Origin of the sequence: Streptomyces sp. NPDC002574 (assembly GCF_042889545.1) — a bacterium.
In the GTDB taxonomy this organism is placed as follows: domain Bacteria; phylum Actinomycetota; class Actinomycetes; order Streptomycetales; family Streptomycetaceae; genus Actinacidiphila.
Window position 1 is genome coordinate 193,735 of record NZ_JBIARB010000005.1, and the last position, 52,914, is coordinate 246,648.

General features: G+C 73.7%; 62 protein-coding genes (1 of these 62 only partly in view). 37 read left to right on the forward strand and 25 right to left on the reverse strand.

Annotation, left to right across the window (positions count from 1 at the left end; translation table 11 throughout):
- The first annotated feature begins 221 nt into the window (after positions 1-221).
- The 7 genes from ACFYXS_RS13400 to ACFYXS_RS13430 all read left to right on the forward strand — a co-directional run bounded on the left by ACFYXS_RS13400 (position 222) and on the right by ACFYXS_RS13430 (position 6,743).
- The gene (locus ACFYXS_RS13400; RefSeq protein WP_389247258.1) at positions 222-629 is read left to right on the forward strand and encodes a hydrogenase maturation nickel metallochaperone HypA; all 408 of its coding nucleotides are present in this window, start codon (positions 222-224) and stop codon (positions 627-629) included.
- 5 nt (positions 630-634) lie between these two features.
- The gene (gene hypB, locus ACFYXS_RS13405) at positions 635-1,342 is read left to right on the forward strand and encodes a hydrogenase nickel incorporation protein HypB (RefSeq protein ID WP_389247260.1); all 708 of its coding nucleotides are present in this window, start codon (positions 635-637) and stop codon (positions 1,340-1,342) included.
- Positions 1,342-3,729 carry a carbamoyltransferase HypF gene (gene hypF / locus ACFYXS_RS13410; RefSeq protein WP_389247262.1) on the forward strand — a complete coding sequence of 796 codons (2,388 nt, stop codon included), beginning with the start codon at positions 1,342-1,344 and terminating at the stop codon, positions 3,727-3,729. Before hypB ends, hypF begins: the two co-directional genes overlap by 1 nt.
- Positions 3,729-4,049 carry a HypC/HybG/HupF family hydrogenase formation chaperone gene (locus ACFYXS_RS13415; protein WP_389247264.1) on the forward strand — a complete coding sequence of 107 codons (321 nt, stop codon included), beginning with the start codon at positions 3,729-3,731 and terminating at the stop codon, positions 4,047-4,049. Before hypF ends, ACFYXS_RS13415 begins: the two co-directional genes overlap by 1 nt.
- The gene (hypD, locus tag ACFYXS_RS13420) at positions 4,046-5,170 is read left to right on the forward strand and encodes a hydrogenase formation protein HypD (protein WP_389247267.1); all 1,125 of its coding nucleotides are present in this window, start codon (positions 4,046-4,048) and stop codon (positions 5,168-5,170) included. The genes ACFYXS_RS13415 and hypD overlap by 4 nt, the downstream gene beginning before the upstream one ends.
- Positions 5,171-5,249: 79 nt before the next feature.
- On the forward strand, positions 5,250-6,239 hold the full coding sequence (hypE, locus tag ACFYXS_RS13425) for a hydrogenase expression/formation protein HypE (protein ID WP_389247966.1): 990 nt from the start codon (positions 5,250-5,252) through the stop codon (positions 6,237-6,239).
- 132 nt (positions 6,240-6,371) lie between these two features.
- Positions 6,372-6,743 carry a low affinity iron permease family protein gene (locus tag ACFYXS_RS13430; RefSeq protein ID WP_389247270.1) on the forward strand — a complete coding sequence of 124 codons (372 nt, stop codon included), beginning with the start codon at positions 6,372-6,374 and terminating at the stop codon, positions 6,741-6,743.
- 18 nt (positions 6,744-6,761) lie between these two features.
- Here the strand turns inward: ACFYXS_RS13430 and ACFYXS_RS13435 are convergent, their stop codons facing one another.
- On the reverse strand, positions 6,762-8,789 hold the full coding sequence (locus tag ACFYXS_RS13435; protein WP_389247272.1) for a phosphocholine-specific phospholipase C: 2,028 nt from the start codon (positions 8,787-8,789) through the stop codon (positions 6,762-6,764).
- Positions 8,790-9,055: 266 nt separating this feature from the next.
- Between ACFYXS_RS13435 and ACFYXS_RS13440 the strand changes: the two genes are divergently transcribed.
- The gene (locus ACFYXS_RS13440; protein ID WP_389247274.1) at positions 9,056-9,517 is read left to right on the forward strand and encodes a DUF5709 domain-containing protein; all 462 of its coding nucleotides are present in this window, start codon (positions 9,056-9,058) and stop codon (positions 9,515-9,517) included.
- Positions 9,518-9,551: 34 nt separating this feature from the next.
- Here the strand turns inward: ACFYXS_RS13440 and ACFYXS_RS13445 are convergent, their stop codons facing one another.
- Complete coding sequence (locus ACFYXS_RS13445; protein WP_389247276.1) at positions 9,552-11,099, reverse strand: MFS transporter; 1,548 nt, start codon at positions 11,097-11,099, stop codon at positions 9,552-9,554.
- 121 nt (positions 11,100-11,220) lie between these two features.
- Between ACFYXS_RS13445 and ACFYXS_RS13450 the strand changes: the two genes are divergently transcribed.
- A complete protein-coding gene (locus tag ACFYXS_RS13450) occupies positions 11,221-12,279 on the forward strand; it encodes an LLM class flavin-dependent oxidoreductase (protein WP_389247278.1) in 1,059 nt (352 codons plus the stop codon).
- Between the two features lie 129 nt (positions 12,280-12,408).
- Complete coding sequence (locus ACFYXS_RS13455; protein ID WP_389247281.1) at positions 12,409-13,572, forward strand: serine hydrolase domain-containing protein; 1,164 nt, start codon at positions 12,409-12,411, stop codon at positions 13,570-13,572.
- 22 nt (positions 13,573-13,594) lie between these two features.
- On the opposite strand, the gene ACFYXS_RS13460 is transcribed toward ACFYXS_RS13455, so the two are convergent.
- The 3 genes from ACFYXS_RS13460 to ACFYXS_RS13470 all read right to left on the reverse strand — a co-directional run bounded on the left by ACFYXS_RS13460 (position 13,595) and on the right by ACFYXS_RS13470 (position 15,033).
- Positions 13,595-13,813, reverse strand: a complete 219-nt coding sequence (locus ACFYXS_RS13460; RefSeq protein WP_389247283.1) for a hypothetical protein — start codon at positions 13,811-13,813, stop codon at positions 13,595-13,597.
- 111 nt (positions 13,814-13,924) lie between these two features.
- Positions 13,925-14,164, reverse strand: coding sequence for a DUF397 domain-containing protein (locus ACFYXS_RS13465; protein WP_360909502.1), 240 nt, complete (start codon positions 14,162-14,164; stop codon positions 13,925-13,927).
- Between the two features lie 5 nt (positions 14,165-14,169).
- Positions 14,170-15,033: a helix-turn-helix domain-containing protein gene (locus ACFYXS_RS13470; RefSeq protein WP_389247286.1), complete on the reverse strand. Its 864-nt coding sequence runs from the start codon at positions 15,031-15,033 to the stop codon at positions 14,170-14,172.
- 124 nt (positions 15,034-15,157) lie between these two features.
- Between ACFYXS_RS13470 and ACFYXS_RS13475 the strand changes: the two genes are divergently transcribed.
- Positions 15,158-15,592 (forward strand): ATP-binding protein, encoded by a 435-nt coding sequence (locus ACFYXS_RS13475; RefSeq protein WP_389247288.1) that lies wholly within the window; start codon positions 15,158-15,160, stop codon positions 15,590-15,592.
- Between the two features lie 271 nt (positions 15,593-15,863).
- Entirely contained in the window at positions 15,864-16,034 is a 171-nt protein-coding gene (locus tag ACFYXS_RS13480) for a hypothetical protein (protein ID WP_319660588.1), read from the forward strand.
- A 76-nt stretch (positions 16,035-16,110) separates the two neighbouring features.
- Here the strand turns inward: ACFYXS_RS13480 and ACFYXS_RS13485 are convergent, their stop codons facing one another.
- The 3 genes from ACFYXS_RS13485 to ACFYXS_RS13495 are packed head-to-tail and all read right to left on the reverse strand — an operon-like array spanning position 16,111 to position 17,402.
- Positions 16,111-16,497 carry a (2Fe-2S) ferredoxin domain-containing protein gene (locus ACFYXS_RS13485; protein WP_389247290.1) on the reverse strand — a complete coding sequence of 129 codons (387 nt, stop codon included), beginning with the start codon at positions 16,495-16,497 and terminating at the stop codon, positions 16,111-16,113.
- On the reverse strand, positions 16,494-16,880 hold the full coding sequence (locus ACFYXS_RS13490; protein WP_389247293.1) for a PPOX class F420-dependent oxidoreductase: 387 nt from the start codon (positions 16,878-16,880) through the stop codon (positions 16,494-16,496). Before ACFYXS_RS13490 ends, ACFYXS_RS13485 begins: the two co-directional genes overlap by 4 nt.
- Before the next feature lie 9 nt (positions 16,881-16,889).
- Positions 16,890-17,402, reverse strand: coding sequence for a GNAT family N-acetyltransferase (locus tag ACFYXS_RS13495; RefSeq protein WP_389247295.1), 513 nt, complete (start codon positions 17,400-17,402; stop codon positions 16,890-16,892).
- 69 nt (positions 17,403-17,471) lie between these two features.
- Here ACFYXS_RS13495 and ACFYXS_RS13500 point away from each other — a divergent pair, with 69 nt between their 5' ends.
- From ACFYXS_RS13500 to ACFYXS_RS13525, 6 genes are all read left to right on the forward strand, one after another.
- On the forward strand, positions 17,472-18,272 hold the full coding sequence (locus ACFYXS_RS13500; RefSeq protein ID WP_389247297.1) for an exodeoxyribonuclease III: 801 nt from the start codon (positions 17,472-17,474) through the stop codon (positions 18,270-18,272).
- A 91-nt stretch (positions 18,273-18,363) separates the two neighbouring features.
- A complete protein-coding gene (locus ACFYXS_RS13505) occupies positions 18,364-18,987 on the forward strand; it encodes a GntR family transcriptional regulator (RefSeq protein ID WP_389247300.1) in 624 nt (207 codons plus the stop codon).
- A gap of 126 nt (positions 18,988-19,113) precedes the next feature.
- Positions 19,114-21,819: a pyruvate dehydrogenase (acetyl-transferring), homodimeric type gene (gene aceE / locus ACFYXS_RS13510; RefSeq protein WP_389247302.1), complete on the forward strand. Its 2,706-nt coding sequence runs from the start codon at positions 19,114-19,116 to the stop codon at positions 21,817-21,819.
- A 139-nt stretch (positions 21,820-21,958) separates the two neighbouring features.
- Positions 21,959-22,435 (forward strand): MarR family winged helix-turn-helix transcriptional regulator, encoded by a 477-nt coding sequence (locus ACFYXS_RS13515; RefSeq protein ID WP_389247305.1) that lies wholly within the window; start codon positions 21,959-21,961, stop codon positions 22,433-22,435.
- A 31-nt stretch (positions 22,436-22,466) separates the two neighbouring features.
- On the forward strand, positions 22,467-24,209 hold the full coding sequence (locus ACFYXS_RS13520; protein ID WP_389247308.1) for an MFS transporter: 1,743 nt from the start codon (positions 22,467-22,469) through the stop codon (positions 24,207-24,209).
- A gap of 151 nt (positions 24,210-24,360) precedes the next feature.
- Positions 24,361-25,887, forward strand: a complete 1,527-nt coding sequence (locus ACFYXS_RS13525) for a glutamate synthase subunit beta (protein WP_389247311.1) — start codon at positions 24,361-24,363, stop codon at positions 25,885-25,887.
- On the opposite strand, the gene ACFYXS_RS13530 is transcribed toward ACFYXS_RS13525, so the two are convergent.
- From ACFYXS_RS13530 to ACFYXS_RS13545, 4 genes are read right to left on the reverse strand one after another with little or no spacing between them, the layout of a single operon-like run.
- Complete coding sequence (locus tag ACFYXS_RS13530; protein ID WP_389247313.1) at positions 25,856-26,890, reverse strand: Gfo/Idh/MocA family protein; 1,035 nt, start codon at positions 26,888-26,890, stop codon at positions 25,856-25,858. The two genes, ACFYXS_RS13525 and ACFYXS_RS13530, sit on opposite strands and share 32 nt — an antisense overlap.
- The gene (locus ACFYXS_RS13535) at positions 26,887-27,891 is read right to left on the reverse strand and encodes a Gfo/Idh/MocA family oxidoreductase (protein ID WP_389247315.1); all 1,005 of its coding nucleotides are present in this window, start codon (positions 27,889-27,891) and stop codon (positions 26,887-26,889) included. Before ACFYXS_RS13535 ends, ACFYXS_RS13530 begins: the two co-directional genes overlap by 4 nt.
- 46 nt (positions 27,892-27,937) lie before the next feature.
- Positions 27,938-28,714, reverse strand: a complete 777-nt coding sequence (locus ACFYXS_RS13540) for an SDR family oxidoreductase (protein ID WP_389247317.1) — start codon at positions 28,712-28,714, stop codon at positions 27,938-27,940.
- A gap of 10 nt (positions 28,715-28,724) precedes the next feature.
- On the reverse strand, positions 28,725-29,915 hold the full coding sequence (locus tag ACFYXS_RS13545) for a phytanoyl-CoA dioxygenase family protein (protein WP_389247319.1): 1,191 nt from the start codon (positions 29,913-29,915) through the stop codon (positions 28,725-28,727).
- A 100-nt stretch (positions 29,916-30,015) separates the two neighbouring features.
- Between ACFYXS_RS13545 and ACFYXS_RS13550 the strand changes: the two genes are divergently transcribed.
- The gene (locus tag ACFYXS_RS13550; RefSeq protein WP_389247322.1) at positions 30,016-31,056 is read left to right on the forward strand and encodes a LacI family DNA-binding transcriptional regulator; all 1,041 of its coding nucleotides are present in this window, start codon (positions 30,016-30,018) and stop codon (positions 31,054-31,056) included.
- A gap of 69 nt (positions 31,057-31,125) precedes the next feature.
- Here ACFYXS_RS13550 and ACFYXS_RS13555 read toward each other — a convergent pair whose 3' ends face one another.
- Positions 31,126-31,440, reverse strand: coding sequence for a hypothetical protein (locus ACFYXS_RS13555; protein ID WP_389247326.1), 315 nt, complete (start codon positions 31,438-31,440; stop codon positions 31,126-31,128).
- Positions 31,441-31,585: 145 nt separating this feature from the next.
- Between ACFYXS_RS13555 and ACFYXS_RS13560 the strand changes: the two genes are divergently transcribed.
- Together ACFYXS_RS13560 and ACFYXS_RS13565 are read left to right on the forward strand one after the other, a co-directional pair.
- Complete coding sequence (locus ACFYXS_RS13560; RefSeq protein ID WP_389247328.1) at positions 31,586-32,158, forward strand: helix-turn-helix domain-containing protein; 573 nt, start codon at positions 31,586-31,588, stop codon at positions 32,156-32,158.
- 14 nt (positions 32,159-32,172) lie between these two features.
- Complete coding sequence (locus ACFYXS_RS13565; protein WP_389247330.1) at positions 32,173-32,709, forward strand: GNAT family N-acetyltransferase; 537 nt, start codon at positions 32,173-32,175, stop codon at positions 32,707-32,709.
- 16 nt (positions 32,710-32,725) lie between these two features.
- Here ACFYXS_RS13565 and ACFYXS_RS13570 read toward each other — a convergent pair whose 3' ends face one another.
- The gene (locus ACFYXS_RS13570; protein ID WP_389247334.1) at positions 32,726-32,953 is read right to left on the reverse strand and encodes a helix-turn-helix domain-containing protein; all 228 of its coding nucleotides are present in this window, start codon (positions 32,951-32,953) and stop codon (positions 32,726-32,728) included.
- A gap of 126 nt (positions 32,954-33,079) precedes the next feature.
- Between ACFYXS_RS13570 and ACFYXS_RS13575 the strand changes: the two genes are divergently transcribed.
- Genes ACFYXS_RS13575 through ACFYXS_RS13585 form a run of 3 tightly spaced genes read left to right on the forward strand, consistent with a single transcriptional unit; the run spans position 33,080 to position 35,433 of the window.
- A complete protein-coding gene (locus ACFYXS_RS13575) occupies positions 33,080-33,952 on the forward strand; it encodes an aldo/keto reductase (RefSeq protein ID WP_389247336.1) in 873 nt (290 codons plus the stop codon).
- A gap of 28 nt (positions 33,953-33,980) precedes the next feature.
- Positions 33,981-34,829 (forward strand): oxidoreductase, encoded by an 849-nt coding sequence (locus ACFYXS_RS13580; RefSeq protein WP_389247339.1) that lies wholly within the window; start codon positions 33,981-33,983, stop codon positions 34,827-34,829.
- Positions 34,810-35,433: a TetR/AcrR family transcriptional regulator gene (locus ACFYXS_RS13585; protein ID WP_389247342.1), complete on the forward strand. Its 624-nt coding sequence runs from the start codon at positions 34,810-34,812 to the stop codon at positions 35,431-35,433. The genes ACFYXS_RS13580 and ACFYXS_RS13585 overlap by 20 nt, the downstream gene beginning before the upstream one ends.
- A 55-nt stretch (positions 35,434-35,488) precedes the next feature.
- Here the strand turns inward: ACFYXS_RS13585 and ACFYXS_RS13590 are convergent, their stop codons facing one another.
- From ACFYXS_RS13590 to ACFYXS_RS13605, 4 genes are read right to left on the reverse strand one after another with little or no spacing between them, the layout of a single operon-like run.
- Positions 35,489-35,929 carry a hypothetical protein gene (locus ACFYXS_RS13590; RefSeq protein WP_389247346.1) on the reverse strand — a complete coding sequence of 147 codons (441 nt, stop codon included), beginning with the start codon at positions 35,927-35,929 and terminating at the stop codon, positions 35,489-35,491.
- Between the two features lie 30 nt (positions 35,930-35,959).
- Entirely contained in the window at positions 35,960-36,955 is a 996-nt protein-coding gene (gene opcA, locus ACFYXS_RS13595; RefSeq protein WP_389247348.1) for a glucose-6-phosphate dehydrogenase assembly protein OpcA, read from the reverse strand.
- On the reverse strand, positions 36,952-38,487 hold the full coding sequence (gene zwf, locus ACFYXS_RS13600) for a glucose-6-phosphate dehydrogenase (protein WP_389247351.1): 1,536 nt from the start codon (positions 38,485-38,487) through the stop codon (positions 36,952-36,954). The genes opcA and zwf overlap by 4 nt, the downstream gene beginning before the upstream one ends.
- Positions 38,488-38,534: 47 nt before the next feature.
- Entirely contained in the window at positions 38,535-38,948 is a 414-nt protein-coding gene (locus ACFYXS_RS13605) for an ankyrin repeat domain-containing protein (protein ID WP_389247353.1), read from the reverse strand.
- Between the two features lie 367 nt (positions 38,949-39,315).
- Between ACFYXS_RS13605 and ACFYXS_RS13610 the strand changes: the two genes are divergently transcribed.
- Together ACFYXS_RS13610 and ACFYXS_RS13615 are read left to right on the forward strand one after the other, a co-directional pair.
- Positions 39,316-39,510: a hypothetical protein gene (locus ACFYXS_RS13610; protein WP_018534760.1), complete on the forward strand. Its 195-nt coding sequence runs from the start codon at positions 39,316-39,318 to the stop codon at positions 39,508-39,510.
- Positions 39,511-39,614: 104 nt separating this feature from the next.
- Complete coding sequence (locus ACFYXS_RS13615) at positions 39,615-41,204, forward strand: hypothetical protein (RefSeq protein WP_389247356.1); 1,590 nt, start codon at positions 39,615-39,617, stop codon at positions 41,202-41,204.
- A 22-nt stretch (positions 41,205-41,226) separates the two neighbouring features.
- On the opposite strand, the gene ACFYXS_RS13620 is transcribed toward ACFYXS_RS13615, so the two are convergent.
- Positions 41,227-41,730 (reverse strand): metallophosphoesterase family protein, encoded by a 504-nt coding sequence (locus ACFYXS_RS13620; RefSeq protein WP_389247359.1) that lies wholly within the window; start codon positions 41,728-41,730, stop codon positions 41,227-41,229.
- 110 nt (positions 41,731-41,840) lie between these two features.
- Here ACFYXS_RS13620 and ACFYXS_RS13625 point away from each other — a divergent pair, with 110 nt between their 5' ends.
- Together ACFYXS_RS13625 and ACFYXS_RS13630 are read left to right on the forward strand one after the other, a co-directional pair.
- Complete coding sequence (locus ACFYXS_RS13625; protein WP_389247362.1) at positions 41,841-42,290, forward strand: ATP-binding protein; 450 nt, start codon at positions 41,841-41,843, stop codon at positions 42,288-42,290.
- 102 nt (positions 42,291-42,392) lie between these two features.
- Positions 42,393-43,409 (forward strand): GlxA family transcriptional regulator, encoded by a 1,017-nt coding sequence (locus ACFYXS_RS13630; protein WP_389247364.1) that lies wholly within the window; start codon positions 42,393-42,395, stop codon positions 43,407-43,409.
- 34 nt (positions 43,410-43,443) lie between these two features.
- On the opposite strand, the gene ACFYXS_RS13635 is transcribed toward ACFYXS_RS13630, so the two are convergent.
- The 3 genes from ACFYXS_RS13635 to ACFYXS_RS13645 all read right to left on the reverse strand — a co-directional run bounded on the left by ACFYXS_RS13635 (position 43,444) and on the right by ACFYXS_RS13645 (position 44,845).
- Positions 43,444-44,082, reverse strand: coding sequence for an HD domain-containing protein (locus tag ACFYXS_RS13635; RefSeq protein WP_389247367.1), 639 nt, complete (start codon positions 44,080-44,082; stop codon positions 43,444-43,446).
- 150 nt (positions 44,083-44,232) lie between these two features.
- Positions 44,233-44,541 carry a DUF4326 domain-containing protein gene (locus ACFYXS_RS13640; protein ID WP_389247369.1) on the reverse strand — a complete coding sequence of 103 codons (309 nt, stop codon included), beginning with the start codon at positions 44,539-44,541 and terminating at the stop codon, positions 44,233-44,235.
- Between the two features lie 4 nt (positions 44,542-44,545).
- A complete protein-coding gene (locus ACFYXS_RS13645; RefSeq protein WP_389247372.1) occupies positions 44,546-44,845 on the reverse strand; it encodes a putative quinol monooxygenase in 300 nt (99 codons plus the stop codon).
- 134 nt (positions 44,846-44,979) lie between these two features.
- On the opposite strand from ACFYXS_RS13645, the gene ACFYXS_RS13650 reads away from it, so the two are divergent.
- Genes ACFYXS_RS13650 through ACFYXS_RS13660 form a run of 3 tightly spaced genes read left to right on the forward strand, consistent with a single transcriptional unit; the run spans position 44,980 to position 47,034 of the window.
- Entirely contained in the window at positions 44,980-45,939 is a 960-nt protein-coding gene (locus ACFYXS_RS13650) for a GlxA family transcriptional regulator (protein ID WP_389247374.1), read from the forward strand.
- Between the two features lie 59 nt (positions 45,940-45,998).
- Positions 45,999-46,538, forward strand: a complete 540-nt coding sequence (locus ACFYXS_RS13655) for a hypothetical protein (protein WP_389247377.1) — start codon at positions 45,999-46,001, stop codon at positions 46,536-46,538.
- A 37-nt stretch (positions 46,539-46,575) separates the two neighbouring features.
- Positions 46,576-47,034 carry a hypothetical protein gene (locus ACFYXS_RS13660; RefSeq protein ID WP_389247380.1) on the forward strand — a complete coding sequence of 153 codons (459 nt, stop codon included), beginning with the start codon at positions 46,576-46,578 and terminating at the stop codon, positions 47,032-47,034.
- Here ACFYXS_RS13660 and ACFYXS_RS13665 read toward each other — a convergent pair.
- A complete protein-coding gene (locus ACFYXS_RS13665) occupies positions 47,019-48,053 on the reverse strand; it encodes a CobW family GTP-binding protein (protein ID WP_389247382.1) in 1,035 nt (344 codons plus the stop codon). The two genes, ACFYXS_RS13660 and ACFYXS_RS13665, sit on opposite strands and share 16 nt — an antisense overlap.
- Before the next feature lie 167 nt (positions 48,054-48,220).
- Between ACFYXS_RS13665 and ACFYXS_RS13670 the strand changes: the two genes are divergently transcribed.
- Positions 48,221-48,430 (forward strand): hypothetical protein, encoded by a 210-nt coding sequence (locus ACFYXS_RS13670; RefSeq protein ID WP_389247384.1) that lies wholly within the window; start codon positions 48,221-48,223, stop codon positions 48,428-48,430.
- 114 nt (positions 48,431-48,544) lie between these two features.
- Positions 48,545-48,760 (forward strand): hypothetical protein, encoded by a 216-nt coding sequence (locus ACFYXS_RS13675; protein WP_319660631.1) that lies wholly within the window; start codon positions 48,545-48,547, stop codon positions 48,758-48,760.
- On the opposite strand, the gene ACFYXS_RS13680 is transcribed toward ACFYXS_RS13675, so the two are convergent.
- Positions 48,733-49,722, reverse strand: coding sequence for a hypothetical protein (locus ACFYXS_RS13680; RefSeq protein WP_389247386.1), 990 nt, complete (start codon positions 49,720-49,722; stop codon positions 48,733-48,735). The genes ACFYXS_RS13675 and ACFYXS_RS13680 overlap by 28 nt on opposite strands.
- Positions 49,723-49,817: 95 nt before the next feature.
- On the opposite strand from ACFYXS_RS13680, the gene ACFYXS_RS13685 reads away from it, so the two are divergent.
- The 3 genes from ACFYXS_RS13685 to ACFYXS_RS13695 all read left to right on the forward strand — a co-directional run bounded on the left by ACFYXS_RS13685 (position 49,818) and on the right by ACFYXS_RS13695 (position 51,621).
- Positions 49,818-50,531 (forward strand): hypothetical protein, encoded by a 714-nt coding sequence (locus ACFYXS_RS13685; RefSeq protein ID WP_389247389.1) that lies wholly within the window; start codon positions 49,818-49,820, stop codon positions 50,529-50,531.
- Positions 50,532-50,569: 38 nt separating this feature from the next.
- Entirely contained in the window at positions 50,570-50,758 is a 189-nt protein-coding gene (locus ACFYXS_RS13690) for a hypothetical protein (protein WP_389247392.1), read from the forward strand.
- Positions 50,759-50,835: 77 nt separating this feature from the next.
- Complete coding sequence (locus tag ACFYXS_RS13695) at positions 50,836-51,621, forward strand: hypothetical protein (RefSeq protein ID WP_389247394.1); 786 nt, start codon at positions 50,836-50,838, stop codon at positions 51,619-51,621.
- 4 nt (positions 51,622-51,625) lie between these two features.
- On the opposite strand, the gene ACFYXS_RS13700 is transcribed toward ACFYXS_RS13695, so the two are convergent.
- Complete coding sequence (locus tag ACFYXS_RS13700; RefSeq protein WP_389247397.1) at positions 51,626-52,576, reverse strand: DMT family transporter; 951 nt, start codon at positions 52,574-52,576, stop codon at positions 51,626-51,628.
- Positions 52,577-52,794: 218 nt separating this feature from the next.
- Between ACFYXS_RS13700 and ltaE the strand changes: the two genes are divergently transcribed.
- On the forward strand, positions 52,795-52,914 hold the 5' portion of the coding sequence (ltaE, locus tag ACFYXS_RS13705; RefSeq protein ID WP_389247399.1) for a low-specificity L-threonine aldolase. 972 nt of this gene lie beyond the right edge of the window; the window shows 120 of its 1,092 coding nt (coding positions 1-120); it begins with the start codon at positions 52,795-52,797; the stop codon falls past the right edge of the window.

Consider the following 52,914-nt stretch of genomic DNA (forward strand, 5'->3'; position numbering starts at 1 on the left):
GGGCGGCCGCGGCCGACCCCGCCTCCCCCCCCCCCCGCACCGCCTACCCCCCATCATCCCCGCGCCCGCCCCCCCCCCCCCCCGGGGGGGGGGGGGGGGGGGGGGGGGGGGGGGCGGGCGGCCCCCCCCACGACCGGCCTCTAATGGAGCCGCGCGAGCCGGGGGTACCGCCCGGCGGCAGCCGGTGGCCCGGCCGGCGCCCCACACCGGAGATGAGACCGATGCACGAGATGTCCATCGCGATGGCGGTGGTGGAGCAGGTCGAGGAGGCCGCCGCCCGCCTGGCGGCCGACGGCGCCGCCCCGGCCGCGGTGCGGGAGGTCCGGCTGGAGGTGGGCGAACTCGCCGGTGTGCTGCCCGACTCCCTGTCCTTCTGCTTCGACCTCGCCTGCGCCGGCACCGTCCTGGAGGGCTCGTCCCTGTCGGCCGGGACCGTGCCGGGCCGGGCCCGGTGCGCCCCCTGCGACCACACGTGGCCGACCGGGATGCCCCCGCAGCTGAGCTGCCCGCGCTGCGGCGCGGGCGCGTCGGAGCTGCTGTCCGGCCGAGAGCTGCGCATCACCGAGGTGCGGTGGGCCGAGCCCGTCCCGCCCGGCCATCTGTCCGCACCACTCGCCGAGGAGCGCTGAACGCCATGTGCAAAGTCACCGACCTGCAGCAGTCCGTGCTCGCCAGGAACGACCACGGCGCCGCGCACCTGCGCGAGGACCTCGCCGCGCGCGGGACTGTGATGGTGAACCTGCTGTCCAGCCCCGGCAGCGGCAAGACCGCCCTGCTGGAGGCGGAACTCGGTCTGGCCCGCCGGCGCGGCGTGCCGGTCGCGGCGCTCACCGCCGACCTCGCGACCGAGAACGACGCGCTGCGCCTGGCCCGTTCGGGCGCGCCGGTACGGCAGGTGCTGACCGACGGGCTGTGCCACCTGGAGTCCCGGATGGTGCGCTCGCACGTCGACGCCTGGATGCCCGAGGACACCCGCCTGCTGTTCGTGGAGAACGTCGGCAACCTGGTGTGCCCGGCCTCCTACGATCTCGGCGAGTCGCTGCGCGTGGTCCTCGCCTCGGTCACCGAGGGCGAGGACAAGCCGCTGAAGTACCCCAGCGCCTTCGGACTGGCGCAGCTGGTCCTGATCACCAAGTACGACATCGCGGCCGCCGTGGACTTCGACGAGGAGGCGTTCCTCGCCAACGTCGCCCAGGTGAACCCGGGGGTCGAGGTGGTCCGCACCTCGGCGCGCGACGGCGAGGGCGTGGGCGTGCTCCTCGACCGGGCGCTCGCGGTGCAGGCCGGGGCCGCCGTCCACCGGCCCGTCATGACGCGCACCGCCGTCGGTCACGCGCACTGATGGCCGGCCAGCCGGCCCCGGCCTCCGACACCGCCGTGCAGCGCCGCAGGGTGCTGGTGCGGGGAGTGGTGCAGGGGGTCGGCTTCCGGCCGTTCGTCTTCGGACTGGCCCGGGAGCTCGGTCTTTCGGGGCACGTCGGCAACACCGGCGAGGGCGTGGTCGCCGAGGTCGAGGGCGCGCCCGCGGCCGTCGCCGCCTTCTGTGTCCGCATCGGCACCGACGCCCCGCCGCTGGCGGTGGTCGAGTCCGTCTCGCACGCCTCCGTGCCGCTCGCCGGTGGCTCGGGCTTCGCCATCGCGGCCTCGCGGGCGGACGGGGGCGCCGCGCGGACGCTGGTCTCCCCCGACACCGCGACCTGCGGGGCCTGCCTGGCGGAGCTGCGCGACCGGGGTGACCGCCGCTTCCGCCACCCGTTCATCACCTGCACGCACTGCGGGCCGCGCTTCACGATCGTGACCGGACTGCCCTACGACAGGGCGAACACCACGATGGCCGGGTTCCCGATGTGCGGGGCCTGCCGGTCCGAGTACCAGGACCCGGGCGACCGGCGCTTCCATGCGCAGCCGGTCTCCTGCCACGACTGCGGGCCGCGACTGCGGCTGCTGGTGCGGCGCGGACGCGGCACGGTGGAGGCGGCGGCGCACGATCCGCTCGGCGGCGCGCGACGGCTGCTCGCCGACGGCGCGGTCCTCGCCGTGAAGGGACTCGGCGGCTACCACCTGGCGTGCGACGCGGGCAACGACACGAGCGTACGGCTGCTGCGGACGCGCAAGAACCGGGGCGACAAGCCGTTCGCCCTGATGGCCCGGGACCTCGCGGACGTGACGCCACTGGCTCATGTGGGCGTCATGGAACGGGAGCTGCTGACCGGAGCGCGGCGGCCCATCGTGCTGCTGCGGCGGCGGGCGGACAGCGGCGGTGTGGCGCCGGCCGTCGCGCCGCGGGTCGCCGACCTCGGCGTCATGCTGCCGTACACCCCGGTGCACCATCTGCTGCTGGGCCTGCCCGGCGACCCGCCGGGTCCCCGGCTGCTCGTGATGACCAGCGGCAACCTGGGCGGCGAACCGATCGTCACGGACGACGAGGACGCGCTGCGCCGGCTGGCGGGGCTCGCCGACGCGTGGCTCACGCACGACCGGCCGATCCATGTGCCCTGCGACGACTCGGTGGTACGGATCTGCGACGGCGGCGAACTGCCCGTGCGGCGCTCGCGCGGTTACGCGCCCTTCCCGGTGCCGCTGCCGGTGTCCGTGGTCCCGGCGCTCGCCGTCGGCGGCGACCTGAAGAACACCTTCTGCGTGGGCGAGGGACGCCACGCCTGGATGTCGGCGCACGTCGGGGACATGGACGACCTGGAGACGCTGACCGCTTTCGGCGCCGCGGAGCGGCAGTTGGAGGACATCACCGGGGTGCGGCCGGTCCTGCTGGCCGCCGACCGGCACCCGGGCTACCGCTCGGTGGGCTGGGCGCGGCGCGCGGCAGGCGAGCGTCCGCTGCGGCAGGTGCAGCACCACCACGCGCACATCGCCGCGGCGATGGCCGAAGCGGGGCTCGACGGGACGGCTCCGGTGCTCGGCGTCGCCTTCGACGGCACCGGCCACGGCGACGACGGCGCCGTCTGGGGCGGTGAGTTCCTGGTCGCCGACTACGACGGCTTCCGGCGCGCGGCCCATCTCGCCTACGTGCCGCTGCCGGGCGGGGACGCCGCGGTGCGCAGGCCCTACCGCATGGCGCTGGCCCACCTGTGGGCGGCCGGTCTGCCCTGGACAGCCGGCCTCCCGTGCGTGACGGCCTGTCCGGACGAAGAACTCCGGCTTCTGGCCAAGCAGTTGGAACGCGGCCTGGCCTGCGTCCCCACCTCCAGCATGGGCCGGCTCTTCGACGCGGTCTCCGCGCTGGCCGGGGTGTGCCAGGAGGCCGGGTACGAGGCGCAGGCCGCCGTCGAGCTGGAGGCCGCCGCGGTCACCGCCGGCGAACTGCCCCCTGAGGGCTACACGTTCGCCCTGCGCGACGGCGACGGCGTGGACGGCGCCACCGCCTGCGACGCGGGCCCGGTACTCGCGGGCGTCGTCGCGGACCTGGGCCGCGGCGTACCGGCGGGCGTCGTCGCGGGCCGCTTCCACCGGGCGGTGGCCGACCTCGTGCTGCGGGTGTGCGCCGCCGTACGGGACCGCGACGGCGTCGCGACGGTCGCCCTGAGCGGCGGCGTCTTCGCCAACGCGCTGCTGTCCGCCGCCTGCGCGGGCGCGCTGCGCGCGCACGGCTTCGAGGTACTGCTCCACCGCCTGGTGCCGCCGAACGACGGCGGCCTGGCGCTCGGCCAACTCGTCGCCGCGGCCCGCGGCGACGGCCCGCGGACCCCCCACCCAGAGCGAGGAGACAGCTGATGTGCCTGGCGGTACCCGGCAAAGTGCTGGAGATCGAGGAACGTGACGGGACCAGGATGGCGACCGTCGACTTCGGCGGCGTCATCAAGGACGTGTGCCTGGAGTACCTGCCCGACCTCCAGGTCGGCGAGTACGCCATCGTCCACGTCGGCTTCGCGCTGCAGCGCCTGGACGAGGAGTCGGCGCGGCAGACGCTCGCCCTCTTCGGCAACCTGGGCCTGCTGGAGGAGGAGTTCGGCGACCCGTGGGAGCAGGCGGCGTCCGGGGCGGGCACCACCCCGTCCGGGACGCCCGCGGCGGGGGTGGAGGCGGACCGGTGAAGTACATCGAGGAGTTCCAGGACCCCGCACTGGCCAAGCGGCTGCTGGACGACATCCGTGCCACCGTGACCCGGCGCTGGGCGCTGATGGAGGTGTGCGGCGGCCAGACCCACACCATCATCCGGCACGGCATCGACCAGTTGCTGCCCGAGGAGGTCGAGCTCATCCACGGGCCCGGCTGCCCGGTCTGCGTGACGCCGCTGGAGGTCATCGACAAGGCCCTGGAGATCGCCTCCCGGCCCGAGGTGATCTTCTGCTCCTTCGGCGACATGCTGCGCGTGCCCGGCACCGGCCGCGACCTGTTCCGGGTGCGCAGCGAGGGCGGCGACGTGCGCGTGGTCTACTCCCCGCTCGACGCGCTGCGGATCGCCCGGGAGAACCCCGACCGCCAGGTGGTGTTCTTCGGCATCGGCTTCGAGACCACCGCCCCGCCCAACGCCATGACGGTGTACCAGGCGCGCAGGCTCGGCATCCGCAACTTCAGCCTGCTGGTCTCGCACGTCCGGGTTCCGCCCGCGATCGAGGCGATCATGCGGTCGCCGGAGGTGCGGGTGCAGGCGTTCCTGGCCGCCGGGCACGTGTGCAGCGTGATGGGCACGGAGGAGTACCCGGAACTGGCGGACGGCTTCGGCGTGCCCATCGTCGTCACCGGCTTCGAGCCGCTGGACATCCTGGAGGGGGTGCGCCGCACCGTGCGCCAGCTGGAACGCGGCGAGCACTCCGTCGAGAACGCCTACCCGCGCGCCGTCCGCCCCGAGGGCAACGCGGCGGCCAAGGCGATGCTCGCGGACGTCTTCGAGGTCACCGACCGGGCGTGGCGCGGCATCGGCGTCATCCCGGACAGCGGCTGGCGGCTCTCCGCGCGCTACCGGGAGTTCGACGCGGAGCACCGCTTCGAGGTCACCGGCATCACCACCCGGGAGCCGGCCGCCTGCCGCAGCGGCGAGGTCCTGCAGGGCCTGATCAAGCCGCACGAGTGCGAGGCGTTCGGCACCGCCTGCACCCCCCGCAATCCGCTGGGCGCCACGATGGTCTCCAGCGAGGGGGCCTGTGCCGCCTACTACCTCTACCGCCGGCTCGGCGGCACCAGCGCACCTCTGGAGGCGAGCCCCGTTGGCTGAGACCGCTGACACCCTTGCGGCGCCGGACTTCTCCGGCTGGACCTGCCCCGCGCCGCTGCGCGACCAGCCCCGTGTGGTGATGGGGCACGGCGGCGGCGGGACGCTGTCGGCCGAACTGGTCCGGCACGTCTTCGCCCCGGCCTTCGGCGGGGCCGTGCTGTCCCAGCTCGCCGACTCCGCGGTGGTGCCGCTCGGCGGCGCGCGGCTGGCGTTCTCCACCGACTCGTACGTGGTGCGGCCGCTGTTCTTCCCCGGCGGCAGCATCGGGGACCTGGCCGTCAACGGCACGGTCAACGACCTCGCGATGAGCGGCGCCCGTCCGGCGTTCCTGTCCTGCGGGTTCATCCTGGAGGAGGGGGTGGAGATGCCGCTGGTCGCCCGGGTCGCCGAGGCGATCGGCGCGGCCGCGCGGACCGCCGGGGTCGAGATCGTCACCGGGGACACCAAGGTCGTCGAGTCCGGCCACGGGGACGGGATCTACATCAACACCGCGGGCATCGGGCTGGTCCCCGAGGGGGTCGACATCCGGCCGCAGCGCGCGGAGCCGGGCGACGTCGTCATCGTCAGCGGGGAGATCGGCGCGCACGGCGTCGCCGTCATGAGCGTGCGCGAGGGGCTGGAGTTCGACGTCGAGATCGAGAGCGACTGCGCCCCGCTGAACGGTCTCGTCGAGGCGATGCTCGCGGTGACGACCGATCTCCACGTGCTGCGCGACCCCACCCGGGGCGGGCTCGCCGCCGCGCTCAACGAGATCGCCGCAGCCTCCGGGGTCGGCGTCGTCATCGACGAGCGCGCGGTGCCCGTGCCCTCGCCGGTCGCCAACGCCTGCACGGTGCTCGGCCTGGACCCGCTGTACGCGGCGAACGAGGGCAAGCTCGTGGCCTTCGTCCCCCGGGCCCACGCCGACGCGGTGCTGGCGGCTCTGCGCGCGCACCCGCTGGGGGCGCGGGCGGCCGTGATCGGCGAGTGCGTCGAGGACCACGCGGGCATGGTGGTCGCGCGCACCGGGCTCGGCGGCACCCGGGTGGTCGACCTGCCGCTGGGCGAACAACTCCCCCGGATCTGCTGACCGTTCACGGGCGCGGCCGGGCGCGGGTGGCCCGCTCCCGGCCGCGCCCGCCGGCAGGGGTGCGCCCGGCCGTCCGGGGCAGCAGGGATGCAGGACGCGGACCCGCCGCACCCGACGCCCGAGGAGGACGCCATGACCTTCCAGCACCCGGTGGAACGCACCGACGAACGCGGCCGGGGCGGCCGCTTCGAGCAACTGGCCGAGGGGGCGTCGAACTTCACGGCCTCCCCCGCCTTCTACGGGGTGTGCGTCGTCATGGTGTCCGCCTTCGTCGTCGTCCACGTCCTCGGGCTGCCGCTGAACTGGCAGTTGTTCGCGGCGGACCTGATGACGGCCGTCACCCTGCTCCTGCTGGCACTGCTGAAGAACACCGAACGCCGGGCGGAGCACGCCCTGCAGACCAAGCTGGACGCGATCGCCGCCGCCCTGCTGGAGCAGGGCGGCAGCTCGCACGAGGCGCGTGACGCGCTGCGCAAGGTGATCGGCATCCACGAGGAGGCGTGACGGCCCCCCGGGAGTGGGTCAGCCGGTGACGCTCGCGGCGCCGGTCTCCAGGTGTCCGGTGAAGCGGCGCGACCAGGACGCGTCGGAGCCGATCGTGACCGTGAAGTCGTACCAGCCGGACGAGTAGGCGACGGCGTTGAAGAAGTCGTCGGTGCTGCCGCCCGCGGGCACGGTGTACGTCCAGGGGCCGTCGGTGCGGTATTGGTTCGCCTTGATGGTGAAGGTGACGGCGGCGGCCGAGGTGTTGGTCATGCGGAACCAGACCGCCTGCTTGCCCGTGTCGGGGGCGGCCGCGTAGGACGGGACGACCTCGCAGGCCTTGCCGGCCGCCTTGGCGTCGCCGGTGAAGCGGCGCAGGAAGCGGTTGGGGCCGACGAGGGTCAGGTCGTACTTGCCCTCGCCGTAGCCGGAGCCGATGTTGAAGTAGTCGCTGCCGGTGCCGCCCGCGTCGATCGTGTACTGCCAGGGCACGCGGCTGCGGTAGGCGTTGGGGTGGAGGGAGAAGTGCGCGGCGCCGGTGGCCTGGGACCCCTGGTTGCTCATGGCGATCCAGGCCAGGATCGAGCCGCCGCTGCCGAACTCCAGCCGGTCCAGGTACCCGTTGGGCTGGTAGGGCAGGGCGCGGGCGGGCCGGGTGCCCGCCTCCTGGACGGGCAGTGCGTTGGTGGTGGGCTTGGGGTTGGGCAGCGGAGCGCAGGTGTTGATGCCGATGACGGAGGTCGCGGGCAGGGCGGGCAGGCCGCTCACCGGCGAGGTGAAGTCGAAGCAGCGGGTCAGGTCGCCGGTCACCTTGCGGCGCCAGGCGCTGATGTTGGGGCTGGTGGCGGGCGTGCCGAGGGCGGCGGTCCAGCGCTCCATGAAGCGGATGACGGAGGTGTGGTCGTACACCTCGGAGGACACCCAGCCGCCGCGCGTCCAGGGCGAGACGACGATCATCGGGACGCGGAAGCCCAGCCCGTACGGCGTGCCGCTCAGGAACTCCCCGGCCGTGCCGGCGGGCGGGGAGGGCGGCGGGACGTGGTCGAAGTAGCCGTCGTTCTCGTCGTAGTTGAGGAAGAGCACGGTCGAGTCGAGGACCGCCGGGTTCGCGCTCAGGGCCTGGAGCACCTGGTGCACGAAGTGCGCGCCGTCGCCGGGCGGGGCGTAGGGGTGCTCGGAGAAGGCCTGGTTGGGGACGATCCACGAGACCTGGGGCAGCGTGCCGGCCAGGACGTCGGCCTTGATGGCGGCCACGATGTCGTCCGGCGTGGAGCCGGTCACGCGCGGGACGGAGGCCATGCCGCGGTCGTGCAGCGGGGTGCCGGCGGCGGCCTGGGTGAACTGCTTGAAGTACGCCAGGCCGTTGTCGCCGTAGTTGTCGTCGGCGTTCTGGTAGACCCGCCAGCTCACCCCGGCGTTCTGCAGGGCCTCGGCGTACGTCTGCCAGGTCAGGCCCGACTCGTCGCCGCCGTCGTTGCTGGAGGAGTCGACCTTGCCGCTCCACAAATACGTCCGGTTGGGCCCGGTCGCGCTCAGGGTGGACGAGTAGTAGGCGTCGCAGATGGTGTAGGCGTCCGCGAGGGCGTAGTGGAAGGGGATGTCGGCCCGGGTGAGGTGGCCGAGGGAGCGCACGTTGCCGACGCCGGACACCCAGGAGTCCAGGGCGCCCTTGTTCCAGGCGGCGTGCTGGGAGGACCAGCTGTGCGGCAGGTCGCCGTTGCACTGGGCGAGCGTCTCGGGGTCGACGCCGCCGGCGGCGGGCGTGGCGCTGAGCCGCCAGGGGTACTGACGTCCGGTGCCGTTCGGCTGGTTGAAGACCGACTGGCCGCCGGACAGGGTGATCGTGGCGCGGTCACCGAAACCGCGCACACCCCCCAGCGTCCCGAAGTAGTGGTCGAAGCTGCGGTTCTCCTGCATCAGCACGACCACGTGCCGTACGTCGGCGATGGTGCCCGCGGCGGCTGCCGCCTGCTGCTGGGGCGCCGCGGCGCCCGACTGCGTGACGGCGGCGCCCGCGGCCGCTCCCGCGGACAGGGCCACGAACTTCCGGCGACTGATACCCGTCATCCCACCGATCCTTGTCGACTCGACGTCAGGTGCGTGTGATCGCAGGCAAGGGTGCCGCCGGGCGGCGGAGCGGACCAGGGGTTCGTGGCGGCGGGCACCGGTCCGCCGGGTGAATGTCCGGGGAACACCGCCACGACCGGGCTTTTTCCCGCTTTCGGGTGGCGTTCGGCGTCCGAACGGAAGAGTCTTGGAGGCAGAGGGGGCACGCGGCCCGTAAGGCGGCGCGCCGACGTCGGTGGTGGCGGCGCGTGAGCGAGGAGACGGACATGAGCGACAACGACATGGGTGATGAGGTCTACCAGCCGGACGGTTCCGAGGTGCAGGACGACGCCGGGTTGCTGGAGCCCGAGGACACGCTGGACTACCACGGCGTGGACCAGGTGCTCGACGAGGGCTACTCACCGCCGGAGCGGCCCTGGGCGGTGAACAAGGCGGCCACCACCGCGGAGGGCCGCCTGCGGGGGGAGACGCTGGACGAGCGTCTGGCCGAGGAGCTGCCGGACCTGGCCGTCCCCACCGGTGACGGCATCGGCGACGCCTGGGACACCGACGGTGAGCTGATCGACGACGAGGTCGGCGGGCCGCGTGCGGGCCGGCTGGTCGCCCCGGACGAGGGCGCGCACTACGAGACCGAGGGCATGGTCGCGTACGACATCGGTGTCGACGGGGCCGCCGCCTCCGCCGAGGAGGCCGCGATGCACCTGGTGCGGGGCGCGGACGAGTACTGATCCTCCGCGGGCGCGCTGTGCGGCGCCGGCCGGATCAGGATGTCGGCCGGGAGGACGGGGGCGGCGGCGCCCCCTGCGCGTTGCACTGGAGCGGCGGGGCCACGATCGCGCAGTGGTGGTGGAGGGGCGGCAGCTCCTTGTCCGGCTCCTCCGGGGTCTCCTTCAGCACATCCGAGCGGATGAAGGTCCACGCCAGCACGGATCCCACCACGAGCAGCCCGGCGCAGATCAGCACGGCGAGGCGGAAGCCGTGCCCGAAGGCCGCCGGGTTCTCGTAGTCGTCACCGGACAGTCCCACCATCAGCGGCAGGGCCGCCACCGACAGCAGGCCCGCCGCCCGGGCGACGGCGTTGTTCACTCCGGAGGCGGTGCCCGCGTGCCGTACGTCGGCCGCCCCGAGCACGGTCGCGGTCAGCGGGGCCACCGTGCAGGCGAGGCCGAGTCCGAAGACGCACACCGCCGGCAGGACGTCGGCCACGTACGAGGCGTCGGCGCCGATGCGCAGCATCAGCAGCAGTCCCCCCGCGGACACCGCGGGGCCGACCGTCATGGGGATGCGCGGGCCGATCCGCTCGGCCACCCGCCCCGAGCGCTCCGACAGCGCCAGCATGATGATCGTGATCGGCAGCAGCGCGGAGCCGGCGGCCAGCGGGGAGAACCGGGCCTCGGTCTGCAGCTCCAGCACCAGGAAGAAGAAGACACCGCCGAGCGCGGCGTACACGGCGAAGGTCACCAGGTTCGCGGCCGTGAACTGGCGGTTGGCGAAGAGGCCGGGCGGCAGCATGGGGTGGCTGCTGCGCCGTTCGGTCCACACGAAGCCGGCCAGCGCCGCCAGACCCAGGAAGCCGGAGATCCCGACGGCGGCCAGGTCGGCCTGGTGCCCGCCCGCGCCGATCAGCGCGTAGGTGACGCCGGCGAGGCCCACGGCGCCGAGCACGGCGCCCGCCACGTCGAAGTCGCCGGTGGCGGACTCGTCCCGGCTCTCCGGGACGTGCCGGGACGACACCATGAGCACCAGTGCGGCCAGCGGCAAATTGATGAAGAAGACCCAGCGCCAGCTGACGGCGTCGACCAGCCAGCCGCCCAGCAGCGGCCCCAGCGCCCCGGCGATACCGCCGAGGCCGGACCAGACCCCGATCGCGCGGGCCCGGTCCTCGGAGGCGAAGGACGACTGGATCAGCGCGAGCGAGCCCGGTGTCAGCAGGGCGCCGCCGATGCCCTGGAGGGCGCGGGCGGTGATCAGTACGTGGATGTCGGGCGCCAGGCCGCACATGAGCGAGGCCAGCGCGAACCACACCGTGCCGATCATGAAGATCTTGCGCCGCCCGAAGCGGTCCCCGAGGGAGCCGCCGAGCAGGATGAGCGCGGCCAGCGTGAGGGTGTAGGCGTTGACCGTCCACTGGAGCCCCTCGAGGGAGGCGCCGAGCTCACGGCCGATGGTGGGGAGCGCGACGTTGACGACCGTGCTGTCGAGGAAGGTCATGCCCGACCCGAGCACGACGGCGACGAGCACCCACCGTCCCGCCGCTTCCCCGAGCGTCAGCCCACCGCCCCGCCCCGTCGCGCGCGCGGCTTCCGTCATCGCAGCCTCCGGCCGTCCCCGCTGGTCTTCCCCGAGGCTACCCCGGGAGCGCGGCCCTCGCGTGGCGTACGAAGATCTCGGAGCGCGGGAATCCGGGGCCGCACGGGACGTTGAAGAGGGGGTGACCTCGCCGCCGCTTCCCGTTCTTCCGCCGTCCTTCCGGCTCTCGCTCCTCGACCGGTCCCCGGTGCGCAAGGGGCAGGAGCCCGCGCAGGCGTTGCGCGACACCGTGTGGCTGGCGCAGCGGGCCGAGGAGCTCGGCTACCACCGCTTCTGGGTGTCGGAGCACCACGGCGTGCCGGGGTTGGCGGGGTCGTCGCCCGCCGTGCTGGCCGCGGCGATCGCGGGGGCGACGTCCCGGATCAGGGTGGGCACCGGCGGGGTGATGCTGCCGAACCACCGGCCGCTGGTGGTGGCCGAGCAGTTCGGGGTGCTGGAATCGCTGTTCCCCGGCCGGATCGACATGGGGCTGGGCCGCTCGGTGGGCTTCACCGACGGCGTGCGGAGGGCACTGGGCAGGGACTCCAGCGCGGCGGACGACTTCGCGGGGCTGCTGACCGAGCTGCTGGGCTACTTCACCGGCAGCCCGGGCGGGGGCGGAGCCGTGCACGCCCGGCCGCCGGAGGGACTGCGCGTCCCGACGTTCGTGCTGGCCACGGGCTCGGGGGCGGCGCAGGCGGCGGCCTTCGGGCTGCCGCTGGTGATCGCGGGCCGTGACGAGGAGCGGATGCGGGCGGCGATCGACCGGTACCGCGCCGATTTCCGGCCCTCGGCGTGGGCGGCGGGGCCGTACGTGGTGGTCTCCACCCCGGTCGCGGTCGCGGCCACCACGGAGGCGGCGCGCCGGCTGCTGGTCTCCGAGGCCTGGTCGGCCGCGTACTCCCGCAGCCACGGGGACTTCCCGCCACTGGGGCCGCCGGAGGAGATCCTGACGGGCCCCATGACCGCCCGCGAACGCGACCATTTCGAGGAGTCGCTGGCCGGTGGCATCCACGGCACCGAGGCGGAGGCCGCGGCGGCGCTCTCCGGACTGGTCGCACGCACCGGGGCGGACGAGGTCCTGGTCAGCACGGCCGGGTACGACCGCGCGGCACTCCTGGACTCCCACCGCCGGCTGGCCCGGGCGACCGGCCTCGGAACGGAGCGGCGGCCCGCGGGCACAGGCGCGGCTCCGGCATAGCGGGCCGTCAACAAGCCCGGGGACAGCGGTGGTCGGTGCGGTCCAGGGCAGTCACCGGGCCCGCGGCCGATGAGTTCCGCGCGCCCGGGCGGTCTGCCTTTCCGACCGTACTTTCCCGAAGGTGGACCGATGACCGATCTGCACGACATCCTCAAGGCGTACGTCGACGACGGAACGGTGCCGGGGGCGGTGGGCCTGGTGGCCCGCGGCGGGCGGACCGAGGTGGCGGCCGTCGGCACGGCCGGCATCGCGGGCACGGCCCCGGCCCCGATGGCCCGGGACTCGATCTTCCGCATCGCCTCGCTCTCCAAGCCGATCACCGCCGCGGCCCTCATGACGCTGGTGGACGACGGGCGGCTCACGCTGGACGACCCGGTGGCGAAGTGGCTGCCGGAACTGGCGTCGCCGGTGGTCGTCAGGACCCCGCGCAGCCCGGTGGACGACGTGGTCCCGGCGGAACGCCCGATCACCGTGGCCGATCTGCTGGACGCCCGGGCCGGCTACGGCTTCCCTTCCGACTTCTCGCTCCCGGCTGTCGTGCCGCTGTTCGCCGAGCTGAAGCAGGGGCCGCCGATGCCCCAGCACGTCGCGGAGCCGGACGCCTGGATGGCGGCGCTCTCGCGCATCCCGCTGCTGGAGCAGCCGGGCGAGGCCTGGCTGTACAACACCACGTCCGACATCCAGGGCGTGCTGATCGCCCGGGTGGCCGGGCGGTCGCTGCCGGAGTTCCTGGCGGAGCGGATCTTCGAGCCGCTCGGCATGGAGGACACCGGCTTCGCGGTGCCGCCGGACGACCTCGGCCGGTTCACCGGCTACTACCGGGCCGACCAGCCGGGCGGGCTGCAGCTCGTCGACGCGCCGGACGGGCAGTGGAGCAGCGTGCCCCCCTTCCCCTCGGGCGCCGGAGGACTGGTGTCGACCGCCGACGACCTGCACGCTTTCGCCCGCATGCTGCTGGGCGGCGGCATCGACGGCGGCGGGGCCGGCCGGCGGGTGCTGTCGCCGGAGTCGGTGCGGCTGATGACGACCGATCGTCTGACACCCGGCCAGCGCGAGGCCAGCCCCCTGTTCCTGGAGGGCCAGAGCTGGGGCTTCGGCGGATCGGTCGACGTCGCGGCCGTCGAGCCGTGGAACGTGCCGGGCCGCTACGGCTGGGTCGGCGGCACCGGCACGGCGGCGCACATCGTGCCGTCGACCGGCGCGGTCACCGTGCTGCTCACCCAGCGGGAACTGGCCGGCCCCACCGCGCCCGCGCTGATGCGCGACTTCTGGCGGTACGCCGCGGGGCGGTGAGGCCGCCGCGGCGTGCCGCGGCTCAGTTGTCGTACGGGTGGGTGGGGCTCGACTCCAGTGTGTGGGTGAACAGGGCGAACTCCACCAGCCCGTCGGCATTGGTGGTCACGCTCGCCGGGCGGGTGCCGGGGTAGCGGGAGGCGATGAGATCGGCGACGCGGTGGGCGGTCGCCGCGTCGGCCGCGGCGATGCGCACATAGGCGACGCCCGGCTCGTACAGCGGTCCGAAGTCCTCGGCCATGGTGATGCTCCCCTTGTCCCGTCCGTCCGGCGGATCACCGCCGGAGACGGCCCGTTGGTCACCGCGGTTGCCCGCGCGGGCCGTATTCACTCGAAGTCGTCAACCGGGGGCTCAGGACAGCAGGAAGTCCGCCTTTCCGTCCTTCGCGCCCTGGATGAACATCTTGATCTCCAGGTCCGTGTAGATGAGCGCCGGCCCATCGGGGTCGGTGGACTGCCGCAGCGCGACTCTGCCGTCCGCCAGTTTCATGGCTTCCACGCAACTTCCCCCGTTGCCGCCGCTCCACGGCTTGTGCCAGCCCTCGGTTCCGAGGTCCTGGGCACGCATGCCGTTGTATATGCGGTCGTCCATGTGTGTCAGATCTCCTTGCGGATGCCATCGAGGATGGCTGCGGTGCTGTGTGCGGGCGAGGCTTGCGCGCACATCCGGTCCAGGGCCTCGAGGAAGACGGACACGTCGTCCCGGTCGTCCAGGTAGGCGGCGCCGACCAGGCTCTCGGTGAAGACGATGTCCGGCAGCTCCTGGACCTGGAACCGGAAGATGTGGAAAGGCCCGTACATCGCGGGGTGCGGGCCGGCACTGAAAGGCATGATCTGCAGTCGTACGTAAGGGAGTTCGCACGCCGCCACAAGGCGGTCGAGCTGCGCGCGCATGACGTCGGCGCCGCCGATGGGGCGCCGCAGCACGGTCTCGTCCATGACCACCCACAGCAGCGGCGCGCCGGGCCGGCACAGCAGCGCCTGGCGCTCCAGCCGCAGGGCGACGGCCCGCTCGGTCTCGGCGGCCGACGCGTGCGGGCTGCCGGCCCGGAGCACGGCGCGGGCGTACTCCTCGGTCTGCAGCAGGCCGGGCACGTAGTGCGGCTCGTAGGCGCGGATCGTGCCCGCCTCGGCCTCCAGACTGACGAACGCGCTGAACCAGGAGGGCAGGACGTCCCGGTAACGGTGCCACCAGCCGGGCTGGTTGCCCTCCCGGGCGAGGTCGACGAAGGCGTCGGCCTCGGCCCGCGGCACCCCGTAGAGGCCGAGCAGCTTCTCCACGTACGGGATACGGAGGCCGACCTCGGCCTTCTCCATGCGGCGGACGGTGGCGTGGGTGACGTCGAGGGCCCGCGCGGCCTGCTCGTACGAGAGCCCGGCCTTCTCGCGCAGGTGGTGGAGGCGTTTGCCGAGGATGACGCGCAGGACGGTCGGCGCTCCACCGGCCCTGGCCTCAGCCACGATCCCTGTCTCCCATGGCAGCAGTGTGCCATGTCAGGAATGGAACCGACACCCTGTATTGGCGATTGTGCAATTTGCAGAATGACCCTTGCCTTCTGTGCAAGCTCTGGCCATAGTTACCTGTGTGCTTCATGCCCTCAGCGCCCGGGACACCTTCCGGCTTCGCCTCCCGGCGCACGCCTCGTCGGTCGGGATCGCCCGCCGCCAGGTGCGGTCGACGCTGGGCCACTGGGGCCTGGAGGCACTGGGCGACGACGCCGGGCTCGTCGTCACGGAACTCTTCACCAACGCGGTGCTGCACAGCGGGAGCGAGCACGTCGCCTGCGTGCTGTGGACCGCGGGCGGACTGCTGCACGTGGAGATCGTCGACGAGGGGCGCGGCGACGCCGGCCCGCTGAGCCGCCGGGCGGCGGATGCCGACGAGAACGGCCGCGGACTCGCCCTCGTCGCCCATTTGGCCGAAGGCTGGGGTGTCAAACCGCCCACCCGCGGTACGGGCCGCGCCGTATGGGCAACCCTTGCCTGCGCGCGCGGCGGAGCCTCCCGGCGCACGGGCTGACACCGGGCGACAGCCCCCACTCCGGTCGCGTCGCGGCCAATTGGATGGTGGTGCCCCCCGGGCGGGCTTACGCTGGGGGTCGACGGAACGGCCCCTGGGCGAGCACCACCCACCCACGGCCTCCGCCCCGGGAGGAGCCGCCCACCGCGGCCCCCGCCCGGTTCCGCAACCGGCGCCACCGCGTCCGCTCAGCCCATCAGCCCGACCGGGCGGAGGCGTCCGGCAGCGGCCGGGCCCGGCGTCCGGCTCACCCGACACGAAGGAGTGCGCGGTGACACCCGAGAAGTCAAAGCGGAACCAGCTCCCCAAGGAGCCCGACGATCAGCCCAACCCGCAGCGGGAGGTGCGCAATCTGGACGTCTGGGCCAGGTCCGCGCCGATCCTGCTCGCCGGGTACGAGGACGATCTGAACGAGCTGCACATCCTGCGCAGCATCGACTGACCCTTCCCCAGGGCTGGTTCCGGGCCGTACGGGCAACGCCGCCCGTGCGGCCCTTCCGTTCGCCGCGAGGGCCGCGTCAGCCGTCGCCCTGGCGGGTCGGCGGCCTGATGGCGTACAGCTCCAGCACCGCCGGCGGCTCCGCGAGACCCGGGCCCCCGGCGCGCACCCAGGCCGTGATGTCCTCCACGGCGCCGGGGTCGTTGACGAGGCCGAGCCAGACGGGACGGCCACCCGCCGCACGCCCCCGGGGCGACGGCTGGACCACCACGACATTGGCCTGCTCGCACACGTCGAGGCAGTCGGTGACCCGCACCCGGCACACCCCGTCGAGCGCTCCCTCCAACCCGGCCAACTGCGCCGCGTGGTCGACGCCTGGGACCTTCTCGGTACCGCAGCAGCAGTCGCGGCAGACGCTGACCGTGCACACGCCGGACCGGGCGGACGGAGCGGACCGAGCGCTCACGCGAGGGTGATCCGCACACCCACCGTGCCCTCGCGGCCCCGGCGCAGCCGGCTGCCCCAGAGGGTGAGCCGGCCCATCAGCCCGTACTTGCGCGCGACCAGGGATCGGTAGCGGTCGGCGTCCTGCGCCCCCAGGATCTCGGCGCGGGCGGGCACCTGATCCCCCGTCGGCCTGCCGCGCACGTCGCAGGGACCGACCAGGACGTCGGCCCGGTTGCGGATCCGCTTGACCTTGCCGGAGTCGGCGGCCGTCCACGCACCCAGGGCGTCGCCGTCGCGCACCACCCACACCGGGGTCGGCACGGTGCGGCCGTCCCGGCGGTAGGTGGTGACGAGGAGGTACTTGCCCGCCGCGAGGCGGGCGGTCCCGCTGTCCTCGATCATGCCCCCAGGCTACGCGGGCAGCGTGCTGGTGGCCGAGGCCGGGCCGATGGCGAGCAGCGACTTGCCGAGGCACACGCTGAGCGGACTGTCCCTGTAGTGACCGAACTTGGTGACCGGCGTGTAGCCGCTGGAGGTGTAGAGGGCGATCGCCTCGGGCTGCATCAGGCCGGTCTCCAGCACCATGCGGGTACGGCCTGCGGCGGCCGCGTCGCGCTCCAGTTCCGCGAGCATCTGCCGGGCCAGGCCCTTGCCTCGGGCCTGCGGGACGACATACATGCGCTTGAGTTCGGCGTCGCCGTCCTCGAAACCGTCCGGGGAGGCGTCCTGGGCCCGCCAGCCGCCGGTCGCCACGGGCGCGCCGTCGAGGTAGCCGAGCAGGAACCGGCCGTACGGGGCGTCGAAATGCGCGACGTCCACCGGGGTCGCGTCGGGGTCGCCGTAGCGCTCCACGTACTCCTGCTGGACCTGCGCGGTCAGCAGTACGGCGTCGGGGTGGTCGTAGCGCCTCTTCCGGATCTGCACCCGCATATCGTACGTGCGTACGGAACGTACCCGTCGGGAGCGACCCCGCCGCCGGGTATCGTCCCCGTCATGCTCACCGTGACGACCGTGAATGTGAACGGGCTGCGCGCCGCGGCCACGAAGGGGTTCCTGCCCTGGCTGGAGGCCACCTCCGCCGACGTGGTGTGCCTCCAGGAGGTACGCGCGGAGCCCGGCCAGCTGCCGGAGGAGGTGCGCGCGCCGCAGGGCTGGCACGTGGTGCACGCCCCCGCCGCGGCCAAGGGGCGCGCCGGGGTCTCGGTGTACTCGCGGCAGGAGCCCGAGGCGGTGCGGATCGGCTTCGGCTCCCAGGAGTTCGACGGCTCCGGCCGCTACGCCGAGATCGACCTGCCCGGGATCACGGTCGCCAGCCTCTACCTGCCCTCCGGCGAGGTCGGCACCGAGCGGCAGGCGGAGAAGGAACGCTTCATGGAGGAGTTCCTGGGCCACCTGGCCACACTCCGCGAGAAGAGCGCCGCCGGCGGCCGCGAGGCACTGGTCTGCGGTGACTGGAACATCGCGCACGCCGAGCGCGACCTGCGCAACTGGCGTGCCAACCAGAAGAAGGCCGGCTTCCTGCCGGAGGAGCGCGCCTGGCTGTCCCGGCTGTACGACCAGGGCGGCTGGACCGACGTCGTCCGCCGGCTCCACCCCGAGGGCGACGGGCCCTACACGTGGTGGTCGTACCGCGGCCGGGCCTTCGACAACGACACCGGCTGGCGCATCGACCTGCACGTGGCCACCCGCGGCCTCGCCGCCCGTGCCACGACGGCCCGCGTCGAGCGCGCGGCCACCCATCCCGAGCGCTGGTCGGACCACGCGCCGGTGACCGTCGTCTACTCCCCCGCGTAGCGGCCCGCGCCGCGGAAAACGGCGCCGGACGGGGTGGCCGCCGTATCGTCTAGGCAGTTGCCGCATCCGCCGTCGTTTCCGAGGAGTCCGCATGGCGCCCCCCGTCGTCCACTCGCTGCGCGAGCAGATCCGCGAGTACATCGTGGAGGGCATCGTCAGCGGGCGCTGGAAGCCGGGCGAGCGGATCGTCGAGCGCGGGATCGCGGTCGAGCTGGAGGTCAGCCAGACGCCGGTGCGCGAGGCGCTGCGCGAGCTGGAGGTCATGCGGCTCATCGAGTCGGCGCCGAACAAGGGCGTACGGGTGCGCAATCTGACGGCGGCCGACCTGGAGGAGATCTACCCGGTGCGGGCCGGCCTGGAGCAGATCGCCGCCGAACTGGCGGCGCCCCGGCTGCGGTCGGACCTGTCGGCCCTGGAGGCCGAGGTCGCCCTGCTGTACGCCGCCGACCGGGACGGGGACGGACAGGCCCAGGTGCGGCACACGGTCGCCTTCCACCGGGAGCTGGTGCGCGCGTCCGGCAACAGCGTGCTGCTGCACACCTGGGAGTCGCTGGGCATCGAGATCTGGACGGCGCTGTCGATCCGCTGGCTGGGGACCCGGCAGCAGTCGTACGCCGAGGAGCACCAGGCGGTCGTCGAGGTCTTCCGGCGCGGCGACCCGCGGGTGGGCGAGCTGGTGAAGGAACACGTGCTCGGGTGCGCGCCACGCACCTGAGTCACCGCTGGGCGCGTTCCTCCGGGTGCATACTTCCGTGACACGCGTCACATCTATTTGATCGATCATCGATCAGAACTATGCTGAAGGCGGCCCCGCCCCGAACCACCTGGAAGGCGGTCACCGATGACCGACGCCACGCCGAGCACACCCGCTCACCTGCCCGACCTTGACCCCGAGGAGACCGGCGAGTGGGCCGCCTCCCTGGACGCGGTCAGCCATGCCGCCGGTCCCCACCGCGCCGCCTACCTGATGCGGCGGACGCTGGACCACGCCCGGGCCCAGGGGCTCGACGTGCCCAGTCCCCTGGAGACGGCGTACGTCAACACCATCGCGACCGCCGCCGAGCCGGAGCTGCCGGGCGACGAGGAGATGGAGCGCCGCATCGCCGGCTGGAACCGGTGGAACGCGGCGGCGATGGTCACCCGCGGCAGCCGCCTCGGCCTCGGCGGCCACATCGCCACCTTCGCCTCGGCGGCCTGGCTGTACGAGACGGGCTTCAACCACTTCTTCCACGGCAAGCAGGCACTGGGCTCCGCACTGTCCGGCGACTCGCGGCCGGCCTCCGGCGACCAGCTCTACATCCAGGGCCACGCCTCCCCCGGGATCTACGCCCGCGCCTTCCTCGACGGCCGGCTCACCGAGGCCGACCTCGACCGCTTCCGCCAGGAGGCGGGCGGCAACGGCCTGCCCTCGTACCCGCACCCGCGCCGGCTGCCGTGGCTGTGGGAGTTCCCCACCGTCTCCATGGGGCTCGGCCCGCTGAGCGCCATCCACCAGGCGCGCTTCAACCGCTACCTGCACCACCGCGGCATCAAGGACACCTCGGCCTCCCACGTGTGGGCGTTCCTCGGTGACGGCGAGATGGACGAGCCCGAGTCGACCGCGGCCCTGGCGCTCGCCGGCCGTGAGGGACTGGACAACCTCACCTTCGTCATCAACTGCAATCTCCAGCGGCTCGACGGCCCGGTGCGCGCCAACTTCAAGATCGTGCAGGAACTGGAGGCCCAGTTCCGCGCGGCCGGCTGGAACGTCGTCAAGTCGCTGTGGGGCTCCGCCTGGGACGAGTTGTTCGCGCTCGACACCACCGGCGCCCTGGTGCGGCGGCTGCGCGAGGTACCGGACGGCCAGTTCCAGACGTACGCCACCCGCGACGCCGCGTACATCCGCGACCACTTCTTCGGCGCCGACCCGGCGCTGGTGGAGATGGCCCGCCTGCTGACCGACGCGAAGATCGCCGAGTGCTTCCACACCTCCCGCGGCGGCCACGAGCCGCGCAAGGTGTACGCGGCCTACCGTGCCGCGGTCGAGCACAAGGGCGCGCCCACCGTGATCCTGGCGCAGACGGTGAAGGGGTGGACGCTCGGTCCCGGCTTCGAGTCGCGCAACGCCAACCATCAGATGAAGAAGCTGTCCGGCGAGCAGTTCCGCGCGATGCGGGACCTGCTGGAGCTGCCGATCCCGGACAGCTCCCTCGACACGGACCTGGTGCCCTACGTCCACCCGGGCGCGAACTCGCCCGAGGTGCGCTACCTCCAGGAGCGCCGCGCCGCCCTCGGCGGCCCGGCCCCGGCCCGCACCGTGCACCCCGTGGCCCTGCCCGAGCCGCCGGCCAAGGCCTTCGAGGCACTGAACAAGGGCTCCGGCGCGCAGGAGATCGCCACCACCATGGCCCTGGTCCGGCTGGTGAAGGACCTGATGCGGGACAAGGAGACCGGCCGCCGCTGGGTGCCGATCGTCCCCGACGAGGCGCGCACGTTCGGCATGGAGTCGCTCTTCCCGAGCGCGGGCATCTACTCGCCGCTCGGCCAGACCTACGACCCGGTCGACCGGGACATGCTGATGTACTACAAGGAGGCCAAGGACGGCCAGGTCCTCAACGAGGGGATCACCGAGGCCGGTTCGATGGCCGAGTTCACGGCCGCGGCCACCGCGTACGCCACGCACGGCGAGCCGATGATCCCGCTGTACATCTTCTACTCGATGTTCGGCTGGCAGCGCACCGCCGACCAGATGTGGGCCCTGGGCGACCAGCTCGGCCGCGGCTTCCTGGTCGGCGCGACCGCCGGGCGCACCACCATGACCGGCGAGGGCCTGCAGCACGCGGACGGCCACTCCCACCTGATCGCCTCCACCAATCCGGCGGCGGTCGCCTACGACCCGGCGTTCGCGTACGAGCTGGGCGTGATCGTCCGCGACGGCCTGCGGCGCATGTTCGGGCCGGACGCCGAGAACGTCTTCTACTACCTCACGGTCTACAACGAGACCAAGACGCAGCCGCCGATGCCCGACGCCCCCGGCGTCGAGGAGGACATCGTGGCCGGCCTGTACCGCTTCCGCGAGGCGGGCACCGCGGGGCTGGCCGGTGACGCGCCGCGCCTGCAACTGCTCGCGTCGGGCACCGCGGTCCACTGGGTGCTGGAGGCACAGCGGCTGCTGGCCGCCGAGTGGGGCGTGGCGGCGGACGTCTGGTCGGCCACCTCGTGGACCGAGCTGCGCCGCGGCGGTCTGGCGTACGACGCGGCCCGGCTGCGCGGTGAGGAACCGCCGCTGCCGCACGTCGCCCGGGTCCTGGAGGGTGCCCCCGGTCCGGTGCTCGCGGTGAGCGACTGGATGCGCGCGGTCCCGGACCAGATCAGCCAGTGGGTGCCGCAGGACTGGTACTCCCTCGGCACCGACGGTTTCGGCCTCTCCGACACCCGCGAGGCGGCCCGGCGTCACTTCGGCGTCGACCCGCAGTCGGTCGTCGTGGCGGCGCTCGCGGCGCTGGCCGCGCGCGGCGAGGTCAAGCGCGAGGCCGTCGAGGAGGCCCGCGAGCGGTACGGGCTGTAGCACCACCCCTGCGAAGCCCCCGTGCGCCCCGGCGCGCACGGGGGCTTCCGCATGCCCGCGGGTACTGCCGGAACGCGGCGGGACGCCCCGCCGCGGACGCCCCCTGCCGTGATACATAAGCAAGTGATATAAATTCCTTATGCATCTTTCCGACGACGCGGCCCACGCCGAGGCGGTCGACGCGGCCAGGGCCCTGGAGCGGCTGTACCGCATGCTGCGCAGGCTCACCCAGCCGAGCGAGCTGTCCCTCACCACGGTGGCGACGCTGTCGACCCTGGAGCAGTCCGGGCCCTTCCGGCTGACCGAGCTGGCGGCCCTGGAGGGGGTCACCCAGCCCGCGATGACACAGGTGGTCTCGCGGCTCCAGGAAGCGGGACTGGCGGAGCGCGCGGCCGACCCGGCGGACGGCCGGGTCGTCCTCGTCCACATCACCGACGCCGGCCGGGCCGCGATCGCCCGGCGCCGTGCGGTACGGGCCGAGCGCCTCGGGGAGTTGCTGGAGCATCTGAGCGCGGACGAGCGGGCGGCGCTGAGCGCCGCGCTGCCGGCCATCGAGGCCCTCACCCGGCTGGGTCCCCCGGCCGGCTCGCCCACCGCCCAGCGCTCCACCGATTGATCAGGAATCCGTTCGACATCGGAGCACCTACATGACGGCGCACGCGCAATCGTCCAGTTCCGTGAATCCGTTCAAACAGCCGAAGGCCGTCTTCGCGGTCGCCTTCGCCTGTGTGGTCTCGTTCATGGGGATCGGCCTCGTCGACCCGATCCTGCCCGCGATATCAAGCCAACTGGACGCCTCCCCCAGCCAGGTGACGCTGCTGTTCACCAGTTATCTGGTGGTCACCGCGGTCGCCATGCTGATCACCGGCTGGGTCTCCAGCCGGGTGGGGGCCAAGAAGACGCTGATCGCGGGCCTCGCCCTGATCGTGGTGTTCGCCGCGCTGGCCGGTGCGTCGGGGAGCATCGGCGGCATCGTCGGCTTCCGGGCCGGCTGGGGCGTCGGCAACGCGCTCTTCATCGCCACCTCCCTCGCGGTGATCGTCGCGTCGGCGAGCGGCGGCTTCGTCGGCGCGATCATCCTCTACGAGACCGCGCTGGGCGTCGGCATCGCGGTGGGCCCGCTGCTCGGCGGCATGCTGGGTGAAGTGAGCTGGCGCGGACCGTTCTTCGGGGTCGCGGTGCTGATGTCCATCGCGCTGATCGCCACCGTGGTGCTCGTCGAGCCGATGCCACTGCCGGCCCGCAGGACCGGGCTGAGCGAGCCGCTCAAGGCGCTGCGCCACCGCGGTCTGCTGACGCTGTCGCTGACCGCGCTCTGCTACAACTGGGCGTTCTTCACCGTGCTCGGCTACGCCCCGTTCCCGATGGGGCTCGGCGCCATCCAGCTCGGCCTGGTCTTCACCGGCTGGGGCGCCCTGGTCGCGCTCTTCGCCGTCTTCGGCGCGCCGCGGCTGCAGGCCCGCCTCGGCATCGCCAGGACGCTGTACGCCAACCTGGCGCTGTTCGCCCTGACCGTGCTGGCCATCGCGATCTGGACGAACAACCGGACCGTCCTGATCGTCTGCGTGATCGTCGCCGGCGTCTTCATCGGCGTCAACAACACGGTGACCACCCAGGCCGTGATGACCGTGTCGCCGGTGGACCGCAGCGTCGCCTCGGCCGCGTACGGCTTCGTCCGCTTCATCGGCGGCGGCCTGGCCCCCTTCGCCGCGGGCAAGCTGGTGGAGGCCTTCAACATCCACGTGCCGTTCTACATCGGCGCGGGCGCCCTGGTGCTGGGCATCGTCATCCTCTCCACGGCGCACGGCCTGCTGGGTCAGGCCGAACGGCTCCAGGCCGAGCAGGTCGCGCCGGAGGCGGCCTCCGCACCGGACGCGGCCGACGCCACCGCGCCGTCGCTGCTCCCGGTCGAGCACGCCGCGGCCGTGGCGAGCGATGCCGCCAAGGGCGCGATCGTCGCCGCCGTCGACGGCTCCCCCCACGCCGAGCGGGTCGCCGAGGCCGCCGGCCGGCTGGCGACGATCAACGGCCGCACCGTGTACGTCGTCCACGCCGAGGAGGCGGCCGTCTCCGGGGAGTCGGCCGCCGAGGGCGAGGGTCTGGAGTCCGCCCGCACCGCGGTGCGCGAGCACCTCGACCGGCTCACCGCGCAGGGCGTCCCCGCGGTCGGGCACGTCCTGCGGCACGCCACCGGACACGGCGAGGTCGGGCGGCTCATCGCCGAGCACGCCGAGGCGACGGGGGCGCGCGCCATCGTGATCGGCGCCCCGACGCACGGCGGGCTCTCCGCGCTGATGGACGCGAGCGCGGGACAGGAGCTGATGCGCCGCGCGACCTGCGACATCGTGCTGATCAACCCGCGGGCCGCGGAGGTGGGGGCCGCCGCCTGACCCCTCCCGCCACGGTCCGCGCGCCGGCCGCGTCCCCCACGCCATCGAAATCCGCACGAAGCGGACGTATGGTGGCCAGACGGTGCAGTTCGCCGGGGGACGCGGCCACCGTGCTCTTCATGATCGTCACGCAGGCGCGCCGGAGGCGGCCATGGCGGACCCCAAGGGCTTTCTCACCACCCCTCGCCGTACTCCCGAACGGCGCCCGGTGGACGAGCGGGTGCAGGACTGGCAGGAGGTGTACACGGGCCAGGGCCTGCTGCCGATCGTCTCCGCGCAGGCGGGCCGGTGCATGGACTGCGGCATCCCGTTCTGCCACGCCGCCTGTCCGCTCGGGAACATGATCCCCGACTGGAACGACCTGGTCTTCCGCGAGGACTGGGTGGCGGCGTCCGATCGATTGCACGCCACCAACAACTTCCCCGAGTTCACGGGGCGGCTCTGCCCCGCCCCCTGCGAGAGCGCCTGCGTCCTCACGATCAACGCCGACCCCGTCACGATCAAGAACGTGGAGGTGGCGATCGCCGACCGGGCCTGGGCCGAGGGCCTCGCCGTCCCCCTCCCCCCGGAGCGGCACACCGGCCGCACCGTGGCGGTGGTCGGCTCGGGGCCCGCGGGGCTGGCCGCCGCGCAGCAGCTCACCCGGGCCGGGCACACGGTCACGGTGTACGAGCGGGACGACCGGCTGGGCGGCCTGCTCCGGTACGGGATACCGGAGTTCAAGATGGAGAAGCACCACCTGGACCGGCGGCTGCGCCAGATGCGGGCCGAGGGCACCCGCTTCCGCACCGGCACCGAGGTCGGCGGGGACCTCGACGCGCACCGGGTGATCGCCGAGCACGACGCGGTGCTGCTCGCGGTGGGCGCCCGCGCCTGGCGGGAACTACCCGTGTCGGGGAGGGAGTTGACCGGAATCCATCAGGCCATGGACTACCTGACGCTGGCCAACCGGGTGTGCGAGGGTGATCTCGCCTCGTCCCCGATCAGCGCGCAGGGCAAGGACGTGGTGATCGTCGGCGGCGGCGACACCGGCGCGGACTGCCTGGGGACCGTGCTGCGTCAGCACGCCGCCTCCGTCGTCCAGCTGGACATCAATCCCCTGCCGGGCTGGGACCGCCCCGAGCACGAGCCATGGCCGGTGTACCCCCGGGTCTTCCGGATCTCCCCCGCGCACGAGGAGGCCCGGCTGCTGGGCCGCCGCGAGCACTGGGACACCGCCGAGCACGGCTGCGTCCCGCTGCCCGGCCCGCAGGGCGACATCCGGGTCTTCTCCGCCTCCACGTTCTGCTTCGAGGGGGACGACGACGGGCAGGTCGCCTCCCTGCACCTCGTCGGCGTGGAGCCCGCCGGGCGGCGGCCGCGGGTCGGCACCGAACGGGTCGTCCCGGCCCAACTGGTGCTGCTCGCCCTGGGTTTCTCGGGCCCCGAGCACACCGAGGGCGTCGTCCCGCAGCTCGGCCTGGGACTCGACGCCCGCGGCCGGATCGCCCGCGACGCCGCCTTCGCCACCACGGTGGAGAAGGTCTGGGTCGCGGGCGACGCCGGGCGCGGTCAGTCGCTGATCGTCTGGGCGATCGCCGAGGGCCGCTCCGCGGCGGCGGCCGTGGACCGAGCGCTGCGCGGTGCGACCTGTCTGCCGGCGCCGATCACGCCGACGGACCAGCCGCTGGTGGTGTGACGACGGTGCGCGGGCGCGGCGCGAAGCCCGCCGCGCGGTAGGCGTCGTCGATCAGCCGCATCGACTCCACCGCGTCGTCGGCATCGGTGGGGACCCGCGTGCCGTTGCGCACCAGATCGGCGAAGGCCTCCAGCTGGTACGTGTACGAGGTGCGCCGGCCCAGCTCCTCCACCCGCTCGCCGTCCGGCGTCCGGACGAGCAGCCGGTCGTCGAGGTGCGGAAGGACGAAGTTGACCGCGGTCGCCTCGCCCCGGCTGCCGACGACGCGCAGGCTCAGGTCCTCCGTGTCCGACGCCATGTTGCAGCGCGCCGTGCCGGTGGCGCCGCCGGGGAAGACCAGATCGGCCTCCAGCCACTCGTCCACGCCGGGCATGCCGGCGTGCTCGCCGCCGCGGGCGCCCGCCACCCGCGGCGCGCCGCCGCCCCACGGGGCGAGGGCGCGGTGTGCGTGCAGGGCGTAGCAGCCGAGGTCCATCATCGCTCCGCCGGCCAGCTCCAGCGACCAGCGGGGGTCGGAGTCCGGCGGCGCGGGGATGTTCACCGTGGCCTCGACCTGCCGCAGCTCGCCGAGCTCACCGCTCTCCAGCAGCTCGTGCAGGCGGCGGACGACCGGGTGGTAGAGGTTGTGGAACGCCTCCATGAAGGCGACGCCCGCCTTGGCGACGGCGTCCCGGACCTCGATGGCCTCCTCCAGATTGCTGGCGGAGGGCTTCTCGGTCAGGACGTGCTTGCCCGCCGCGATGGCGGCCAGGTTCCACGGCCCGTGCAGGCCGTTGGCGAGCGGGTTGTAGACCGCCTCGATCTCCGGGTCGGCGAGCAGGTCGGCGTAGGAGTCGTGGACGCGCTCGACGCCGTGGGCGGCGGCGTACTCCTCGGCGCGGCCGCGGTCGCGGGCGGCGACGGCGACCAGGCGGTGGCCGGTGATGCGGGCGGGGTCGACGATGGCGCGCCCGGCGATGCGGGCGGCGCCGAGCACTCCGATGCGCAGGGGTTCGGTGCTCATGCGGTACGTACCTCTTCCATCCGTACGGGTCGGCGGTCGCGCAGTGACAGCGTGCAGGCTTCGGCGATCCAGCCCGCCTCGACCGCGTCCGCGACGCTACACGGCGACGGCCGGAGCCCTGCCACCACCTCGGTGAAAGCGGCGAGCTCGGCCTGGTAGGCGGCGCGGAAGCGGTCCATGAAGAAGTGGTGCGGCGGTCCGGCGGGGAAGCGGGCGCCCGGTTCGACGGAGCGCAGCGGCAGCCCGTCCTCCAGGCCCACCGCGATGCTGTCCTTGGTGCCGTGCAGCTCCATCCGGACGTCGTAACCGCGCGGGTTGTGGCGGCTGTTGGAGATCAGGACGAGCGTGCCGTCGTCGAGCGTGAGTACGGCCGCCGCGGTGTCGGCGTCGCCGGCGGCGGCGATGTGGTCGGCGCCGCGGTTGCCGCCCGCCGCGTACACCTCGGTGACCTCACGGCCGGTCACCCAGCGCACGATGTCGAAGTCGTGGACCGAGCAGTCGCGGAAGATGCCACCGGAGACGGCCACGTAGGCGGCGGGCGGCGGCTCGGGGTCGAGGGTGGTGGAGCGGACGGTGTGCAGGAGGCCGAGCTCACCGGCGGCGACGGCCTCCCGGGCGGCGGCGAAGCCCGCGTCGAAGCGCCGGTTGTAGCCGATCTGCACGGGGACGCCGCTGTCCCGGACGGCGCGCAGCACCTCGACGCTCTCCTCGATCGTCCGGGCGACCGGCTTCTCGCAGAAGACGGGCACCCCCGCCTCGACCGCGGCGAGGATGAGCCGGGGGTGGGCGTCCGTCGCGGCGGCGACGACGATTCCGTCGACGCCCGAGGCGAGCACGTCCTCCGGCGAGGCGGCCACCTCGGCGCCGTACCGGTCGGCGGCGGCCTCGGCCGCGGCGGCGACCGGGTCGGTGACGACGAGGGACTCCACGACGGGCAGCGCGGCCAGGGTCTCCGCGTGGAGGGCCCCGATCCGGCCGAGGCCCATCAGGCCGATGCGCATGGGTGGTTGCTCCTTGGGTTGCGGGTGGGGGCGGGGGCAGCGCGGGTCAGTCCAGGCCGCCGAGGACGTTCTGGTCCCAGTCCAGGACCGAGCCGGTGACCACGCCGCTGCGGTCGGACAGCAGCAGCACGACGAAGTCGGCGATCTCGTCGGCCTGTCCGAGCCTGCCCATCGGGAGCCGGCGGCCGGCCTCCTCGCGCCAGTCGTCGCCCGCGCCGTGGAAGGCGCGCTGGGTGGCGTCCTCGCCCTCGGTGTCGGTCCAGCCGATGTTGAGCCCGTTGATCCGGACGCGGTCCCAGCGGTGGGCGTGCGCCGCGTTGCGGGTGAGACCGGCCAGGCCCGCCTTGGCCGCCGCATAGGGGGCGAGGAAGGGCTGCCCGCCGTGGGCGGAGGAGGAGATCACGTTGACGATCGTGCCGGGCGCCGAGCGGGCGACCATGTCGGCGACGGCGGCCTGCATCGCGAAGAACGGTCCGCGCAGGTTGACCGCGACATGCGCGTCGAAGAGCTCCGGCGTGGTGTCGAGCAGGGTGCCGCGCGAGGTCAGCCCCGCGGCGTTGACCAGGCAGTCGATCCGGCCGTGGGCGCCCACGACGGCCTCCACGGCGCCGCGCGCCTGGCCGGGGTCGGCCAGGTCGCAGCGCAGGTACGCGGCCTTGGCACCGGCGGCGGCCAGTTCGGCCGCCAGTGCCTCCCCCGGTCCGGGGCGGCGTCCGGTGACGGTGACGACGGCGCCCTCGCGGGCGGCGGCCCGGGCGACGGCGGCGCCGATGCCCTGGCTGCCCCCGTTGATCAGGACGATCCTGTCCTGCAGCAGTCCCATGCGGTCCCCCCTATCGGCTCGTACGGCGTTCGGCGGCCGCCCGCAGTGCGGCGCGCAGGGTGTCCGGGCTCCAGTCCTCGCCGAGCGCGCGGCGCACCGTGTCGGCCTGCGAGGGCGGGGCCAGGCCGTCCACCGGCGGATCCCGGTCGAGATTCGTGGGGAAGGGGTAGCCCTCGGCGCACGCCGCGATCACCGTGTCGAGCGCGGCGGCGGGAGCGCCCGCGGCCTTCATCCGCAGCAGCTCCGGGTACACGGCGTTCGTCATGGCCTCGCGGTCGACGCTCTCCATGGCCCGCCCGAAGGCGGAGGAGATCTGGAGCAGGTTGGCCATCCGCCGGATGTCCGCGGAGCGGTTGTGGCCGGCGGCGTGGAACAGCGCGGGGTTGAAGAAGACCGCGTCGCCCTTGGCCAGGGGCAGTTGGACGTGCCGCTCCTCGAAGTACGCCCGGAACTCCGGCAGCCGCCAGGCCAGGTAGCCGGGCTCGTACTTCTGGGAGTGCGGCAGGTAGAGGGTGGGCCCGCTCTCGACGGGCATGTCGCAGTGCGCGACGGCGCCCTGGAGGGTCAGGACGGGCGACAGTCGGTGAACGTGCGCGGGGAACCGGGCGGCGACCTCGCCGGACAGGAAACCGAGGTGGTAGTCGCGGTGCACGGTCTGCGCGGCGCCGCCGGGGTTCACCACGTTGATCTGCGAGGTGATCTGGTGGTCCGGGCCGAGCCAGGCGGTGGCGGCCAGGGCGACGGCCTCGTTGGCGTAGTACGCGGCGAAGACCGCGGGGGCGGCCACGGCCAGCTTCTCCATGGCGTTCCAGACCCGGTCGTTGGCGCCGGGCGGGGCGAAGTGGTCGCCGGCGCCGGTGCCCGCGGCGCGCTGCTCGCGGATGAGGCCCTCGAAGGCCTCGGTGGCCCGGTCGAGGACGTCCGCGTCCGGGAAGGCCCCGCGGAGCACGACGATCCCGGGGCCGTCCATCAGGGCCCGCGCCAGCTCGGCCTGGGCCTCGCGGCGGCCGTCCGGCGTGGCCGCCAGGGCGAGCAGCCGCACGCTGTCGTACAGCGGGACGCCGTGCTCGACGGCCTCGGCGTGCGGGTGGTCGCGCGGATCGGTGGCCTGCTCGGTCAGCGCGCGCAGGGCGTCGAGGTCGCAGTCGTCCTCGGACAGCCACCTGCGCGGTCCCGCGGCGGTGAGGGACGTGAAGGACATCGGGGGTCCTTTCGACGGGCGGGGATTTCCTGTCAGTCTAGGAACGGCAGTCCGTCAATCAACCGCAGCAACCCATCAAAAACCCCTCAGGAACCAACCCATGGGCCACCCCTTCCCGATCCGCGAGATCGCCCGTCAGGCGGGTCTCAGCGAGGCCACCGTCGACCGCGTCCTCAACGGCCGCGGCGGGGTGCGCGAGAGCACGGCGCGCGAGGTCCACCAGGCCGTCGCCGACCTGCGGCGGCAGCACGCGCAGATTCGCCTGGGCGGCCGCACTTTCATGATCGACATCGTGATGCAGGCCCCGGAGCGCTTCTCCACGGCGGTGCGCGGCGCACTCGAGGCCGAACTGCCGTCCCTGCGGCCCGCGGTGATGCGCTCGCGGTTCCACTTCCGGGAGTCGGGGCCGGTCGCGGCACTGGTCGCCGTCCTGGACCGGATCGCCGGGCGCGGCTCGCAGGGCGTGCTGCTCAAGGCGCCGGACGTACCCGAGGTGACGGCCGCCGTCGGCCGGCTCGTGGCGGCCGGCATCCCGGTGGTGACGCTGGTGACGGACCTCCCGGCGAGCGGGCGGCTGGCGTACGTCGGCATCGACAACCGGGCGGCGGGCGCCACCGCCGCCTACCTGATCGGGCAGTGGCTGGGCGACCGGCCCGGCAATGTGCTGGTGACCATCAGCCGCGGCTTCTTCCGGGGCGAGGAGGAGCGCGAGATGGGGTTCCGCGCGACGCTGCGGTCCCTGCGGCCGCAGCGCGCGCTGGTGGAGATCACCGACAGCGACGGACTGGACGACACGCTGCGGGAACTGGTGCTCGGCGCACTGCGCCGCGACCCGGAGATCCGCGCGGTCTACTCGATCGGCGGCGGCAACGTCGCCACGGTGGAGGCCTTCGACGCCCTCGGCCGGGACTGCCGGGTGTTCGTCGCGCACGACCTCGACCACGACAACACACGGCTGCTGCGCGAGGGCCGCCTGTCGGCGGTGCTCCACCACGACCTGCGCCAGGACATGCGGCACGCCTGCCAGATCGTCATGCAGGCGCACCGCGCGCTGCCGGGCGCCGCGCACGCGTGGCCCTCGCCCATCCAGGTCATCACCCCGTACAACACCCCCATGGGCTTCCCCCGCCCGGAGCACTGACCGGCGGGTGGCGGGCCGACGGCGGCGGACGGCAGAGACGGCGGTGGACGGCCGTGGACGGCCCGCGCATCAGGCGCCCGGGGCGATGAACACCCTGGTGCGGAGCATGGGGGTGCCCTCGTCGGGGGTGCGCGTGTACGTCGTGTGCACCGAGACGACCCGCACGTCGCGGTCGTGCACGGCGATGTCCTGACCGGCCATCGGGATCGGGATCACCCCGCTGCAGCCCATGACGGCCAGCACCGCGTGACCCGCGCCGTCCGGCTGCTGCCAGGTGAACTCCATCGTGTGCCGCACGGGGGTGTCGTGGTAGATGCTCGCCCCGCGGGACAGCTCCTTCTCGCGGTCACTGATGTGCCGCATCGCGGCAGGCATCTGATCCATGGCGTCCGTCCTCTCGTCCCGCGGTCCACCGGCCACTGTCGGCGATTGTCGCCGACCGTGCGGGGGCGCGCCTGCCGAGCGATCCGGCAGCCTGCTCCGCACGCCCATCTGCTGCCCGTCCCGCATCCGGGATAGATTCCCGCATATGAGAGACATGGATCCCGACTCCGTCGACGCCCGGCTCGCCGCCCGCCTCGCCGGACTGCGGGCGGAACGGGGCTGGTCGCTGGAGGAGCTCGCCGCGCGCACCGGCATCAGCCGTTCGACGCTCTCCCGGCTCGAACGCGGCGAGATCAGCCCCACCGCCGCACTCCTCGGCCGGCTCGGCGCGGCGTACGAACGCACGATGTCCCGGCTGCTGGCCGAGGTCGAGAGCGAGCCCGCGCAACTGGTGCGCGCCGCGGAGCAGCAGGTGTGGACCGACGGCCCCACCGGGTTCGTGCGCCGCTCCGTGTCGCCGCCGCACCCCGGACTGCGCGCCGAGGTGGTCGAGGGGGTACTGCGGCCCGGCGCCGACATCGCGTACGAGCACCCGCCGGTGGCCGGCCTGGAGCACCACGTGTGGGTGCGCGAGGGCGCCCTGGAGGTCACCGTGCAGGACCGCGCCCATGAACTCGGTCCCGGCGACTGCCTCCGCTTCCGTCTGTGGGGCGCCTCGCGCTACCGCTGCACGGGTCCGGAGTCCGCCCGCTACGCCGTCGTCGTCGTACTCCCGTGAAGGGGACCACCGCCATGGACGCGATATCCCCGCTCTCCGCGGCGCAGTTGCTGGACGCCGCGCCCGGCCTGGCGGCGCTGCTGGCGGACGCCGTGGCCGGCGGCGCCTCGCTCGGCTTCCTCGCGCCCTTCGGCCAGGACGAGGCGCTGGAGTGGTGGCGGGGCAGGGCCACGGCCGTCGCGGACGGCCGGCTGGCGGTGTGGGCGGCCCGGGACGCGGAGGGGGTGACCGGGACGGTGAGTCTCGCCCGGGAGGAGAAGGCGAACGGCCGGCACCGCGCGGAGGTCGTGAAGCTCATGGTGCATCGCAGGGCCCGCGGGCGGGGTCTCGGCCGCAGGCTGCTCGAAGCCGTCGAACGGGCGGCGGCCGACGGCGGCGCGACCCTGCTCCTGCTCGACACGGAGACCGGCAGCCCGGCCGAGCACCTGTACCGCTCGGCGGGCTGGACGCCCTACGGCGTCGTGCCGGGCCACGCGACCGACCCCGCGGGGGTGCCGCGCCCGACCACCTTCTTCTTCAAGTCCCCGGGCGCCGCCGCCCGCGGGGCCTGAGGGGGGCGGGGCGGCCTCAGGAGGCGGGGACGGCCAGCATCTTCTGGACGGCCTGGCGGCTCACCCCGAGGGCACGGGCGATGTCGGACTGGGAGACGCCCTGATCGATGAGCCCTTGCATCAGCTCGCACCGTTCGGCGGCGAAGCGGTTGGCGAGGCGGGCGTGGTGGACGGCCTGCGCCCGCACCTCCCTGATGCGGTCGAAGGCGGGCTCGTACGCGGAAAGGTCCTTGGTGTCGGCCATACCGCCATGATGACAACCCCCCGTTGTCAACGTCAACCCCCCGTTGTCAGACATGCGTCGGGGATGCGTCGCGGAACAACGGGCACGGATCCATACTGTACGTATAGTTCGCACAGGAGGTTCCTCATGACATCGATCAGCGCGGACACCAGCGCCCGCGATTCCGGCACCTTCGCCATCGGCGGCGACCTGCCGGTGCACCGCCTGGGGTACGGCACCATGCAGCTCACCGGCGAAGGGGTCTGGGGCGACCCCCGGGACCCGGACGAGGCCGTGCGCGTCCTGCGGCGCGCGGTGGAGCTCGGGGTCACGTTCATCGACACCGCGGACGCCTACGGGCCGTTCACCGCCGACCTGCTGCTGCGCAAGGCGCTGCACCCGTACCCCGAGGACCTGGTGATCGCCACGAAGGTCGGGTTCGTGCGGACCGGTCCGGGCGCGTGGGTCCCGGTCGGCCGGCCCGCGTACCTGCGCCAGCAGGTGGAGCTCAGCCTGCGCCACCTCGCCGTGGAGCGCATCGACCTGCTCCAGCTGCACCGCATCGACCCCGAGGTGCCCGTCGCCGACCAGGTCGGCGAGCTCGCCGCGCTCCGGCAGGAGGGCAAGATCCGGCACATCGGGCTCAGTGAGGTGAGCACCGGCGACATGGACGAGGCCGCGCGGACGGCGCGGATCGTGTCCGTGCAGAACCGCTTCAACCTGGCCGACCGCGCCGCCGAGGACGTGCTCGCTTACGCCGAGCGGCACGACATGGCCTTCATCCCGTGGTTCCCGCTCGCCACCGGCGAACTCGCCAAGCCGGGCGGCCCCCTGGAGCGGATCGCCGCAGCCCAGGGCGCCTCCCCCTCCCAGCTGGCGCTCGCGTGGCTGCTGAAGCGCTCGCCCAACATGCTGCCGATCCCCGGCACGTCCAGCGTGGGCCACCTGGAGGACAACATCGCGGCGGCCGGACTCACGCTGTCCGACGCGCAGTTCGACGCACTGACCGCGGCCGTCTGACGCCCGCGGCCGGAAAGGGCGGTCCACCATGAGCAGTTGGTTCATCACCGGAGCCTCCCGTGGCCTCGGCGCGGAGATCACCCGCGCCGCCCTGGAGTCGGGACACGTCGTCGCGGCCACCGCACGCGATCCACGGGCGGTGGCGGCGCTCTTCCCCGACGCGGGCGACGCGCTCCTCGCGCTGCCGCTCGACGTCACCGACGAGGACCAGGCGCGAGCCGCTGTCGAGGCGGCGGCCACCCGCTTCGGCGGCATCGACGTCCTGGTCAACAACGCGGGCCGGGGCGTGCTCGGCGCGGTCGAGGAGGTCTCGGACACGGCGGCCAAGTCGGTCTACGAGACCAATGTGTTCGGCACCCTCAATGTGCTGCGCGCGGCCCTGCCCGGGATGCGCGCCCGCCGCTCGGGCCACATCTTCAACATCAGTTCCGTCGGCGGCTTCACCGGCTCGCCCGGCTGGGGCGTCTACGCCTCCACGAAGTTCGCCGTGGAGGGCCTGTCCGAGGCGCTCGCCGGCGAGGTGGGACCGCTGGGCATCCAGGTGACCATCGTGGAACCGGGCCGCTTCCGGACGGACTTCCTCGACAGCTCCAGCCTGCACACCGAGGCGAACCTGATCGAGGACTACGCGCCCACGGCCGGCGGCACACGCGACACGGCCCCGGAGCACAACCACGCCCAGCCCGGCGACCCCGTCAAGGCCGCCCGCGTCATCGTCGGCCTGGGGGGCAGCGACAAGGCGCCGCTGCGCCTGCAGTTGGGGCCGGACAGCGTCGAACGGATCGAGGCCAAGCTGCGCTCGGTGGCGGACGAGCTGGAACGGTGGCGCTCGGTGGCCACCAGTACGGACTACGACGATGTCGCTGCCACCGGCTGAACCGCACCCCCACCCCGCCGTCCCCGCCCCCTCGGTGCACCCGCGCAGCGTCCGGGCGCGCGAGGCGGTCCTGACCGCGGCCGCCGACCTGCTCGCCGAGGGCGGGCTGGCGGCGGCCACGGTCGACGCGGTCAGCGCCCGGTCGGGCGTCAGCAAGATGACCATCTACAAGCACTGGCCCTCGCGCACCGCCGTCGCCGCCGAGGCCTTCGGCCGGCGGATGGCGGACGCGATCCCGCTGCCCGACAGCGGGGACGCGGTGACCGATCTGCGCGAACAGGTGCGCCGCGTCAGCGGGTTCTTCGCCGGCGACAGCGGCAGGGTCTTCCGCCAACTGCTGGCGGCCTGCGCCACCGACGCGGGCGGGGCACCCTATTTCCGCGCCTACTTCCTGCAGGGCCGCCGCGAGGCCGTCGCCGAGTTGTGGGACCGCCTCGTCGCCGAGGGCAGGGCCAGGCCCGGGGTCACCGCGGGCACGGCGACCGACCTGCTCTTCGGGCCGCTCGTCTTCCGCCTGATGACCGGTCACGCCCCGCTCGACGAGGAACAGGCCGAGGCCGTCGCCCTGGCCGCGCTGCACGGACTGCTGGCCGACGGCGCCTGAGACGGGCGTACCGGCGGCCCCACCGGCAGGCGTACAGGCGCGCGCCGGGGGCGTGTCAGCGCGCGGTCAGCGCCCTGTCAGCGGGGAAGGGCAGCCTTGCGGTCATGGACACCATGACCGGGAACCGGATCCGCCGCGGCCGACGCCCGAAGTCCGACCCCGCCGCCCCCGCCCCCGACGCCGTCCCCGTTTCCGGCACCGGTTCCGGCTCCGCACCGGGCACGACGGGTGCCTTCGCCCGCTTCACGCTGTGCGGCGGGGGTGTGGGGCTGGCGTCCTCGTGGGCGCTGGTTTTGCTGTCCGGGCCGGTGAACTTCGCGGTGGCCAACGCGCTGGTGACGGTGGTCTCGACCGTGCTGGCCACGGAACTGCACGCGCGGTTCACCTTCAGGAGCGGACGCGCCGGGTGGCGGGCACATACGCAGTCGGCGCTGACGGTCGTGGTGTGCTGGCTGTTCACCACGGCCGTGATGCTGGCGCTCGCTGCGGTGTGCACGGCACCCGGCGTGCTCGTGCGGCAGTCGGTCTACTTGGCGGCCTCCGGTGCCGCCGGGGTCGCGCGCTTCGTGGTGCTGCGGGCGGTGGTCTTCGCGCGGCGCGGCGGCTCGGCGTCCTCGGTGTGGCGCAGGGCCGAGGCGTACATCTCGTCCGGGTCGAGGCGGCGCAGTTCCTCGGCGATGAGCTCGGCCGTGGTGCGCACCTTCAGCGCCAGGTGCCGGCTCGGCTGCCCGGGGATGGACAGGGTGGCCAGCGGGCCCTCGGGGCGGTCGATGTGGATCTCCCCGTCGGCGGTGCGCAGGCGTACGGCCGTGACCACCGGTCCGTCGGTGACGACCCGGTCGACCGGCACCCGCAGGCGGTTCCCGAGCCAGCGCGCGAGGAGTTCGGCGCTGGGGTTGTCCGCCTCGCTCTCCACCGCGGCGGACGTGACCGTGGCGCGGGCCTGGTCGAGCGCGGCGGCCAGCATGGACCTCCAGGGCGTCAGCCGGGTCCAGGACAGGTCGGTGTCGCCGGGCGCGTAGGAGGCCGCGCGGGCGTCGATCACCTGCAACGGCCGCTCCACGGCGTAGGCGTCGGTGATACGGCGCTGCGCCAGCACGCCGAGCGCGTCCTCGGCCGGGTGGTCGGGGGCGTCGACCGGCCACCAGACGACGACGGGCGCGTCGGGCAGCAGCAGCGGCAGCACCACGCTGTGGGCGTGGTCGGCGAGTTCGCCGTGCAGCCGCAGCAGCACGGTCTCGCCGGTGCCGGTCTCGCCGCCGACCCGCACCTCCGCGTCCAGGCGGGCGCCCTTGCGATCACGCGGGGAGCGTCCGGGCCGCTTGATGACGACCAGGATGCGCGAGGGGTGCTCGCGCGAGGCGTCCGAGGCGGACTTGAGGGCGTCGTAGTGGTTGCCCTCGTCGGTGACGATGACGAGGGTCAGCACCATGCCGACGGCCGGGCTGCCCACGCTCCTGCGGGCGCGCACCAGCGCTGAGTTGATCTTCGCCGAGGTGGTGTTGGTGAGGTCGATGTTCATGGCCGGCGCCAGCTCCTGCCGTCTCGTGCGAGCATCTCGTCCGCCGCGACGGGACCCCAGGTCCCGGCGGTGTACTGCTCGGGCTTGCCGTGCTGCTCCCAGTACTGCTCGACGGGGTCGAGGATGCGCCAGGACTCCTCGACCTCCTGCGGGCGGGGGAAGAGGTTCGCGTCGCCGAGCAGCACGTCCAGGATGAGCCGCTCGTACGCCTCCGGGCTGGACTCGGTGAAGGACTCGCCGTAGGCGAAGTCCATCGACACGTCCCGGATCTCCATCGAGGTGCCCGGCACCTTCGAACCGAAGCGCACGGTCACGCCCTCGTCCGGCTGAACCCGGATGACCAGGGCGTTCTGCCCCAGTTCCTGGGTGTCGGTGCGGCTGAAGGGCAGGTGCGGGGCGCGCTGGAAGACCACCGCGATCTCCGTGACCCGCCGCCCGAGCCGCTTGCCGGTGCGCAGATAGAAGGGCACCCCCGCCCAACGGCGGTTGTCGATCTGCAGCTTGATGGCGGCGTAGGTGTCGGTGGTGGACTCGGGGTCGATCCCCTCCTCCTCCAGGTAGCCGAGCGCCTCCTCGCCGCCCTGCCAGCCGTGCGCGTACTGGCCGCGCACCGTGTGCCTGCCCAGGTCGTCCGGGAGCCGGACGGCCTGCAGCACCTTGAGCTTCTCCCGCAGGAGTGCCTTGGCGTCGAACCCGGCGGGCTCCTCCATCGTGGTGAGCGCGAGGAGTTGCAGCAGGTGGTTCTGGATGACGTCGCGGGCGGCGCCGATGCCGTCGTAGTACCCGGCCCGGCCTCCGATGCCGATGTCCTCGGCCATCGTGATCTGCACGTGGTCGACGAACGACCGGTTCCACAGCGGCTCGAACATCGTGTTGGCGAAGCGCAGCGCCAGGATGTTCTGGACCGTCTCCTTGCCCAGGTAGTGGTCGATCCGGAACACCTGGGAGGGCGGGAAGACCTCGTGCACCACGCGGTTGAGCTCCTGGGCGCTGGCCAGGTCGTGCCCGAACGGCTTCTCGATGACCGCCCGGCGCCACGATCCCTCGGGAGGGTCGGCCAGGCCGTGCTTCTTCAGCTGCTGTACGACCTGCGGGAAGAACTTCGGCGGTACGGAGAGGTAGAAGGCGAAGTTGCCGCTCGTCCCCCTGGCCCTGTCCAGGTCCTCCACGGTGACACGGAGCTTCTCGAACGCCTCGTCGTCGCCGAAGTCGCCGGGCACGAAGCGCATGCCGGCCGCGAGCTCCTGCCACACCTCGTCGCGGAAGGGGGTGCGCGCGTGCTCCTTGACGGCGTCGTGCACGACTTGGGCGAAGTCCTCGTGGGCCCAGTCGCGGCGGGCGAAGCCGAGGAGCGAGAAGCCCGGCGGCAGCAGCCCGCGGTTGGCGAGGTCGTAGACGGCGGGCATCAGTTTCTTGCGGGACAGGTCACCGGTCACACCGAAGATCACCAGGCCGGAGGGGCCCGCGATGCGGGGCAGCCGTCGGTCGGATGGATCGCGCAGCGGATTGATCCAGCTGTCGGTTTCCGTCATGGGTCCACTTCTCTTCGCGGTACGTCGGGTCGTCGCGGCGCGCGGCATCACGCGGCGCCGAAGAGTTCGAGCAGCTCGGTCTTGCCGAACATGCGGGCGGTGTCGATGGCGGACGGGGTGCCGGCGGCCGGGTCGGCCCCGGCGTCGAGCAGGGCCTGGACCACCTCGTCCTCACCCTTGAACACGGCACCGGCCAGGGGGGTCTGGCCGCGGTCGTTGGGACGGTCGGGGTCGGCGCCGCGCCGCAGCAGGGCGGTGACAGTGGCGGCGTGGCCGTGGTAGGCGGCGAGCATCACCAGCGTGTCGCCCCGGTCGTTGGTGAGGTTGGCGGGCACACCGGCGTCGACGTAGGCCACCAGGGTCTCGGTTCCGCCCTGGCGGGCGAGGTCGAAGACCTTGGCCGCGAGCTGCAGCACCTCGGGGTCGTGCGCCGGTTCGGCCTGCGGGGTCGGCTCGCTCATCGTTCCTCACTCGAATGGACGGGGGCTGCGCGGGATCCGTGTGATCCACCTTATGCAGCGTCAACCACCTTCACACCCGCCGCATGCCCGGTTCCCGCACGACCCGCGGGCGGGGACGGTACGAGAAGCCATGGCCGGACCCCGGCGGCGGCGATCACTCGTTCGGGGGACTTCACTGCTCCGTCGGCGGGGCCTGCCACATGACACGCCGGGCGACCGGCAAGGATCACGCCGGAGAAACCGCCCTTGAGGGCTGATCAGGGGAATTTTTCCATAAATCACCCATTTGCTGGTTTTCAGATCTTATTACTTTCTGTAATTCTGGAACAACTCATGGTGACAGTCCCCATCACACAGGAGTAGCCCCATGATCCTGTCCATTTCAGGCGTCGTCCTGCTCGGCATCATCGTCTTCCTTTTCTTCCGCAAGGACGGCCTCAAGGCCTCCCACGCACTCGTCTGCGCCCTGTTCGGCTTCTACCTCGCGGGCACCGCCATCGCCCCGAGCATCAAGGCCGGAGGGGCGAGCCTCGCGAGCCTGCTGGGCGGGATCAAGTTCTAGCCGGGCCGTCACCGCACGGTCCACGCACCGGGCCCGGCGCGCCTCCCCGCACCGGGCCCGTCTCCGTTCCCGTTCCCGTCCCGCAACGATCTCTGGAGCTCCTCGTGGTCCGGCGCCCCCTCCCCACTCTGCTGAGCAGCCGCCTCGCGCTCGCCCGCGGGCGCGACATGGCGCGCGGCGTCGCCGACAGCGCCACCGATGTGCTCCACCCGCTGATCGTGATCTCCCGCGGGATGCGCCGCCAGCTCGGCTGGCTGCGCGCCTGGTGGGGCAAGACCCCGCAGGACCGCCGCGGCCCGGCGCTCATGGCCTCGGTCGGGGCGGGCTTCCTGCTCCTGGTGCTCCTGCCGTACGGCGCCTACCTGGCCGTCGCCGCGCTCATGGGCTCCGCGGCGTGGATGGGCCGGGACCGCACCCCTGCGCCGAGCGGTCCCAGCGGCGCGGAGAACGACCGGCTGACCGCGCTGTACGAGTCGCTGGTGCCCTACCTGTCGGACCCGGGCGACCCCAGCCCGCTGTACGCGCACGACGGGAGCTGGGAGAACGTCTTCGGCGACTACGAGTTCGAGGACGGGCGGCTGACCCGGCTGCACCTGAAGTACCCGGCGTACTTCACCGACGGCGAGTCCGTGTCGCGCGCCCGCGTCGAGCACGTCCTGCACGCCAAGGCCGGGCGCGGCCGGGAGTACCGCTTCGACTGGAACGAGGAGGAGAACCACCTCACAATCTGCGCCCTCCCTCCGCTGCCCACCGGCATCGCCGCCCAGCGCTTCGTCACCGCGCCCGGCGAGACCGTGCTCGGCTTCACCGACGCCGAGGCCGTGCAGCGCACGGTGCCCGTCACCGACGGCGAGGAGGTCCGCGACGCGCCGCCCGTGGTGTGGCGCACCGGGCCGCGTTCGACCGAACCGCACCTGCTCGCGCTCGGCCGGCCGGGCACCGGCACCACCACCCTCCTGCGCTCCGTCGCGCTGCAGGCCCTCCCGGACGGCGACCTCGTGGTCATCGACGGCAGCGGGACCGGGGAGTACGCCTGCCTGAACGGACGGCCGGGCGTACTGGCGGTGGAGAGCGGGCTCGCCGGCGCGCTGGCCACCCTCGAGTGGGCCGCGCACGAGACCGAGCGGCGGCTCATCGCCGTCAACCGGGCCCGGCAGGCCGGCCGGGGCGCCCCGGACGACGTGCGGCGGCCCCTGTGGATCCTGGTCGACCGGCCGACCGCGCTGACCCAGCTCGCGCACGCCGAGGGCCGCCCCGACCCCCAGGAACTGCTGGACGTGCCGCTGCGCCACGGGCGCGGGGCCGGGGTCACCGTGGCCGTCGCCGACCAGTTGGACACCGCCGACGCGTTGTCGCAGGTGGTCGTCGCGCACACCCGGGCGCGAGTGCTGCTGGGGGCGGTGACCGCCGACCAGACGCAGGCCGTGCTGGGCGCGCCCCAGGGCACGACGTCCGCCGCGGAGGTCCCCCCGGGACGCGGCTACGCGCGGCTGGGCTCCGGTCCCGTGCTGCGCATGCAGGTGCCCGCCACTCCGGACCCGTACGACGAGGAGACCAGCGACGCCCACCGGCAGGCGGTGCTGTCCCTGCTGCCCCCGGCCGGCGTCGCCTTCGTCAAGGACGCGGCGGCGGTGCCGGACGCCCCCGCCGGCGCCCGGATGCGGCCGGCGGGCGGACCGGCCCTGGAGCACTGACGGCGGCGCGCGGCGTGCGACGTCAGGGTCGCGGCGGCAGCCGGTGCAGGACGACGTGCGTCAGCGCGCCGCCCGTCACCTCCGCCGTCAGGTAGGTGCGGTGCGGCTGCCGCCTGCGGTCGGTCGGCGAACCGGGGTTGAGCAGCCGCATTCCGCCGGGCGCCGTGGAGTCCCAGGGGATGTGGCTGTGGCCGAAGACGAGCACGTCCACATCGGGGAAGCGCTCCTCGCAGCGCCGCTCCCGCCCCTGCGCCGGCCCGGTCTCGTGGACGACGGCGAACCGCAGGCCGCCGAGCTCGGCGTGCGCGACCTCCGGCAGCCGGGCGCGCAGACCGGGGCCGTCGTTGTTCCCGTGGACGCCGATCACGCGCCGGGCGCGCGCCAGGAGCAGGTCGAGGGTCGCCTCGTCCACCCAGTCGCCGGCGTGGAGGACGACGTCCGCGTGCGCGATCAGGCCCACGAGTTCGGACGGCAGCTCCTTGGCACGTTTGGGCACGTGCGTATCGGACATCACAAGTAGACGCACCCGTCCACGCTAACCGCCCGGCTCCGCCGGGGCGCGACACCCGCTCGGCGTGGGCGGCGGTTCCCCGCGGTCATGGGGAGCGCGGATCTCATCGCTGAAGGGCCGGGGTCATGTCCGCAGACATCCTCTCCACACAATCGGCGGAACTGGTGCAGCCGGCCGAACCCGCCTACGTGAGCACCGCCCGGCACTTCACGGCCGAGATGCTGGTGATGTGGGGGCTGGCCACGGAGGACCGGGACTGCGCCGAGCTGATCGTCGACGAACTCGCCGCCAACGCCGCGCGGCACGGCCGGACCGAGATGTCGGTGCGGCTGACCATCTGCGGGCGGGGGCTGGTGATCACCGTGACCGACACCGGTGACAGCAGGTCGCGGGCGCCCGGACCGGTCGACGGCACCCCGGCGGACGAGCACGGACGAGGGCTGGACATCGTGCGACGGCTGGCCGGTTCGACCGCCATCCACGACGACGACCACACCCACCGGGTGGTGACCACACGCTGCCTGGCGCCGCTCCACCGGCCCGTCACCCCCGCCGGGTCCGCCCAGCCGGTGTGACGGCCACCGCGACGGGGTACCGCCCGGCCGTGGGGCGATGATGGTCGTGACCCCGAGGTCCGGCACGGCCGGCCCGGAGCGACCGACGGAGAGGCATTCGGCGTGAACACCGGCACCACGTCCCCCGGCCGGACGGCACCGCACCGCGTCCTGGTCGTGCTCTTCGACGGGGTGCAGCTGATGGACGTCGCCGGGCCGCTGGAGGTGTACACCACGGCCAACGAGTACGGCGCGGGCTACCGCACGTACACGGCCTCCCTCGACGGCAAGCCGGTGACCAGCACGGCCGGGCTGCCGCTGGTGCCCGACATGGCGCTGGACGCGGTGGACTTCGCCGTGGACACGCTCGTCGTGCCCGGGCGGTCCGACTGGTGGGCGGCGGTCTCCGACGCGCCGCTCATCGAGGCCGTCACCCGGCTCGCGGAGCGCTCCCGCACCGTGGCAGCCGTGTGCGCCGGGGCGTTCCCGCTGGCGGCGACCGGGCTGCTGGACGGACGCCGCGCCACGACGCACTGGCGGCTGACCGCAGATCTGGCCGCCCGCTACCCCGGCATCACGGTGGACTCCGACGCCATCTTCGTGCGCGACGGCCGCTTCATCACCTCGGCCGGGATCACCGCCGGCATCGATCTGGCGCTGGCGCTCGTGGAGTCCGACCACGGGGCGGAGGTCGCCCGTGCCACCGCCAAGTACCTGGTGGTCTTCATGGCGCGGCCCGGCGGGCAGTCCCAGTTCAGCGTGCGCCAGACGTCGAGGCACGCCCCGCAGTCGGTGCTGCGCGACGTGCTGGACGAGGTGGCGGCCGACCCGGTGGGCGACCACAGCCTGCCGGCGCTCGCCGGCCGGGCGGGGGTGTCGCCCCGTCACCTGACCCGGCTGTTCCGCAGCGAGACCGGCGGCACCGCCGCGGAGTACGTGGAGCGGGTCCGCGTGGAGGCGGCCCAGGCCCTGCTGGAGGCGGGCGACGAGGCACTGTCCACCGTCGCACGGCGCAGCGGGTTCCGGTCGGAGGAGACGATGCGGCGCGCCTTCCGCCGCAGGCTGGGCGTCAGCCCGGGCGCCTACCGGGAGCGCTTCCGCACCACCCGCCCCAACGGGGCCTTCGCCGACCGGGGTTGAGCGGGGACGGAGTCGTGCGGGGGCACGTCGGCGCTCACTCGGGCCAGGGCGACTCCAGGATGGTGTCCACGAAGTTGCCGCGGACGTAGCCGGGCACGAAGCGCTCCAGGACGTCGGCCTTGACATTGCCGAAAGTGGTGTCCGGGCGGGGCGCGATGCCGTGGGTGAACTCCTTGAGGATGTTGTTCTTGAAGTCCGGCCGCGGGTGGACGGCGACGACCGCCTCCCGTTGCTCCGCCGGGATCTCGTCGTAGCCGATGCCGAGCACGTCCACCTCGACCCCGGAGGTGACCAGGGCGATCTCCGGCGCCATGTGCCAGGGGATCTCCGGCGTGGTGTGCAGGGCGATCCCCTCCCACACCAGGCGGGCGCGGTCCTCGGCGACCCCGTGCTCCAGCAGGAAGCGGCGGGCCTCGTCGGCGCCGTCGATCTCGAAGCGCTGGTCCGTCCGGGCGAACCGCTCGGTCAGCCCGAGGTCGTGGAAGAGCGCGCCGACGTAGAGCAGTTCCGGGTCGTAGTCCCAACCGCGCAGGCGGCCGCGCATCGAGGCCCAGAAGAAGACCCGGCGCGAGTGGTGGAAGACGACCGGCGACGCCGCGTCCCGCACCAGCTCCGTCGCCTCGTGCACCAGCTTGGTCTCGGGTACCTCGACGTCCGCGATGATCTCGGCCATGGCGTGTCTCCAGGAAGTTCGTGGTGTCGCCCCGGCGGGGGCCCGGGGCACCGACAGCTCCAGTCTGCGGCGCACGGGGCGCGCCGGCCCGGGTCCATGGGGACACGTGACCCACGGATCGGGACATCGCCGGCGCGCCCGCGTCAACCGTCAGTCGCGGTCGGCCAGTTCCGCGATGACCTGGGCATGGCACGGTTCGGGCACGCACCAGCAGCCCAGGCGCCGGCCACGCAGGCCGGGCAGCATCGCGAGCAGGTCAGGCCGCGACAGCAGGTGGTCCCGGTACATGTCCAGGACCTCCTCACGGGTGCCGTCCGGCCCCGGCCGGAAGGGGCTGGCCAGCGGCGAGCCCGGCAGGTGCCAGCCGCCGCGGTGGGCCGGGCGGCCGACGTAGACGACGTCCGCGTAGTCGGGGTCGTCGCGGTGGCCCTTGAGATTGACGACCGTGGTTCCGGTCATCGCGTCACGGCAGCTTGGCCGCGAGCACGTCGACCCGGCGGATGTCGGGCGGGGAGGCGAGCATCGTCCCGGTCGCCTCCTTCAGCGCCTCGGCGATACGCCCCTGGAGGTGGGCGGTGCGGCCGGTCTCGTCCGCGAAGGAGTCGAAGACCCCGAAGACGGTGGGGCTCTCGCGGAACGAGAACCAGGTGACCGTCCCCTCCTCCGCCTCCGCGAGCTCCAGGGCGTCGCGCAGCATCGCCTCGACCTCGCCCGCGTGCTCGGGCCTCGCCTCGATACGGACCAGCAGACCGATCTTCGTCATCACGTGCTCCCGTTTCTGGTGTTCCGGCTGTTCCGGTAGTCCGGTGTTCCTGCTGTTCCGGACACCGAGAACGCTAGGGGCGCGACACGTCCTCCCCCAGTGTCGGATACGGCATGTTCGATAGCATTCCCGTCATGGACATAGCCGTGGTGGCGTACGACGGGGTCTTCGACTCGGGGCTCTCCGCGATCCTCGACGTGCTCCAGGCGGCCAACGCCATGCGCGGGGAGCTGCCCCAGCCCCCGCCGGAGTGGAACGTGACGACCGTCGGCTCCCGCCGCCGGGTGCGCACCGGCGCCGGGCACACCGTCGCCGCGGCGCCGTTCGCGGCGGCCGCGGGGGCGGACCTGCTGCTGGTGCCGGCGCTCGCGGAACGCCGCCCGGACGCCCTGCTGGAACGTGTGGCGGGGGACGCGACGGCCCCGGTGCGGCGGCTGGTGGCCCGTACCCGGCAGGAGGGCCGGCCGATCGCCTCGGCGTGCACGGGGACCTTCCTGCTGGCCGAGTCCGGCGTCCTGGACGGGCTCCGGGCGACCACCAGCTGGTGGCTCGCGCCGGTCTTCCGGCGGCGCTACCCCGCCGTCACCGTGGACGAGACCCGGATGGTCACCACGTGCGGGGGCGTGACCACCGCGGGCGCCGCCTTCGGCCATGTCGACCTGGCCCTCGCCGTCGTCCGCATGAGCAGCCCGGCGCTGGCCGACCTGGTGGCCCGCTACCTCGTCGTCGACCACCGGCCGTCGCAGTCGGCGTACATCATCCCCAGCGCGCTGGCCCAGCACGACCCGACCGTCGCCGCCTTTGAGCAATGGGTGCGCGACCGGCTCGACGAGCCGGTCGGCATCGCCGAGGCCGCGCGGGCCCTCGGTGTCGGGGAACGCACGCTCCAGCGCGCGGTGCGCCGCGTGCTCGGCGTCTCCCCCGTCCGCTTCGTCCAGGACCTCCGGGTGGAACGGGCCTCCCACCTGCTGCGCACCACCGACCTCCCCGTGGAGGTCGTCGCCCGCCGCGTCGGCTACGAGCACGCCAACACCCTGCGCGTCCTCCTGCGCGAACGCGCGGGCACCACGGCCGGTGCCCTGCGCGGCCGCTGACCCGCACCGCGCGTCGATCCCGCGCGCCCCGGCCGGCCCCGCCTCTACGGGTGCGGGCCATGAGCACGGACATCCACGGCGGCATCGAGTTCCGGCGCCCCGGGGCGGACACCGGCTTCTACGACGGTGAGCCCTGGGTCAAGGCCATGGATCTGTGGCCGCTCCACGACGAACAGGACTACGCGGCCTTCGGCCTGCTGTTCGGGGTTCGCGACTCCGCCGGTTTCCGGCCTCTCGCGGCGGGACGAGGCCTGCCCGGCGATCTGTCCAGCGGTCTGGCGCCCTCCCTGCGCGGGGCGGACGGCAGCGAGACCGACGACGCGACCTGGGTCACGTGGTCCGAGCCGGCCGGACTTGCCCCCGCGGCGGCTCCCGCCCACTTCGCGGGGCCGTTGTCCTGGACGTCGGACGCCTGGCCCCGGTCGTTCCAACAGTGGCTGGTGCCGGCCGAACGGCCCGCCGACGTCCGCGAGGTGACGGGGCCGCCCCCGCCGGGGCTGGGCGAGGAGTCGCACTGGCCGCATGTCTTCGCCGTGACGCGGGCGACGGCGGGGCGCTTCGCGGACGACGGGGTGCGGCTGGTCGTCGGGTTCCCCTGACCCGCGGAAGGCCGTGCGGACGGCCTAGGCTGAGGGTGTGCTCGCGAAGCGGCGCAGGCGTGGCAGCGGGAAGGCCGCCTGCCTGGCGTGGTCGTTGCTCACCGCGCTGCTGCTGGCGGTGACGGCCTTCACGGCCGCCCACGGGGCTTTCGACACGGGGGCGCTGGGCCGGGAGGAACGCGTCCTGCTCCTGACGTGCGAGAAGCGCAACGGGGAGCGCGGGCGGGCGCCGACGGAGTGCACCGGGCGGCCGCTCGGGACGGAGGCGGTCCCGGCCGCGTCCCACGATCCGGTGAGGGTGCGGTACCAGGGCCGGCCGGGGGAAGTGGTGTCCGTGGTGCGCACCTGGTGGGGTACGCACGTGGTCACCGATCACAGCGTCCCGAACTGGACGATCGGGATCCTCCTCCCGCTGATCCCGCTCACGGCCGCCGTGCTGTGCGCGTGCCTGGCCGGCCGGGGGGCGCGACGGCGACGGCCTCAGGGCCGCACATAGCGCAGGACGCCGAGCATGGCGTCCTCCGGGATCTCGGCCTCCGGGTCGGCGACGCAGGCGTCGAGCGCCTTGCGCAGGCCTTCGGCGTCCAGGCCGGAGCCGATCATGACGAGGCGGGTGGCCCGGGACTCCCCGCGGGCCCAGGCCGAGGACGTGAAGCGCAGGAAGCCGCCGACGGCGTGCAGGGTGAACTTCTGCGGGTGGCCGGGCGCGGCGAAGCGGACGAAGCCCTTCATGCGGAACAGCCCGGCGGGGCGGCCGTCGAGGAACTCCGCCAGGCGGCGCGGGTGCAGGGGGGTGTCGGAGGTGAACTCGACACTCTCGTAGGCGGCATGGAGATGCCCTTCGTGGTCGCCGACGGCGTGGTCCGCCGACAGTTCCTCGAAGGAGAGCTGGCGCGCGGGCGCGTCGTCGACCGGGCGGGGCCTCGGGTCGAAGAGCAGGTCGGCTCCCACACGGCCGTGGGCGGCCTCGACCAGCGGGGTGTCCGGGGCCAGCGCGCCGAGGGTGTCGCGGACGCGGCCGAGCGCCTCCGCGTCCACGCGGTCGGTCTTGTTGAGGACGACGAGGTCGGCCGCGCGCACATGCCGGTCGAGTTCGGGATGGCGGGCCCGGACCGCCTCGAACTCCGCGGCGTCGACGACCTCCACGAGTCCGCCGTAGGTGATGGCGGTGTTCGTACTGGCCAGGAGCAGCCGGATCATGCCCTGGGGTTCGGCGAGCCCGCTGGCCTCGATGACGATGACGTCGATCCGGGCCTGCGGACGGGCGAGCCGGGCGAGCATGTCGTCCATCTCGGTGGCGTCGACCGCGCAGCACAGGCACCCGTTGTCGAGGGCGACCATCGAGTCCACCTGGCCCGCCACCGACAGGGCGTCGATGTTGATGCTGCCGAAGTCGTTGACGATCGCGCCGATGCGCGTCCCGCCGCTGGTGCGCAGCAGGTGGTTGAGGAGCGTGGTCTTTCCCGAACCCAGGAATCCCGCGAGGACGACGACCGGAATCCGTTGCTTGGCCAAGGTGTCCTCTCCGGGTGCGACTGCCGGCCGCTCATCGTAAGCCCCGCGCACCGCCCTGTGCTTCGTGCGGGTGAACGGCCGGCCCGGGCAGAACCGGGGCAGCGGCGCCGCGGTCTTCCGTCGCGTCCACCGTGACGGCGACGGACCGAGACGGACGGAGGGGACGCATGGCACAGGGAACGGACGCCACGCCCGGGACAGGCAACGGCACGGTGCTGGTGTGCATAGCGGCGGAGGACGAGGAGGCCGCCTACCGCATCGTGGACCTGATCTCCGGACACCACCCGGCGTCCGAGCCGCAACTGCGGCACACCGCCGACGGGATGGTGGCGTGCGCGCTGCGGGCGCACACACTGCGGGTGATCGGCGACGAGTAGTGCCGGGAACGGCACCGGTGGGACCAACGGCCCGCGGGGCGGCGGAGGTTGACGTCGCGTCGCGGGCCGGTCGCGCCCTGTTGCGAAGCGCCCCGACCGGGCACCATCGAACATGTGGCGGCATCTTGGCGTTGCGATGTCTGCGGGCGGGGGGACGACACCGTCCGCGACTGCGGCATCCCGCACCTCCCGCTGGCCGTCTGCGACCCGTGCTTCGCGGACATGGCACGGGCCCGGCGGTCCCCGCAGCCGCGGCCGCTGGACGGCCGCGAGCTGATGGCCGCGCTGCTGGAGGCGGCGGTTCAGGAGGACATCCGGCGCTCCTCCTGAACGGGGTGCACCGCGAAGGTCGACGGCAGCACGGCGCGGCTCCGCACGGCGCCCGCGGGCACGGGACGGGCGGGCACGGCGTCGGCGGCCGACAGCCCCTCGGCGCGCAGCGCCACCGCGCGGACGGGGGCCTGGTGCGCGCCGAGGGCCTCGTGCATGCCGAAGGCGGCCTCGGCCAGTTCGCCCGGGTCGGAGGTGGGGGCGGGCAGGGTACGGCTGCGGCTGACCGAGGAACCGCCGCCGAGCCGGACGGTGAGGGTGAGGCCGGTCGCCGTACGGCCGGTGCTGCGCAGCCGGTCGCCGAGGCCGAGGCCGAGTTCGATCACGGCCCGGCTCAGCGTGCCCCGGTCGGTGGCGTCGGCCGTGAAGAGGCGGTCCGCGGCGAGCGAGCGGGGTGGCGACTCGGGGACGAGGGGGCCCGCGTCGACACCGTGCGCGCGGTCCCACACCGCCCGCCCCGGACCGGCGCCGAGGATCCGCTGCACCTCGGGCAGCGGGGCCGCCGCCACCCGTCCGACGGTGCCCAGCCCGGCCGCGACCAGTGCGCCGACGGCGTCCGCGGTGATCCCGGGGAGGGCCGCGACGGGCTGGGGGCGCAGGAAGTCGGCGACGGCGCCGGGATCGGCGTCCACGGCCCGGATACGCCCGGCGAGGATGTCGTACGCGGCCATGTACGCGACCGTGCGGCTGCCGGCGACGCCGATCGTGAGGCGCACGTCGTACAGTCCGGCGGCCCGGGTGCTGATCATGAGGGCGAGCTGTTCCGGCAGCAGGCCGTAGAAGCCCACCGCGGGACGCACGTCGGCCACGACCGCGTCCGGCCGTTCGACGCGCACGATCGGGGTGAACTGGCCGACCAGTCCGGCCAGCGCGGTGAGCGTCGCGGGGTCCGTGCCGCCGCAGCGGATGTAGAGCACGCAGGGCTCCGGGTCCTGGTCCTGGTACCGCTCCGGTTCGACCATGGTCGTGCCCGCCTCCGCCCTTCGTTCGAACAGCTGCTCGAATTTCGAGTGTAGGGCATTCCGGGGCCCGGCGTGGGGCACATAGGCTGCGCTTCATGCCCCTGACCGCCGCGCAGCGCAGAGCCCTGCTGGAGTCCGACGCGAACACCGGACTGCTGGGCGCGCGGGAGGCGACGTGCGCGGCACTGGTCAAGCAGGGCCTCGCGGTGCGGTACGGGCGCACCGGCGGCCACTACCTGACCCCGGAGGGCCTGCGCGTCCGCGGTGAACTGGCCCGCACCGATCTCCCGGCGGCGGAGCCCGCCGCCCCGGCGGGCGAAGAGCACGGCGCGGAAGCGGGGACGTCCGGGTTCACCGCCGACGACGGCCACGGTCCCGGTTCCGGTTCCGGTTCCGGTTCCGGTTCCGGACGTCCCGTGTCCGGCTCGCGCACCGCAGAGGTCGGGGCGGCCTGGTCCGGTCTGCTGGAGATCCGGCGCGTCCTGCAGGACGGCGACACCGGCCGCCCGGCGCCCTGGGAACGCGACCGGTTCGTCCACGCGGTCGCCCTCGCCCTGGAGGCCGCCGGCCTTCCGCCGTCCGCCCGTGACGACTCCGGCCGCCCCATGCGGGCGGGCTACGCCGTGGCCCCCGCCGCCGCGCAGGACGGCGTCGCCGAGGTGTCCTGGCCCTCGCCCGGCGACGACCCCGCCGAGGCGGCGCTCGAGCGGTGCCGGGCGCTGCTGGAACCCCACGGCTGGCAGTGCACGCTCCACCGCGACCGCGGCGGCCGGGCCTCCTTCCTGCTGGTTTCGCCCCGCCGCGCCTGAAGGAGCACGATGGAGGGATACGGCGAAGGAGGAGCACCGTGAGTTCCAGGGCTTCCGACACCGATCCCCGCATCTACCTGCAGACCCCCTCCCAGGCGGAGGGAGAGCGGGAGTACGACCCCGCCGAGCGCAGCACCATGGAGATCCACCCCGACGTCCCCCACACCACCCCGTCGCAGGCGGAGGGCGAACGCGTGGAGGACGACCTGCCGCCGACGCCGATGTGAGACTCGGCAGCACCGCGGGACGCGCCGCAGGGCCCGCTCCGGCGTGCCGCCAGAGGGCGGGACGCGAAAGGACACACGTGGACGTACGCGACTACCCCACCGGACGGATCGCCGCCGAGGCCGCTTTCACGTCCGACTTCGACCTGCCGGGCGACCTGTCGATCGGGCAGATCGCCGGCCTCGCGGAGGGCGACCGTCCCGCGATGGACGGCCGCCCCGGCATGCACCACAAATACCTGCCCCTGCGAAGGGACGAGGACCTCGGCGTCCATGAGGTCGGCGGCCGCTATCTCTTCGACACCTGGGAGAACGCCGTCGCGTATGTACGTTTCACCGATCAGCTCGAACTCGAGCCGGGTGTCACCTTCTGGAACCGGCCGTTCTTCACCCGCCTCGACCGCCACACCTGGCGGGTCGTCGGCGCGCACGACCTCACGCCGCTCGCATCGACGCACCACGTGAGCCGCCTGGAGCGCTGGTCCGGCCCGGGACAGGAGCACGCGGAACGCGTCCTGGAGGGTGCGTGGACTGCCGTCCTCGAAGAAGCCGCCGGGCACGGACTGGCGGCCGTCTGGCTGCTGCACCAGCCGGACGAACGGCAGATCGGGCTGCTCCGCGTGCGCGCGGCGGACTCCACGTCGGACAGGGCCGCGGTGCGCGACGCCCTCGCCGCACTGGAACACCTCGACGCCGCCGAGGCCGGCCGCGCCGCCGGTGAACTCGGCGCGCGCAAGGTCTTCGACCGGACGAGTCTGAACCTCGCGCTGTGGCTGCCGCTGTCGCGGAAGGCGGGCGGCGCGGCGTCGAGCCATCCCTTCTCCGAGTTGTACGCCGGGCCGCAGCCGCTCCAGCACGCCCTCTGATCCCTCACCCGCCCTCGCGGGACAGCGCCGCCAGGGCCAGGCCGAGCACCGCGAGGCCCGTCCAGGACAGCGCGCCGAGGCGCTCGCCCAGTACGGCGATGCCCAGCAGGGCGGCGACCGCGGGCTCGGCGAGCGTGAGCGTGGTGGCCGCGGCGGCGGTCGTACGGCGCAGGCCGTGGCCGAAGAGGCGGTACGCAAGGAACGTGGTGAACAGCGCGAGGTGCAGCACGACCGCCGCCCCGCGCGGGGTCGGCAGCCACGCCGTCGCCCCCGACGCCAGGACGACCGGCAGCGTGAGGACCCCGGCCGCGCCGAAGAGGACGCCCATCACCGCGCCGGGGGCGTGGCCGCCCCCGATGAGGTGGCCGCCGACGAGCGAGTAGACGGCGTACGACAGCCCGGCCAGGGCCGCGAGGGCGACGCCCGTGCCATCGGTGCGGGTGTGCGCACCCCCGCCCCCGCCCAGCACGAGCAGGGCGCAGCCGAGCACCGCCGTCGCGGTGGCGGCGGTCCAGCGCGGGCCCGGCCGGTGGAGGCCGGCCGCCCAGGCCAGCAGTCCGGTGAAGACCGGGGCGCTGCCGAGCGCGATCACGGTGGCGACGGCGACGCCCGTCCGGGAGACCGCCGGGTAGAACGCGAGCGGGTACCCGGCCACGGCGAGGGCACCGACGGCGAGCAGCGGCGGACGGCCGTGCCCGGTGGATCGCAGCAGCGCCGGGACGCCCCGGGCACCGGCCAGCAGGAGGAGGCCGCCCAGGACGAGACCCGCGCCGCCGACCGCCGCGGGCGGCGCGCCGACGGGTGCGAAGGAGGCGGCGGTCCCGGTGGTGCCCCACAGCAGTGCGGCGGTCAGGATCGGCAGGGCGCCGTGGGTGAACCGGGCGCGGCCGGCGGGCGTGCGGGCCGTGAGCGGGCGTGCGGGGGCGGACGGAGTCGCGGGAGGGAGATCCGGCACAGGGGTGGCCTTTCGTCACGAATCGGAAGGAGCGGATTCGCAGCGGGCGCACCGGTGCGGCCCCGGGTGGCGCATGGCCTGCCGGGGGCGCGGGTCGGAACCGTCAGTCAGTGCGCCCGGTCAGGCGCACAGCGGCGGCAGAACGACGTGCCAGTAGGGCTTCACCCGGGGATCGTACCGGCCGCGGGCCGCACAGCCGGGCGTGGCAGGGTGAGTGCATGCCGAACACCGATGCCACTGAAGTCAGCCGAGGCGGCGACGAAGCCCCTTCCCGTGTCCTGGACCTGCGCAGCGACACCGTCACCCGGCCCGGCGAGGCCATGCGCCGGGCGATGGCC

Excerpts from the sequence above, each read along its gene's own strand:
- ACFYXS_RS13680 (WP_389247386.1), bottom strand. The coding sequence starts at position 49,722 with ATGGTCGAACCGGAGCGGTACCAGGACCAGGACCCGGAGCCCTGCGTG.
- ACFYXS_RS13565 (WP_389247330.1), top strand. The coding sequence starts at position 32,173 with ATGGACGCGATATCCCCGCTCTCCGCGGCGCAGTTGCTGGACGCCGCG.
- ACFYXS_RS13635 (WP_389247367.1), bottom strand. The coding sequence starts at position 44,082 with ATGGCCGAGATCATCGCGGACGTCGAGGTACCCGAGACCAAGCTGGTG.
- zwf (WP_389247351.1), bottom strand. The coding sequence starts at position 38,487 with ATGACGGAAACCGACAGCTGGATCAATCCGCTGCGCGATCCATCCGAC.
- ACFYXS_RS13685 (WP_389247389.1), top strand. The coding sequence starts at position 49,818 with ATGCCCCTGACCGCCGCGCAGCGCAGAGCCCTGCTGGAGTCCGACGCG.
- ACFYXS_RS13540 (WP_389247317.1), bottom strand. The coding sequence starts at position 28,714 with ATGGGACTGCTGCAGGACAGGATCGTCCTGATCAACGGGGGCAGCCAG.
- ACFYXS_RS13435 (WP_389247272.1), bottom strand. The coding sequence starts at position 8,789 with ATGACGGGTATCAGTCGCCGGAAGTTCGTGGCCCTGTCCGCGGGAGCG.
- hypE (WP_389247966.1), top strand. The coding sequence starts at position 5,250 with ATGGGGCACGGCGGCGGCGGGACGCTGTCGGCCGAACTGGTCCGGCAC.
- ACFYXS_RS13515 (WP_389247305.1), top strand. The coding sequence starts at position 21,959 with ATGCATCTTTCCGACGACGCGGCCCACGCCGAGGCGGTCGACGCGGCC.
- ACFYXS_RS13550 (WP_389247322.1), top strand. The coding sequence starts at position 30,016 with ATGGGCCACCCCTTCCCGATCCGCGAGATCGCCCGTCAGGCGGGTCTC.
- ACFYXS_RS13560 (WP_389247328.1), top strand. The coding sequence starts at position 31,586 with ATGAGAGACATGGATCCCGACTCCGTCGACGCCCGGCTCGCCGCCCGC.
- ACFYXS_RS13580 (WP_389247339.1), top strand. The coding sequence starts at position 33,981 with ATGAGCAGTTGGTTCATCACCGGAGCCTCCCGTGGCCTCGGCGCGGAG.
- ACFYXS_RS13505 (WP_389247300.1), top strand. The coding sequence starts at position 18,364 with ATGGCGCCCCCCGTCGTCCACTCGCTGCGCGAGCAGATCCGCGAGTAC.
- ACFYXS_RS13555 (WP_389247326.1), bottom strand. The coding sequence starts at position 31,440 with ATGGATCAGATGCCTGCCGCGATGCGGCACATCAGTGACCGCGAGAAG.
- ACFYXS_RS13465 (WP_360909502.1), bottom strand. The coding sequence starts at position 14,164 with ATGGACGACCGCATATACAACGGCATGCGTGCCCAGGACCTCGGAACC.
- ACFYXS_RS13570 (WP_389247334.1), bottom strand. The coding sequence starts at position 32,953 with ATGGCCGACACCAAGGACCTTTCCGCGTACGAGCCCGCCTTCGACCGC.
- ACFYXS_RS13610 (WP_018534760.1), top strand. The coding sequence starts at position 39,316 with ATGATCCTGTCCATTTCAGGCGTCGTCCTGCTCGGCATCATCGTCTTC.
- ACFYXS_RS13535 (WP_389247315.1), bottom strand. The coding sequence starts at position 27,891 with ATGCGCATCGGCCTGATGGGCCTCGGCCGGATCGGGGCCCTCCACGCG.
- ACFYXS_RS13625 (WP_389247362.1), top strand. The coding sequence starts at position 41,841 with ATGTCCGCAGACATCCTCTCCACACAATCGGCGGAACTGGTGCAGCCG.
- ACFYXS_RS13400 (WP_389247258.1), top strand. The coding sequence starts at position 222 with ATGCACGAGATGTCCATCGCGATGGCGGTGGTGGAGCAGGTCGAGGAG.
- ACFYXS_RS13415 (WP_389247264.1), top strand. The coding sequence starts at position 3,729 with ATGTGCCTGGCGGTACCCGGCAAAGTGCTGGAGATCGAGGAACGTGAC.
- ACFYXS_RS13455 (WP_389247281.1), top strand. The coding sequence starts at position 12,409 with ATGACCGATCTGCACGACATCCTCAAGGCGTACGTCGACGACGGAACG.
- ACFYXS_RS13525 (WP_389247311.1), top strand. The coding sequence starts at position 24,361 with ATGGCGGACCCCAAGGGCTTTCTCACCACCCCTCGCCGTACTCCCGAA.
- ACFYXS_RS13545 (WP_389247319.1), bottom strand. The coding sequence starts at position 29,915 with ATGTCCTTCACGTCCCTCACCGCCGCGGGACCGCGCAGGTGGCTGTCC.
- ACFYXS_RS13650 (WP_389247374.1), top strand. The coding sequence starts at position 44,980 with ATGGACATAGCCGTGGTGGCGTACGACGGGGTCTTCGACTCGGGGCTC.
- ACFYXS_RS13500 (WP_389247297.1), top strand. The coding sequence starts at position 17,472 with ATGCTCACCGTGACGACCGTGAATGTGAACGGGCTGCGCGCCGCGGCC.
- ACFYXS_RS13440 (WP_389247274.1), top strand. The coding sequence starts at position 9,056 with ATGAGCGACAACGACATGGGTGATGAGGTCTACCAGCCGGACGGTTCC.
- ACFYXS_RS13655 (WP_389247377.1), top strand. The coding sequence starts at position 45,999 with ATGAGCACGGACATCCACGGCGGCATCGAGTTCCGGCGCCCCGGGGCG.
- ACFYXS_RS13585 (WP_389247342.1), top strand. The coding sequence starts at position 34,810 with ATGTCGCTGCCACCGGCTGAACCGCACCCCCACCCCGCCGTCCCCGCC.
- ACFYXS_RS13670 (WP_389247384.1), top strand. The coding sequence starts at position 48,221 with ATGGCACAGGGAACGGACGCCACGCCCGGGACAGGCAACGGCACGGTG.
- hypB (WP_389247260.1), top strand. The coding sequence starts at position 635 with ATGTGCAAAGTCACCGACCTGCAGCAGTCCGTGCTCGCCAGGAACGAC.
- ACFYXS_RS13445 (WP_389247276.1), bottom strand. The coding sequence starts at position 11,099 with ATGACGGAAGCCGCGCGCGCGACGGGGCGGGGCGGTGGGCTGACGCTC.
- ACFYXS_RS13530 (WP_389247313.1), bottom strand. The coding sequence starts at position 26,890 with ATGAGCACCGAACCCCTGCGCATCGGAGTGCTCGGCGCCGCCCGCATC.
- ACFYXS_RS13605 (WP_389247353.1), bottom strand. The coding sequence starts at position 38,948 with ATGAGCGAGCCGACCCCGCAGGCCGAACCGGCGCACGACCCCGAGGTG.
- ACFYXS_RS13520 (WP_389247308.1), top strand. The coding sequence starts at position 22,467 with ATGACGGCGCACGCGCAATCGTCCAGTTCCGTGAATCCGTTCAAACAG.
- opcA (WP_389247348.1), bottom strand. The coding sequence starts at position 36,955 with ATGAACATCGACCTCACCAACACCACCTCGGCGAAGATCAACTCAGCG.
- ACFYXS_RS13645 (WP_389247372.1), bottom strand. The coding sequence starts at position 44,845 with ATGACGAAGATCGGTCTGCTGGTCCGTATCGAGGCGAGGCCCGAGCAC.
- ACFYXS_RS13490 (WP_389247293.1), bottom strand. The coding sequence starts at position 16,880 with ATGATCGAGGACAGCGGGACCGCCCGCCTCGCGGCGGGCAAGTACCTC.
- ACFYXS_RS13640 (WP_389247369.1), bottom strand. The coding sequence starts at position 44,541 with ATGACCGGAACCACGGTCGTCAATCTCAAGGGCCACCGCGACGACCCC.
- hypF (WP_389247262.1), top strand. The coding sequence starts at position 1,342 with ATGGCCGGCCAGCCGGCCCCGGCCTCCGACACCGCCGTGCAGCGCCGC.
- aceE (WP_389247302.1), top strand. The coding sequence starts at position 19,114 with ATGACCGACGCCACGCCGAGCACACCCGCTCACCTGCCCGACCTTGAC.
- ACFYXS_RS13575 (WP_389247336.1), top strand. The coding sequence starts at position 33,080 with ATGACATCGATCAGCGCGGACACCAGCGCCCGCGATTCCGGCACCTTC.
- ACFYXS_RS13430 (WP_389247270.1), top strand. The coding sequence starts at position 6,372 with ATGACCTTCCAGCACCCGGTGGAACGCACCGACGAACGCGGCCGGGGC.
- ACFYXS_RS13460 (WP_389247283.1), bottom strand. The coding sequence starts at position 13,813 with ATGGCCGAGGACTTCGGACCGCTGTACGAGCCGGGCGTCGCCTATGTG.